The sequence below is a fragment of the Allorhodopirellula heiligendammensis genome (assembly GCF_007860105.1).
Taxonomy (GTDB): Bacteria; Planctomycetota; Planctomycetia; order Pirellulales; family Pirellulaceae; genus Rhodopirellula; species Rhodopirellula heiligendammensis.
In genome coordinates, this window is sequence record NZ_SJPU01000001.1 from 1,168,447 (window position 1) to 1,226,117 (window position 57,671).

Genomic DNA, 57,671 nt, shown 5'->3' on the forward strand with positions numbered 1-57,671 from the left:
CGCGAGTGCCTCCATAACTTGTTCTTGCATCGCGATCGTTACAGGCTGCTCGGACAACCATCGTGAGGCAGCGACAAATCGCAAAAACTCCTCACTCTCAATTGCATTTACGGCCGCCGACAAGCAACTGTCGATGGGAACGCGGTCATCGACAAGGAGACGCATCTGTGGGGCAGGATGCGCGACCAGCGATGCCAGTACAGCGGCTTGTTCGATGTCAACACTGTCGACGGCACGGCGAGCGATCTCAGTAATTGACTCGGATGGGGATAGATACAATTGGCAGAATCGAGCAACGGCGTTCGCATGCTCATCGGGGGGCAATAATTTCGCCAACTGAAAAAGCGATTTGGCGACGAGAATGTCGTTTTCACGATAGTGTCTACCCTCCAGCGGATCGGGATGTTCCACCAGTAGGCGAATGAATTCACGCTTGATGTCATCGTCAGGCGTATGAACCATTGCCAACACTGCATAGCTGCGGTCGGCATGCCCGATGCGTGTACCCTCGATTGTCAATCGCGCAAATTTTAGCAGTTGCTCTGCTGGGGCAACCCGCAGACGATTATTGCTGAAGTTGGAATATCGCGAGAATATATCGTGATACAACCTGGGTGCACTCGTCGCGTCCATGTCGGAGATCCGAGAGGTCTTGAGGCGGTCACGGGGCTTTTGACGCTCGGACGCCAATTCTTTGACCTCGCGGTCTCGCACCAATGCCCATTTCTCAATTTGTTGTTGGTTCCACGCCTGCAATACCTCCTCTTCAAGCTTGAGTTGGTCGAGTTCGGCGGCCCGTTCCACAATCAACTGTTTCGCCAACGCGAGCTCAGTTGGGTCGAATGCGTTGCCGGCGGCGCGAAGCGAGTACAGCGTCTCAACCCCGATCGCGGCTACACCCAACGATAGGATGATCAATGAAACAGAAGCGATGCTTAGAACCCAGGCGACTCGTTGTTGATTGGAGACGGTGCTCGGGGCGTCAAACGGTTCACGCGATTCAGAGTCCGTCATGCTCGCCTCGCGATTGCATTGCGTGGATTGCCGCCTGAATTTGGTGCTCAGCCGCCCCCCGCTCGGTCCATTGCGAGGCGAACTGGTTTGCCTGCAGTACGACTGTGCTGCGTGGTCCCCCAAAACGACCAACAATTTCGATCAGAACTTTGCCGTCAATTCGAGCACTCCTAAGCAAGTGACGCACTAACTGCTCGTCGATTTCACGGGCAAGTTCATTCTCGGCGGTCGAACGATCGGGATCTGCTGACGACAGATGCTCGTCGATTGTGTCTTGGAGCATCGTCCAGTTTTCGCGTTTGAAAATGTCAGGCGATCGCCCGTCGAGCAGCCGATTCACCAAGTTGTCAACACCAATACGTGAAATAGCGTTGTGAGTTGCCCGCTCGGCAAGTGATGGTTGAGAGAACGCGTCCATGATTGGCGTTAGGTATAGCCAACTGGTGATTTTGGACGCCTCGTCAGGCAACGTGTTCCAGGCGACAGTCACGCGCCGGCGGGTGTCATCGTCGATTCGCGTGCGCTTCAACCAACTCAGTGTGTTTGCATCGCGGACACGGCTTTGGGCGAGCACTAGCTCCAGAATGTCTGATATCGTTTCGTCCGACCAATGACTTCGCCGGCGAAGCACATCAGAGCTGATCGCGCCAGCCAGGGTTGGCTGCGCCAAGAACGACGTTAGCGCATGGGTGTCTCCGCGACATAAATGATCGATTGTCGCCGTCATGGCTGCAGGCCATCTCTCCGCAGCAGAAAGATATTCGTCGTCGGCCAAGCTGAGGAGATTGACAGGCAAGTATTCCAACAGGGTGGTTACCCACGCAGGGTCACCGCTTGATGCCGCCAAGGATATGACTCGGTAGATCTCCGAAGCGTCCGCGGATGGCTGGTCGCATTGTGCGACAAAATTGCGTATCGCCACATGCAACTGTCTGTCTCCTCTCACGATTGTCAACGCATCGATCCACTCTGGGATCATGCCGAGTTCTGGGGACTGGCTATCGCTTGCTCGCGACAGGATCTGCAGCGCGCGGGAGCGAACTTCCTGAAGCAACAAATCGCCGGGCGGCAATGTGGAAAATGTCTTCAGGGAGGACGACCGCGACCCAAAGTTCAACTCTTTGATCGCATGGGAAGCAGCGGTTGCGATCGAGTCTGCACGGGATGGGGCGGCATTTTTGCCACCAATATTTGCGTGATTGTCGCCGGCATCTTGTGATCCGCTCACCTCCGCATCTTCAATTAACGCGGCGTTGGATGGCAGGTCCATCTGGACGACCGTGGATGTACTTCCATTCCTAAGGTTCTGCAGCTCTCGCTCATGTTGCACACACATTTCAGCGATCTTGGCTCGCAGGACTTCGTCACTTGGATCCGTCCATCTCTGGGAAACGCGGCGAATGGATTCTGGTGAAAACTGCCCACGATCATCTGCCAGCGCTGCGAGCAAGGTCTTCACCAGGTCCTCAGCATCGCTTTGCCGATCAATTTCAGTTAGCAATAACAACCTACGCTCTCGCTCGCCGAGCGAAAGTCTCCCGTCCTGAATGCCTGCAATGACCGCGCGAACGTGGGTTGGGTCTTGCAGCGAGAAATCATTGCTCGCTCGCGCAAGCCAATCGTTCGACCAAACTGTCGACTCGGTGGCTCGCTGTAGCTGGTGTCGAGCTGCCGCCGGCATGGCCGGCATGGGATCGATGGGCGGTAAGTCCATCGACACCTCGCCTGGAGGCGGGAATCTTAACGATGTCTCAGAGGTGCCGTTGAATCTAAAATACCATTGGCCAAACAGCACCAGCAAGAAAAGATTGTAGAGGAAGACGAGGCCGATCGCGGCTGTCAATAGGAAGCTAAGGACTCGGTTGACGACTCGACGCGCCGATCGAGAAGGAGCTCGCGCGATCCGTGCAGGGCGCTGGCTGTTCATCATTTGCCACCTGCCCCGCTGATTCTGTTGGCGATTTTGTTCTGAGCGCTATCGATTAGCTGGCTCATATTGGAATGCGTTGTCGGGTCCAAGCTCAGTTCCACACCATCCAGTACGGTGAGCGTGGCTGTGCCTCCGATATCGCCCAGCAGCCTCAATACCTCATCGAAACCAGCTGGCATTTTGACGAAGTCCGTTCGCATCATCGCTTCGCAGAATGCTCGTTCGGCGTATTCACCACCGCCGATCCAGGCATCCCAGCATCCTCGCGGCCAAGCGGCCTGATGCAACCAAAACTTGGCGGCGTCGCCCAGCGACAGCGAGCGCAGTAGACAGAGTCTTGTGATTGCCTCACCCGTGGCGTCGGGATCGACGACTGTTGATCCCTCGCGATCGTAGATGCGAGCATGATGAAGTAGAGCAGACTCCTGTTGCGGCGTTGCCCATCGGCAGAACAATACCACCGCGAGCGAATGGGTAACGGGATCTTCGGCAAGGCCGCTAGCGGTCAGGGCGAGCACCGCCGCACGTCGGCTGGCGTCCTGTTGAGAGTCCTCGGTCTCCGGCTCAGGAGGTGGAACTCGCAGCAGATGTCGATAAAAATTGGACCGCTCGGCAGACGACATCAGCGTCAGTGTAGCGATCCATCTTGTCACCAATTCCTGGCTACTTGGTAAACCAGGGGAGCTGACCGGGTTGAGTAACTGTTCTCTATCGTTGTTCCGCGCAGCTGAATCAGACGCATCGATATCAAGTACGAACTCGCTCGACGCTATCCTATCGTTCAGTTGCAGGCGTCGAACGACTGGCAGCGAATTCATGTCGTTCCGACTAAAATGCCAAATCGCAGCCGCATGCAGCATTTGGAGCATCTCCACCGAAGTGGTTGGCCGTGCAGCAAATCTAACCGCGTCACCCCACAACGTCGGTGTATTCAGAATGCTGACTAGGCTAATCGCTTGTGAGTCCATCTTCGGCATTAGGCCTCGTGGCCTTGCCCACTGCTGGTACACCAACTCCCGGGAGGCGTCATCGAGCCAGTTCGAGTTTTGTTTCACAAAGTGAACGATGCCTTGATAGGTCGGAAGATGAGCGCGTCCGAAATCGACAGAGCCGAAGTCAAATCCCTGTGTTTGCGATTGCGTTTTCAATGATTGGCGTTGTCGCTCGTAGAATGCCAACGCGACCTCTGGATCGATGTGCCCGGTGTCCATCGCCTGCCGAATCGTATGCACGTGAGCAGGTACTTGAGGGTCGAAATGTTGAACAAACTCCTGAGGTAGTCCGATCCGACGCGAAATCTGGTGGATCTCATCGTCTCCCAATGGGATGGTCCATTGGCTGCGGACTTCCAGCCATGCGACGAGAGCAGAATCAGCGATGCTGACATTTCTGGGCAACGAATCCACGCTTGGATAGAGATACATATGCAATTCATCGACCGCGTCGAGGGTGATATAGCCGGCTAAGATGTCGCTCACCCTCGCCTGCTTCTCCTCGGTAGACAATCGTGGAAGCTTGTCATTGGCATTGTGATCACTATCTGAAGCCGACTCTGTCATCTGTATAGGCGCGAGCTGAGCGGCGGTAGAGAATTCCTTTTGCAGACGGCTCTTCGCTGCTGATAATTGACTACCCAGTGAAGCAGCTTCACGGCGCGGGTCGAGCGCTGGCATGCTTGCGCGAATCGCCGCATCCTCTGTGACGAGAGTCTCGATTCGCCGCGTCCAAAGAAAGGAGAAACTAAGACTAATGACCAATGCCGTCAGTAAGAAGAGATTGAGCTTATTGATAACTGACCGCTCCTAGTCTCTCAGTACGGGGGATCATGAATCCGCTAGTGTATCACAGCAGCACGCTTCCAGCAAAGTTTTCTGATGGGGTGAAAACCCTCTGCTAAAATTGGGCGTGACTCGCTAGCGTGGCCCGTTCTGTCACAGGTGTCGGGCGGATATGGTTAGACATTATCACGTCTTGCCGCGGTCTCCGAGTGACGGGGCGTTGAAGCTGTGGCCGAAAATCCTCCTGCTGTGAACGACGATTAATGCGTTTTCAAAAAGAACTGCCCGAGTGTGCCCGCCGGCTGGCCCATCGACTGCCATCTCTCTGCGCATTGGTGGCGACGGTCTGTACCAGCACGGTTCATGGGCAATCCGATCAAAACCGGTCTGCCGCGACGCGCCCGCTGATGGCCTATGTCGGCACATTCAGTTCACCGCTCGGGGACGTCCTGCCAACTCAAGTTGACTTGCCACCGGGCAATGGACGTGGAATCCACCTTTTCGACGTCGATCGCGGTACCGGTACAATGCGTCCGGTGGGCACAGTTGACATCGGGTCAAGTCCGGACTGTTTGGTGATCAATGCAACTGGAGATCGGCTCTACAGCAGCAACGAGACGGACCGCTTTGGCGATACCAAGCATGGTTCCATCAGCTCTTTTTCTATTAATCGAGATGATGGACAACTCACCCTGCTCAACACGGTTGACTCGGAAGGAGACGGGCCAACGTATGTCAGTATCCATCCATCGGGTAAGTTTTTGTTCGTGGCCAACTACTTCAGCGGATCGATCGCGGTGCTTCCCATTTTAGCGGACGGCCGCTTGGGGCAAGCCACGGATGTTCAACACGATATCGGGACAATTGGCCCGACAAAGGCGACTCATGCACCGCCGGGCAGTTTTGCCATTAGCGGCCATGATCGCACGCATGCACACATGATCCAAGCCGATTCATCAGGACGGTTCGTGCTACATGTTGATTTAGGACTCGATACGATCTTCGTATGGAAGTTTGACGAGGCTTCCGGCACCTTAACACCCAACCAACCTCCGAGTGTTCAGTTGCCCCCGGGCGATGGACCTCGACATTTTAATTTTCACCCCAATGGACGCTGGCTGTATTCGATCCAGGAAGAGGGGTCAACAATCGTCCTGTTCGATTACGACGCGACCGCCGGTCGACTGCGTGCACGACAGACTGTTTCTTCGCTGCCACCGTCGTTTACAGGCAGCAACTTCTGTTCTGAAATTCTGGTTTCGCATGATGGCAAATTTGTCTACGCAGGGAACCGGCTGCATGACAGCGTGGGCATATTTGCAGTTGGACCAACTGGCGAGCTGACTCAGATAGGCAATGAATGGACCCGGGGCGACTATCCTCGCAGTTTCAATTTTGATCCTAGCGGTCAGTTCCTGTACGTATGCAATCAGCGAGCTGATAACGTCACTGTTTTCAACGTCAATCGCCAAACCGGGCACTTGGACTTTACTGGGCAGTACGTTCCCGTGGGCAACCCGTCGAGCATTGTCTTCCTTGACCTAGAAAAAACTGAAGTGAAGTAGCGAGCATGTCTCGACCACGCTGTTAACGAGAAAACCTGGAAGTCGCGAAACGGGCCGCGACTTTGAACGCTCGCATGAGCATGCTGATTTAGCCGATCATTCGGTAGAGGACCGCAGCGCAAACCGCACCCACCACGGGACCTGCGACGGGTACCCAGGAGTAGCTCCAATCGCTGTCGCGTTTGCTCCTCATCGGGATCAAGGCGTGAACGATGCGTGGCCCCAGGTCTCGAGCTGGGTTAATGGCGTATCCCGTTGTGCCGCCAAGAGACAGTCCGATGCCAAATACCAGCAAGCCGACTGGTAGAAGCCCGAGGGAACCGAGTCCCAAGACAGGGGCCGGGTCAATCGGAGCGTGCTCGGATATCAGACTTGGAGTGACCATCAGAAAGATGGGAAAGATGAGTGCGAAGGTGCCGACGGCTTCACAGAAAAAAGCTTGCTTGTTATCCCGGATTGCCGATGCAGTGCAGAAACATCCCAGTTTGGCGTCGCCGTCGTCGGTGGCGTGAAAGTGATCGCGATAAAACAAATACACCAAGACAGCGCCGAGCATCGCGCCGCCAAACTGCCCAATGATGTAAATGATCGTATCATTCGGGCTGAGCTTTCCGCCGACAAGCATGGCGATGCTGACCGCCGGATTCAGATGAGCTCCGCTGAAAGCGTCCGAACAAAATGCGCCAATGTAAACCGCGATTCCCCACCCCGCAGCGATCACGATCCAGCCGCTGTCACTACCTTTCGTTTTCTTCAGACAGACGTTGGCAACGACGCCGTTGCCAAACAGGACCAACAACGCGGTACCAATGAACTCAGACAGCATAGGGTGCATGGTTTTCCTTCGAGTGGAGTGGGGAATTTGTCGCAGGATACCACAACAATACAGCGCTGGCAGAACGGTCCACGCAAGTTTCTTACGGTGGCCGGGCACCCTCCCGATCGCGCCAGCGAGACCGTCCAGCTCGTTCCTCACGCTCACTGTGAGTGAGTGTGCGTGCATTCGGACAGCGAAAGCAACGGACTCAATTGCCTGTTAGACGCTTAGCCCATGAAGTACTCGTTTAAGAATGCTTGCCGTTGATCGCCGGGGGTCTTGGCGAATTCCACCATGGCGTAAAGTCGCTGTTGGTCTCGACGTGTTTTTGACTCGAGGGCGTCGTGGCCGAAGATCGCCGGTGACGGCTCACCAACGAGGTCAAAGCACTGGGGTGGTCGGGGGCCAGCGACGACTTGGTGGCGGTCGAGCATCGCCATGGCCGTCTCCAAGCGGTGATCGTGGGGGCTGACACGCTGGAGCTTTAGATTGAGCCAATCGAGCCCGTAGGCTCGGCAGCGTTCGGTGTCCTCAGTGAGAGCGTGCAGAAGTCGATCGTAGAATCCAGCATCGGGATTGGCCCACGCGATGAACTGCATCTGGGTCATCAGATCGGCTTGATCGTACAGCCACAGACAACGACTGGGGTGGCCATCACGTCCGGCGCGACCGACCTCTTGGTAGTACGACTCAATGGAACCTGGCGTTTCGGCATGCACGATCAACCGGATATCTTCCTTATCGACGCCCATCCCAAAGGCGGGCGTTGCCAGTACCGTGTCGACCTCACTACTCATGAACGAGTCCTGCATCGCGCGGCGTTCCCTTCGCGATAAGTCACCGTGATAATTCACATGATCGACCGCCAACTCTCGCAACCGATCACTGAACCGCTGGAGCGTTTTGATCAGCGAAAAATAGACAATTGTACCTCCGGGCCGGTCGTGATGATTCCCCCACATCGCTGGATCTCGCAGCGCTGAGATCAATGCGTCGAACTTCTCGTCTTCATCCACGATTGATTCCACCTCCATAGACAAATTTGGGCGATCAATGCCTTCGTGAAATAACTGAATGTCCGCGGCATCAATGCCCATCTGTCGATAGATATCTTCTCGGCACTCTGCCGTTGCCGTGGCTGTCAAAGCTATGGTGGTGGGATTGCCGAGGCGTTCGCGAATCTCTGCGATCCGACTGTAGTCAGGACGGAAATCGTGGCCCCACTGGCTGACACAGTGTGCCTCGTCAATCGCCAGCAATCGCACGTTGCGAGCACCGATCACATCGAGAAACTCCTGCTTGCGAAATCGTTCCGGAGTCACATAGAGCAATCGATATTTTCCATCTGCTAACTCCCGCTGACGCTGCAGCCGCGTCTGACGATCCAAAGACGAGTTAATTAATGTGGCATCAATGCCGCGAGCCCTCAGGGAATCGACTTGGTCCTGCATCAGCGCCACCAGCGGCGACAGGACCAGCGTTAACTCACCATTCCCAGGAGTCGCCATCAGTGCGGGAATCTGAAAGCACAGTGACTTACCACCTCCAGTAGGCATCACCACCATCGCGTGATTCCCGGATGTTACGTGGGCGATGATTTCGGCCTGGCGCGGACGAAACGTGTCGTAGCCGAAATACTGTCGGAGAATTTGCTGGGCTTGCTGCATCGAGGTACCTGGGCAATGGCGAGTGCTTTTTGACCGCGTGACTATCTCCCTACGCTGTCAAGAACAGCAATCCCAGTTGAGGCAACTCGAATCAGGGGGGGGAATAGGGCGAGTCGACGGCCACACGAATAACTACAACTGGAAGAACCGCATTGCGTTGTCACTCGTCACTTCCGCTAAGTGTTCAGCGGTTACCCCCCTCGCATCAGCCAAACATCTCAGGGTGTGTTCGACGCGAGCAGGCTCGTTGGGCCGGCGCCCTCGCAGCGGCTCAGGCGATAGATAGGGAGCATCCGTCTCAACCAATAGCCGGTCTTCGGGGACGAATGCAGCGACTTCACGTAGATCGGTGCTCTTCTTGAATGTCACCATCCCGGCGAAACTAATCATTAACCCGAGATCGAGGCACTGCCGGACTTCGTCCATATTGCCCGTGAATGAGTGCATGACCGCCGCCGGTAACTGAAGCTGTTCGCGAAGTTGTCCGATAATCAGGCTCGCGCTCTCACGCATGTGAATCACGACCGGCAGATTGGCACGCACGGCCAAGTCCAAGTGCCGTTGAAAGTACTCATGCTGCATCGCAATGGGTGTGTCATCCCAATAGCAGTCCAAGCCGGTTTCACCAATTCCCACGACTCCAGGATTGGTGATCATTTTTTCGATGCTGGCGAAGTCATCCGGTGCCGCTTCACCAGCTGAATTGGGTTGGATGCCGACGACGGCGTGTAAGTATCCAGGATGCATGGCGGCGAGTTCGCAGGCGCGGCGACTGGTCGATGCATCGATTCCGATAACCGCGATGCCTTGCACGCCATTTTGACGCGCTCGCTCAATCACGTCGTCAACGACGTCGATGAATGCCTCAGAGTTCAGGTGCGCGTGGGTATCAAACAGTCGGAGTGACATTTGTGAATCAAGTGAGGGTCGAGCGGGAGAGAAAAAAATACTGCATGTTTGACAGACGCGGGCGGGACGCTCTACCGCGGCGGGAACGGCCCGAGCATCCGCGATACCCGGACCCGCGGCAAACGTTCCGGGCGAGCGTCACCCGAGGGTCACGTCGCCGGAGGGTCACGTCGCCGGAGGGGCATACACGTCAGCTCTACTGGCTCGACGCGCCGTCCGCCGACGCACTCTCGGTCGGCTCATCTGCGGACGATTCCAGCTTGTCTAGCAGCCTTGCACGCAGACGGTTACCGTAATTCGATACACTCTGATCGGTCTTCAGCGTCGTGATAGCGTCGGTAATGTCACCGGCCGCTTCGCTGGCGCGGGCGGCATTATAGACCGCAGCATCACGCCAGTAGGATTGCTGCTGATCATCAAGCACACGTTTTGTAAACCAGTTGTGGGCAGTCTCGAAGCGACCGTCATCATATTGCAGCAGTGCGAGCCAGTAGGTCGCCGTGCGTTTGCCCAACCGCATGAACGTTTGCATCTGCTGCAAGCGAGCATCGTACTCAGCAGGGTCCATCCCTAATTCGCGGCGGAGACCATAATCATTCTGCAGCTTGACATTGATCCGCAAGTCATCGATTTCATACTCGGGTGCACGCTGCTCGAGGTAGTGAGTTCTCGCTCCCTCGGTGCCTGCAATCTCGTCGTCGATGAACTGGCCGGTCAGGTGCCGCCAACGGCCAATGGCAAGATTATTGTCTTGAGCGGCAGTTGACTCCAGCACCGCAAAGCGAGATCGATACCAGAATGCGAAGGCGGGGTCTCGATCAGCCATCATCGCCATCCCGCGAGCGTATATTTCTGCCAGCACGGGAATCTCCCAAATTCGCACGTCGGCAATTCCGGGCACCGCATCAAAACGTTCCGCCCAGGCATCTGCATCAACCCATACCGCCATACGGCGATCGCCCGTCAATCCTGCCTCCAACTTCTGCATTCGCACCGACAACGTTTCCGGCCGCAGGTTTAGCAACGCCACATTCTGGGCAATATCTGCTCTTGAGAGTGGATAGTCGAAGTATCCAGCAACGTTCAACCTTCGCATCACCGACGGATCCTTTCGTGCCTGCGCTAACGTTGCCACACCCACTTGATCGGGACCTGGGATCGGCAGGCCAAGACTCGGCTCGAACAAGAAAATATGCTCGCCGATGAGGACACCGACCGACCAAGGATTTCGCGCACCCGTCTCGTCAGATTGTGTCGCGAGCACGGCCGTTGGAATCCCTGCTTGGAGGCACAACTGGGTGAACACGCCGCAACGTTGCAGCCAATCGCCTCGTCCTCGCCATAGAGTTTGATAGTCAGTTTGGCGAAAACCGGGGCCTTCAAAAGGCATTCCAGGCGGCATGGCAGGTACGGGGACCTGCGGAGGCACTGGCATCTGGACTGGCTCAAGAGCGACGTTGCGGGTGGTCCAGTCGAACAGTCTCATCGCCGTTTGGAGTTGGTCGATCTCTCCAGTCGTCAGCTCGGGAAGATTGGTGCCGCCTCGCGGGGGAGCATCGTTATCGACCGATGCTTGCTCACCCTGACTCGCCGCAGCGCGTAAATCTGCTAACCACTGAATGTTGATGGGATCGTCGCGGAGCGGCGTGTCGATCCACGAAACAACATGCCGGTACAGATTGGCATCTCGCAACAGGGGAACGTCATCAACGGTAAACTCCGATCGTGAAATGGCGTCAGCGAGCAACTCGGGATCCATCAACCCATCGAGCGTGCTGGCGATCGATGGGACGGCATTCGCTGCGCCGTCGGTGTCCGCACCTTCGCTTGAATTCGCTCTCATCCATTGGTTGAGGTGATAAGCAATCTGTTGGCGAGCTCGATCCTCGTTCAGCTCAACATATTGGTTTAACAGCGAGACGGTTTCACCCAGATGATCTTGCTGCGACTGCTCCTGTACGGCAACTTGACGCTTGGCCAATACACGCTGCATTTCCTTCGAATCGTCATGGCAGCCGGTCAGGCAACCAGCGACACAACATGCCACGAACATCATGCACGGGGAGGGAACAGTCGATCGCATCGGCACGCTTAGCAAGGTCGAGGGGAGCGGGAGGGAGGAGGTTCCAAACCGCTTTATTGGGGGAAAGTAGCTACCGTCGCATCACGGTGGTTATGGCAGAAACACTTGGGACGCGGCCGCGCTGCCGAAGGACGGATCATTCTCCGACGAGTGTGCCCACGAAAAATGATGTCAATCAAAGTTCGACGACGGTCTCCCGCAGTCGCAGCAAGCGATCGACCAGTCCGGTAAACTGGTCCAGCGGAATCATGTTCGGACCGTCGCTCGGTGAAGTCTCCGGCTGCGGATGGGTCTCAAAAAATAGCGCATCACACCCAATCGCTACGGCGGCGCGGGCCAATGGTTCAACCATTTCCCGATTTCCACCCGTCGCGCCCCCCAATCCGCCTGGCTGCTGCACACTGTGAGTTGCGTCAAATACCACAGGCACGCCGAGTGAACGCATGATCGGAATCGACTGCATGTCATTGACCAGCCGCCCATAGCCAAAAAACGTGCCCCGCTCACATACCAAAATTCGTCCTGCGTTGGAGTCCTCATCGGTGCCGCCTCTCGATTCTGAGGAGGCACCACTTCCGCGTAGTTTATCGACGACGTATCGCATGTCAGACGGAGCCATGAATTGGCCTTTTTTCACATTCACGCAGCGGCCCGTCTTCGCAGCGGCGACCAGTAAATCAGTCTGACGAGCCAGGAATGCTGGGATTTGCAGCAGCTCACAGACCTCTGCCGCGGCCGCGGCTTGGTCGGGCAAATGAATATCGGTCGTTACGGGCAGGCCACTGTCAGCACCAACTGCCTCGAGCAACCGCAGGCCGGCTTCCATACCAGGACCTCGCTTCGCTGACAGACTCGTTCGATTTGCTTTGTCAAAGGAGGCCTTGAAAACCACATTGACGTCTGCGCGCTCGTTCAAGCGGGCGAGCGTCTCGCCGATTTCCAGAGCGATTTCGCGAGTCTGCAGGACGCACGGACCCGCGATCAGCAGCAGCGGCTGCGAATCGCCGCACAAGTAGTTACCAACCGAAGCAAGCATGGGGAGCTGGGGGGGAGTGGGAAAGGGAGAGATCGGGAGCGTGCTAATCACGTGAGTGGTTAGCGGGTATCTTAGGCGGCAGGCTCGGTTGCGTCCGCCCCCCTAAACCCTGAACCTGAACCCTGAATTCCCCGGTCCCCCTCGCTGCTGATTCGCATTTGCATTTCGTCACAGGGCGACTTGCTGAGTTCGCGCTGCGCAGTTCCGCTGCAGGAGCTGCACAACGGCATGGATTTCATCACAGCGTTCAGGTCACGCCGATTACGGTGGCGGCGTTGATCACCCCGAAATGGCTGACGCGGCATCTGAAAGTGCCAACAGGTGCCACCCATGTGGTTTTGCCGGGATTCTGCGAAGCGGTCCTCGATGATCCGATGGACGCTGCCTCACCGGAGAGGAGTTGGCGAATGCGATTGGCGGAAATCGCCGGACTCAGCCCCGACCGAATTGTGTGTGGGCCGAAGGATTGCCGCGATATCGACGCTTGGCTCGGCGGGAAAACGCGATCGGTAGATCTGTCGGAATACTCCATCGAAATCATCGCTGAAATCAATCATGCGCCACGTCTGAGTGTGAATGAAGTCGTTCGCATGGCTGCAGAATTTCGTCGTCACGGAGCCGATCGAATTGATGTCGGCTGCGACCCGGGACGACCGTGTTCGAGAATCGGTGATTATGTAGCGGCACTGATCGACGCCGGCCACCGCGTCAGCATCGACACGTTCGATGAGCAGGAAACTCGCACTGCGATCTCCGCAGGGGCGTCATTGGTACTCTCGGTCAACTCGTCCAACCGCCGGGCCGCCGCGGATTGGGGCTGCGAAGTCGTCGCGATTCCCGATATTCTCGATGACCTGTCCACGCTCGACGCCACCATCGATTTCCTGGAAAAGCACCAAGTCCCCGTTCGGCTCGATCCGATTCTCGAACCGATTGGCTCTGGGTTCGGGCAGTCCCTGATGCGCTATGCTCACACCCGCCAGCGCTATCCTGATCATCAGATGATGATGGGTATTGGAAACCTCACTGAGCTGACGGATGTTGATTCGGCGGGTGTCAATCTGCTGTTGCTCGCCCTCTGCGAGGAATGGCAAATCAGGAGTGTCCTAACCACGCAAGTGATCAATTGGGCAAGAACATCGATCCAGGAATGTGATATCGCTCGACGTCTTGTACACCACAGTATCAACGAGGGGACGCCTCCGAAAAACCTATCCGACCAACTCGTCATGTTGCGGGACGCCAAATTGCGTCCGTATGCAGACGAGGCCATCGACGCGCTCGCCTCCGAAATTCGCGACAACAACTATCGCATTCTTGCCCAGGATGGCGAAATCCACATCATCAGTGCGGGGGTCCATCTCCGTGGCAATGAGCCCTTTGCGATGATGAGTGAACTATTGACGTTACCCCAATCCGATAATGTGGATGTCTCGCACGCGTTTTATCTTGGCTTCGAATTGGCGAAAGCTAAACTCGCTATCCAACTGGGAAAACAATACGAGCAAGATCAAGCCCTGAATTGGGGACAGTTAACCGTCGCCGAAGCACGTCATCGAATTCCGCGAAAATCTCGCCATCGAAAGTAAACGATCCTGCGAGGATCACCGTGGGATTCGCCGTGTTCACCGGGAGCTTGGATCCTCCAAAATCAATCATCCGGGAGTCAGCCACGATATGCCCGGACGGATGACATCGACGCAGGTCAGTCAGGCATTTAACTCTTTGGTTAGCTTCGCCAGTTTGGCAAGCGTCTTTGGGCTGACGTGGTGCTCGATTCCCTCGGCGTCGTGCGCAGCTGTGGCCGCATCGACGCCGATCGCCAAGAGAAAGTCTTGGACAATCTGATGCCTTTTTCGAGACTCCACCGCCAGTCGTTTTCCCTTCGCTGTCAGCCTGATGGGACGATAAGGCTCCGTCTGCAGTAGGTCCTCCCCGACCAATCGCGACACAATTCGCGTGACCGTCACATGGCTAACGCCGAAGAAGGCCGCGAGATCAACGACGCGGCATTCGTCTTTGTGGGACAAAATGTCGTCTACTGCTTCGACATAGTCCTCAGCCTTCTCGCTGGAGTGATCGCGACGGGTACGCTCATGGGACTGAGGACCAGGGATTTGCGATAACTTTTTTCTGCTGGTGCTCATACAGGCGGAATCCGAAGGTTTTATAGACGACGGGTGCCGTACCGGCCCGCAGCAATCGTGCACAATGTACCGGACGCTGTGAATGAGGTAAACGCGATATCTGGTGGCGTTGCAGCCGCATCACGTAACAACAAGGCTTCGCCGCCGCAGACGAGCTGGAGGTGACAGCCGCCTCCAAACGCGAGGATGAATACATGTCGCCGCAGTGGACATGGATCGCTAAGGGGCGTGCTGTGACGGCTCTAGACAGGATTTGTAGCAATGGCTACTTTAATGAGCGACTCTTTCCATGTGAAAGTTGGAGCAAGAGTGCTCGTGTTGTTCCGTACCCGCGCCGAACCAGGGTCTTTGGGAGTCCATTGCCAGATGCAGCGACCTCTTTTTATCGTCTTTTTTATGTCAATCTGGGTATTGGCGGCGACTGTATCTGGCTGCATCCACTCCAGTGACCCGGACGCGAGTTCACAGGCAAAACCTGACGCGGTCACGGTCGATCCCACTGAGCCTATCGCTGTGACGACGACGGTGGGAATGGTTGCTGAGTTGGTGCGGAGCGTTGGGGGGGACCGGGTTGAGGTCACACAGATCATGGGTGCAGGCGTGGACCCGCACCTCTATAAAGCGACCCGCGACGATGTGTTAGCGATGATGAACGCTGATGTGATCTTTTATTCGGGCTTGATGCTTGAAGGAAAGATGACCGACACTTTGGTTAAAATGGCTCGCGGCAAACCGGTCGTTGGGATCACTGAGGTTCTCGATGAGACATCCCTGCTCGAGCCAGCAGGTCTCGCGGGCCATTACGATCCCCATGTCTGGATGGACGTATTGGCCTGGTCGAAGTGCGTCGATGTGATCGCTGATCAACTCTCTGTGATCGATCCGCCCTCGGAGTCGGGCTACCGCGCCCGAGCCGAAATGCTTCGCGAGGAGCTTGCGACGCTGGACGAATACGGCAAACGGGTGATCGCGACGATCCCAGCAGACAGCCGAATTCTGGTTACCTCTCACGACGCTTTTAATTACTTCGGGCGTGCCTATGGACTCGAAGTGATGGGTGTGCAGGGGATCTCAACGGAGTCCGAAGCAGGCCTGCAGCGAATCAATGAACTGGTTGACCTTTTGGTTGAGAAGAAAGTGAAATCAGTGTTTGTCGAGAGTAGCGTGCCACGGAAAAATATTGACTCGCTCGTCGAGGGCACGAGATCCCGCGGCCACGAAATTAGCGTGGGCGATCAAGAACTTTATAGCGACGCGATGGGAAAACCGGGCACGTATGAAGGGACATATATTGGTATGCTAGATCACAATCTCACTGTCGTCGCTCGCGGTTTGGGCGGTGAAGCGCCGGAGCATGGCTTTCAAGGCAAACTCAATCAATGACCCCAGCAATCGAGGTGTCCCCGTCAGCAAGCCAAGCGGAATCAATCGCATTATCGGTTGACGACCTCACCGTGGCCTATCATCGCAAGCCCGTGATTTGGGATGTCGCGATTGATCTGCCGGCGGGCGCATTGATTGGCGTTGTGGGGCCCAATGGAGCTGGGAAAAGTACCCTGCTCAAGGCGATCATGAATCTCGTGCCCCGGGCATCGGGGCGTGTCGAGGTTTTCGGCAAGCCATACCGCGTCAATCGTCACCGGGTCGGCTACGTTCCGCAGCGCGAAAGCGTTGATTGGGACTTCCCCGTCGATGCTCTCGATGTTGTGACAATGGGCCTGTACAGCAAAATCGGTTGGTGCCTGCCGGTCCGCAAGCGACATCGCGAAGCAGGATTGGAAGCGCTCCGCCGGGTGGGAATTGCAGATCTCGCCCACCGCCAAATCAGCCAGCTTTCCGGGGGCCAGCAGCAGCGGACGTTCTTGGCGCGGGCTCTTGTGCAGGACGCGGACCTGTACCTAATGGATGAGCCCTTCGCGGCGGTCGATGCATCCACCGAGAAGGCCATCGTCGAGCTGTTGCGTGAGCTCAAGTCGCGTGGCAAAACCGTTGTGGTAATTCATCATGACCTGCAGACGGTGCCGGAGTACTTTGACTACGCGGTGCTCCTGAATATGCGTGTGGTCGCCCACGGTCCGATCGAATCAGTGTTCACTTCGGAGAACTTGCAAAAGACGTATGGCGGTCGGTTGACGCTACTCGATGAAGTCAGCGAAGCGATGCGTCGCCGGGAGCGTACGCTGTGAGTCTCGACACCGTGGAGATCTCTTCGCTCCATCACAATCTCGTCATGCAACGCATTGGCGGTGCGCGTCGCTGGTTCCTGCTCCTGATCCTGATTTCTTTTCCCTCCGTCGCATTTGCTGCATCGCCCTCAGGTTCGATTACCGACCGAAGCGTGAGTTGGCCGACCATCGATCAGTGGCAGCGGGTTCTTTTTTTACAGGACTACAATACCCGAGTCGTGCTCTTCGGAGTCGCAGTGCTGGGGGCAGCCGCAGGTTTGGTGGGCAGTTTTACGCTGCTGCGAAAGCGAGCGTTGCTGGCGGACGCCTTGGCCCACGCGAGTTTGCCAGGCATCGCATTGGCGTTCATGGTGGCCGGCGGGTTGGGCATGAATGCGAAGTCCGTGCCGGTTCTGCTTTCAGGCGCAACGGTCTCGGGATTGCTAGGCGTAGGTTTGGTGCTGCTCGTTCGCTCGCAAACCAAATTAAAGGAAGATGCCGGATTGGGGATTGCGCTGAGTGTATTCTTTGGCGCTGGGATCGCGTTGCTCGGCGTCGTTCAGCAGATGGAGACCGGCCGCGCTGCCGGATTGGAAGGCTTTATTTACGGCAAAACAGCGTCGATGAATGCCAACGATGCCCGACTGATCGCATTGGCGTCGTGCGTGGCAATCATCGGATGTCTGCTGCTGTTCAAAGAGTTCAAGTTGCTGTGCTTTGACGAGAATTTTGCCGGGTCACGGGGGATGCCTGTCTTGGCACTGGACCTGAGCCTGATGTCACTCGTCGTGCTCGTGACCATCGTAGGCTTGCAAGCGGTGGGATTGATCCTCGTCGTCGCCTTATTCGTCACTCCCGCTGCCGCGGCCAGATTTTGGACCGAAAGGCTATGGGTTGTCGCGTGGCTCTCCGCGTTTCTCGGCTCCCTTGGCGGCTTGGTCGGTGGCGCTGCGAGCGCTTTAATGCCGCGACTTCCCTCGGGCGCTATGATTGTCTTAGCGTCAACGGCGTTGTTCACTTTCAGTATGTTCTTCGGATCGGCGCGCGGTGTACTGATTCGCTGGCTGAGGCGTGCCCATGTCAATCGGCGGATTCGCAGGCAGCATTTGCTCCGTGGTCTCTACGAGATACTCGAGTTGGAGGATCCGCACACCACCCCGCACAATCATCCCGCTGTGCCAATCGAGCAGCTGTTGGAGATACGCAGTTGGTCGCGAACTCAATTACAACGAACACTGGCTTCGGCAGAGCGGGAACAGTTGGTCAATCGACAGGCCGATTCCATCCGTCTCACGCGGGCTGGTTATGTCCAGGCAGCACGATTGACGCGGGACCATCGATTGTGGGAACTCTACTTGATTACCCACGCCGATACCGCTCCCAGCCGTGTGGACCGCGACGCCGATCGCATCGAGCATGTGTTGGAGCCCGAACTTATCGACGAACTCGAACACCTCCTCCAGCAACAACCTGTCCGCATTCCGGTGCCAGCGAATCCGCATGGAGTGATTCCCAGTGGTGAACAATCATGACCTGGAACTGGCAGCTGGATGGATGGATCGTACTCGCCGGGGTGTTATGCGCTGTCGCCTCCGCTCTCGTGGGGAATTTTTTAGTACTCCGCCGACTGAGTATGTTAGGTGACGCGGTCTCACACGCGGTTCTGCCTGGTTTGGCAGTCGCCTTTTTTATCAGCAACAGCCGTAGCAGTGTACCGATGTTTGTCGGGGCGGTAGTCGTTGGCGTCTTGACGGCTTTGTTCACCGAGTGGATCCGCGGTGTGGGCAAGGTCGATGAGAGCGCATCGATGGGCGTGGTCTTCACGTCCCTGTTCGCAGCTGGGTTGATCATGATTGTGCAAGCCGCTGACAAGGTCGATCTGGACGCTGGATGTGTGCTCTACGGGGCGATCGAACTTACTCCGCTCGATACGGTAACCACATTCGGTTTTACCCTGCCACGCGCCGTGCTGGTGTTGGGTGTCGTGACTTTGGTGAACTTGGTGTTCGTGCTCGTGTTTTTCAAGGAGCTCAAGTTAACTGCCTTTGATCCGTCCCTGGCGACATCAATGGGCTTTTCGGCGGGATTCATGCACTATGCATTGATGGTGCTGGTTGCAGTAACCGCCGTGGCCAGTTTTGAGAGCGTAGGGAACGTTCTGGTGGTGGCAATGTTTATCGTGCCACCGGCAACGGCCTACCTCCTGACCGATCGACTGGGTTTGATGATCGTGCTTTCGACGGTCATTGCTGCAATGGGCGCTGTCAGCGGACATGTCGCGGCCGTGATCGTACCGACTTGGTTTGGCTTCCAAAGCACCACGACAGCAGGGATGATGGCTGTGATGGTGGGCGTGTTTTTCATGGTTGCTATCTTCTTCGCACCTCGCCATGGCATGGTGGTTAAGCTCGCAAGGCGTCAGATTCTGTCACTAAGTATTTTGGCGGACGATATTGTGGCGTTTCTCTATCGCCACCGCGAACGCTTGCATGAGAGCCGTAAAACGCCCGGGGCGGAGTATTCGATACGCAGGGAAATGATTGCCGAGGAGCTCCTTGCCTCCCGTTCTGCCGTAGCCATCGCGATGTCTCGACTCTACCGCCAAGGACATCTTCGCTGGGCTGATGGCGGGTGCGAACTCACTGAAGCGGGAACGCAGCGGGCCCGAGACATCGTTCGCTCGCACAGGCTATGGGAGCAATACCTGGTCAATGAAGCTGACATGGACGCCACAAAGATTCATGACAAAGCCGAGCAATTCGAGCATTTCACTGACCGCCCGATGCAGCAGAATCTCGACACCCAGACGCGACATCCGGAGATCGATCCTCATGGGCGGACCATTCCCCGTCCTGAACATGACCCACGGCAGGAAAGCTGAACTCTTTTCGTTAGATCAGAGCGAACGGATCTCGCAGCTCGATCATGACGCCGCACCCGACGCCGAGTTGGACATTCTGAACAACACTGGCGATGGCGGCCGCAACCTTTTATGGCGAGGTAGACAGACCGACCCAGACCCATTGTATTTCTGCCGAAGACGCTTGCCCAGTGACGCTGGTCGTGAACGACATCAGCGTTAAGGTTGCTCAACCTGGCAGGTACCATTCGTCTGTTTCGAACCGGTAGTGCATCGTGGCGAAAAAGGAGGCAGCACTCGCAGGACGCGGTACTATGGTGATCACGGATGCGGATGCGGATGCGTCTTGGACGCTCACATTTTCAGAGATGTTACGGCTCATCCGATGTCGCCTCCAAAACGACGACGCTGAGCCGAGGTGAATACCATCGACTCAGCGTATCCGCACAAATTTCAAGACCAGGGGCAGTTTGAGATCGGAGAGAAGGTTCGATCCATGCTCACCCCCCCAAACCATTATGGGTTCGCTTGCTTTTTCAGCCGATTGAGTTTCGGACGGCCACCCTCGTTGACTTCCATGATAAAGCGAGCGAGATCGAGAAACTGGTCACGGTTTTCTAACGTCGCCGCCAAGCCAATGGGCATTGTCGAGACATCCGATTTAATCACCTCTTCGACATCATCCATCGGAATCACGCATGGTTTGCCTTGGTCAGCGGCGATGCTGAGTGTCAGGCTGTCCTCAGATTCTTCGACCAGGAACCCAGACAGGACCGCGCCATCGACGGTGATCACGTTGACGGTCTGATAGCCTGATAGAATTTTTGCAGACGGCTTCAGAATCGACTCGATCAGATGCTCATCCGTGGAGTCCTTGCGCGAAACCGTCAATTCTGGGCCGAGTTGATAGCCGACGCCAACATCGTGGCAGGTGGCACATCCGGTCTGCTCCCAGTAGAAGAGTTTGGCGCCCCGAACGGCATCACCACGCTGGCGAGCGTCGCGCACCAGATCACCGATGGGCTCAGCGATTAAAGCATTTTCAAGCTCCGTATTGGCAACGCTTTCCTCGCTCATCTCCGGGCGACTTCCCTCGGGAAACGGATGCATCTCGAGGAGTTCTTCAGGGCGATAGAATCTTTGACGGTCCGTCGTCGCCGCGCGAATGCGTTTTACGTCGTCGGCGGAAACTTCGTCGGCGTCATTGCCCCAACTGGTTCGAACGTAGGTCAGCACGCTGGCGATTTCTTCGTCGTTGAACATGTTCCCAATCGCGGTCATCGGCGGTACGCCCATATCCGGTTCGAAAACCTTTCCACGAACGCGAATTTCGCCCCAAATACCATGCAGCGTCAGCTTGATTAACCGATCGGGATCACCGTTGACCCACTCGCTACCAGCCAGGGGCGGGTAGACTCGCGCGACGCCTTCTCCATTCTCACGATGGCAGGCATAGCACGAGCCTTCTTCGAAGAACACCTGCTGGCCGAGGCTATACTTTTTCGCGAATCTCTTGTTTTTGAACTTATCGGTTTTGGTCCGGTAGTCCTTCGGTTTCATTGCTCCTTCGAGTTTGCCCGCCAGCAATTCGCCGTACTCAACCTGAAGGGTATCCGGGTCGACGAACCCTGCTTCGATCGCAGCCTCCACATCTGGTTTGAGCAGCATCATGGCGCTGTTGAGCGAGTTGCGAATCCAACGATCGGTTTTGTAGGAGGCCACCGTCAGCAGCACCTCTGCGCCAGTCTTCCCGCCGAGCCATGAACCTGCAGAAAGTGCTTCCAGTCGCACGCGCGGATGCTGGTCCGTCGCCGCGGTCGTCAGGTAGACACTGGGATCGTCGAGTAGATGCAGACAGTGACGGATAACTCGAACTGCAGCCGCACGGACGCGATGATCTTTGGCCTGCAAGCACTTTTCGAGCAGGTCCGTTGATGGGGCTTGCTGTCCCCAGGTCGCCCACAGGGCTTCCAAGACCAAACGTTCATCGTCTGCGTTCTCGCTGGCAAATTGAGCCGCAGCGTCGAGCACACTTTGCTTCGGACGGCCACGTAACTCCATGTGCGATCGCGTACGAGCGTTCACTTCGGGCAACTTCATATTCTCGAACAATTGCGAGATCTCGGCACCTGCCACAGTCGGCGGCTCGACCAGTGGCCGGTCGGAGTGCGTGATGCGGTAAATCCGTCCGTACTCGGAATTACGAAGGGGGTCCCGAGCACTGTGCTGCATGTGACCGATCAGCGTGTTGTGCCAGTCGATGAAGTAAAGGCTACCGTCGGGAGCGACTTGCAGGTCACAGGGGCGGAAATTGCCGTCGGATGACTGGATCAGGTCCTGCCGGAACTTCCCTTTGATCTCAGCACCATCTTCAATCGTCTTGCATTCCTTGATGCCGAGAAATCCGATGGTGTTCGCATACAGATAGTCACCTTGGACTTCATCGGGAAAGTGACTGCTATACAGGAACTCTGCACCCGAGGTGGGGCGTGTGTGATGTTCGTAATTGAACTTCGAAACCTTCGCAATTTCCTTCGAATGCGGAATCTTGACGGAGTAACCTAACAACCAATATTGATCTCCGCCCGAGGCATCGTTGACAAAGGTCTGGCCATACTCATCGTGGGCAACGCCCCACGGATTGTTGACGTCAATCTGCATCACCCGTTCGACCTTCCACGAGCTGGGGTCAAACCGCCATACGCCTCCGTCGGTCATGCGTTGGGGCCCCCACGGCGTTTCAACTTGCGAGTGAAGGAAGCGGCCCTCACACATATAGATGCCGCTGCCATGGTCGGTATCGAATGCGGAAATGGCATGGTGGGTGTCGTGTGAATCGAAACCATCGAGCAAGTACTCCATCTTGTCTGCGTGGTCGTCGCCATCGGTGTCTTTGAGCAGCACCAGAAATGGTTCTTGAGACAAATAGACGCCCTCGGGGGCCAGCTCAAATCCAATGGGCATATGCAACCCATCGGCAAACACGGTTTCCTTGTCCGCCCGGCCATCGCCATCGGTATCCTCATAGATTAGGAGCATATCATTGGGCTTCGAGTCACCCGGCTTGTAGTGCGGGTAACTTGGCAGTGTCGACACCCACAACCGCCCTTGATTGTCGAACTCCATTTGGGCTGGGTTGCCGAGATTCGGGAACTCTTGTTCTGAGGCGAACAGCGAGACTTCATACCCATCGGGCAGCGTGAATTTTTTCAGCGCCTCGGATTCTTCTTTGAGGTAATCGGGGGTGCCATTCTTCGCACTGGGCTGAAAGTTGGTTTCCACCGATGAGAGCGGTCGAGTCATCGCGTCATCGACCTCAAGTGTTGACGACTTCCCTTGAGCGATGGCCCAAATGTTTTCATCCCGCAACACGGTCATTTGCCGAATCTTCTCGATCTCTTCGGGATAATTGAAGTTGCCGTAGGGTGCCCAGCGGCGTCCGTAGGCGTGAACACCGTTGAGCATCCGATAATCATTCCGCCAGAACCACGCCTTGTCTTGAACAGCTTGATACAGCAGGGGGTTGGTATCCGCATCACTGGGGGAAGCCCCAAAGAGTTTCTCCATCAGAATCGGAGCGAGCTTTTTGTAGCCTTCCTCGGACAGGTGCACGCCGTTGATGGTCAGCGGCTCATCTGAATTCTCGAACCACTCCAGCGTTGGGGTGAACAGATCGACGAAGCCCACGCTTTTCTCTTCAGCAACCGTCCGAACGGCGTCCGCGTAGGCTCGCAAGACTGAGTTTCGCTCGTCGGCATCGGGCAGATTGAATTGGGGGAGCTGTTGCATCGCAATGGGCGTAGCGAGCACCAGACGCGGGGGCTTACCCGCCGTGCGTTCGTAGGATCGAGACAAAGTGTGATCGACGAAAGCACGCAGTTCATCTTGGAAGTTCTCTACGCCGTCGAGCCCGTCAAACGATTCATTGAAACCGAAAAATCCAACGATCGTGTCCGCTTTGACAATTGTTAGCCATTCGTCTGGTTTGGGGTAGTGTCCCTCTCCGAAGTGCCCTTGGATCTCCGGCCGAAACTTTTCGGCTCCCGGGAACGCCCAAGGGTCGGGTCTACCGGCCTCTGGACGGAATGCCGGCGTGTGCCCCGGGAAGCCCATGTTGCGAAAGGTCAGCTGCTTGTCAGCAAATTCTTCGTAGAGTGCTGTTTCGAACTCGTTGAACAGCTCCATACGGGCTGCCAGCGTATTGCCCAGAAACACGATCGATTCACCGTCGCGGGGCTGCAGTGGCATGGTCGTCGTAGGCGCTTCTCCCGCGACAGGGACCGGCTGCACATACTTCGGTCGCACCCGCTTGGTCTGTTGCAATTCTGCGTCCGTGACCGTTGTGATGACGTCAGGAGCGGTCTGTTTTGAGCTACTTCCGTCGTCCGCTTGGGCAGAGCAAAGAGGTCCGGTCAAGCAGCTGGCCAAACAGGACAAACCGACAAAACTCTTCAGTTGGCTGAGTGGAGAATGTGTTTTCATAAATAATGTTAGAACTTGGTTGGCGAGCGGACGCTCGCCCCACGTCATGATTGGTGGGGAGGGAACGTGTGGGAGATGGTTGAGGATTAGGCGTTATTCTAGTTGATCTTAGCGAAATATTCGACTCGATATGCCCAAACCCAGCGATTTCGACTGCCTCGCGGTGTCACACGGGCTCCGTCACTACGCTGTAACCGCCACGAAAGTTGACCGGTTATGCGGCAGCAATACAAGTCGCAACGAACTCATCAATTCCATCAAAAAAGTGTGTGAGATTTGACCCAGGGCGGCAGAAGAAAGATGCGAGGACGGATTTAGTGGACTCTGAGTGTATTTCTGACGCAATTCGGCGGGTGGTCGGCGGTGAACGTGACCAGTTCCGGGTGCTCGTGCGCGAGTACGGGTTGATGATCCGCAGCTATCTCGGAAGCCACCTTCATCGCGTCGATGAGATCGACGACCTCGCGCAGGACGTCTTTTTGACCGCATTTCGCCAGCTAGAGCAGTTCGATCATCGCACAGATTTCGGTGCGTGGTTACGAGGCATCGCGCGTAATCGTTTACTCATGCACTTTCGCTCGACCAGTCGACGGCATGCTCGCGAAGCTAGGTTTCGCGAAGAGGTGAGCGGCATCGTCGAACGAGATCTGGAAGCTCACTTTGCAAACCAATCGGACCACGCCATCGAGGCGCTCCTCCGCTGCGTCAATACGCTGCCTGATCGCATGCGACGCGTTGTCCGCGCTGGACTCGATGGCGTGAAGACCGTTGTCCTTGCCAGTGAGCTGCAGACGTCAACCGGTGCCATCTACAATCTGCAATACCGTGCAAACGCGTTGTTGCGAGAATGTGTTCGCAGGGAGACTGAGTGATGGATCCTGATTTGCAACAACTCCTCCAGCGATGGCTTTCGGACGATTGGGACTCCATTTCAGACGTCCAGCAATCAATCTCCCCGATGGTGCGGAGACTGCGTGAGGACGACTCCTTTCGTGAGTCGTTTGTAGAGGAGTTGGCCCTCCTAGGACAATTGCGAGCGGTCCAGTCGAGCGAGCCCCGCTGGCTGCAACTCGAGGATCTGCTCGGTGTGAAGGCCGAACCTGGGACGGAGGGTGATTTTGAAACACTGCTCATGCAGCGAATCGATGCCGCTCCATTGGAACCGAAATCTCACCGTTTTCGATGGATGCCGGCGGTCCTGGCCGCCACCGTGCTGCTAGCATCTGCACTGGTGATTGGAGCGTGGCAGATTGGTCTGAACGGCATCGGACCTAAGGCGGTCGCCCGTCAAAGTCGGGAGACCGCGGGGGACAGCGGCGCTGCAGCGATCCACTCGCAGGTGAAGTCACCGACCGATGGCATCGCGGTCCTCAGCCAGATGGTGGACGCCAGATGGGATGGACCGCACCGTCCGGATGTTGGCGATTCGCTCGGTACCGGTCGGTTATTGTTGTCTTCGGGAACTGTGCAAATTGAGTTTTTTGCCGGCGTTCGTCTGCTGGTCCGAGCGCCAGCTGATTTTGAGTTGATGGCTGCTGACGAAGTCTGGCTCCGGGCAGGGGTGGCCAGTTGTTTCGTCACTGAGATGGGGCGTGGTTTCAAAATCACCACGTCTAACCTGGAGGTGATCGATCTGGGGACTGCCTTCAGCATCCAGGCTGGCGGGGGACAGGAAAGCGAGGTTCACGTCCTCGATGGTGCTGTGGAGATCAAGTCGGGCGGAAACACTGCCGTGGAGCTCACCGAGCGTAAGGCCGTGCGGGCCACTACCGTTGGACTCGAAGCCGTTACGTATTCACCCGACCGGTTTCCCCAGACAGCAGACCTCCGTGACCAGCTACTGCGTCAAGCCACCCATGCATACCAGCGTTGGCAGAGACAGTCCGAGGAAATGGATGCTGATCCGGATGTGCTACTCCACTACACATTTGAGGAAGCCGATCCGAGCGCCTTGGAACTTACCAACCGAGTTGTTCGAAAGAGCGCAGCGACCGATGGCGTCGTGATTGGCTGTAAGTGGGCGGAGGGTCGCTGGCCCATGAAGCACGCGCTGCTCTATCGAAACGTGAACGATCGCGTTCTCTTTCAAGTACCTGGTCGTTTCGACGAAGTCACGTTCATGGCGTGGGTCCGCCTGGACGGCTTGACGCAACAGAATACATCTCTGTTAATGACAGAGAATCCAGCCCGCCGCCTACGATTTGCGCCGATTGAGGATAAATCCATCGCTGACGCCATGCAGCGGCTGCAGACATCGGCGGTCAAAACAGTGCGTTGGGAGCTGACTCGCCAGCAATCGAATGTCACGCTCAGCATTGGCCATGGATTGCAAAACCGTGCCGACTACGAAACGGTTCGTGCTGACAGCGTAAGCACGCGACCAGACCGGTGGGGGCATTGGGCATGCATGGCTGTTACATGCGATGTTGCCAAGCAGGAGATTGTGCATTATCTCGACGGCGCGCCGATCGGTCGGGGAAAGCTAAAAAGTAGCGAGCCGTTGTTATTGGACTTCATGGAGCTGGGCAATTTTGGTGCGTCCATGGAAGAGATCACCAAATCGAATGGTAATTCCATCCGACGATTCTATGGCGCCGTCGATGAGCTCGTCATTGCTCGACGAGCAATGACCGCTGCGGAAATCAAAGAGTTTTGGCTCCATGGTAAGCCCTAGGTGCCACGGAGGTGAAATTCCCATCGGGCTAACGTCGGCTGACGCCGCGAAACGATGGACATCGCGTCCTGTCCAGTGCGACTATGCTATTGAAGTCATGCCGCAAACCAATTGGCCGAAAATCCAACCCTCTATCTTGATTGTCGAACGAGTCATACCTAGCAATCGAGTGAAATTAACGACCCCCACCCCGAGATCACCTTTGGATAGTCATCGAGAATCGATTTTGAACTTGCCTCCGTCCTTTCGACGCACGATCCCAAAGCGACCGCGATCGATATTGATCTTCGCCTTGTTGATGTTCAGTACGCCCGCGTTAGTCGCCGCAGATTTGTTGACCATCGATAACGGTTCTGTGAAGATTGGCATCGATCGGGAAAAGGGTGGCGCGATCACCTGGTTGTCTTCCGATCGCTATCCGCAAAACATTGTCAACATCGCTGATCCCGGTCGTCTGATCCAACAATCGTATTACGCTGGTAAACGACTCGACCGAACGTCCGAGGGGCAGAGCAGTGCATGGAGCCCGTGGTCATGGAATCCAATCCAAGGCGGTGGTGTCGGCAGCGGTGGCCGAACGGGAACATGGGCGCGTGTGACCCAATTCGAAGAGAGTGACAACGTCCTGTTCTCGGAGACCATTCCGAAACTATGGGATATGGCCGACGAGGAGGCTGATGCTGTCATGCGACAATGGACTGCATTTGAACCCGAGATGACTGGCGTCGTGTGCGTACAGTGCGAGCTGCGTACGAAACGGCATGAAGATGATGCATGGGGCGAAGCGAGAATGAGCCCCCAGGAAATCCCGGCGTGCTACTTCACGAGAAACTTCGACGCGGTGAAAAGCTATCTCGGCGACGGGCGATGGATGGCCGAGCATCAGGCCCCCGGTCCGCCGTGGGGCAAAGCAAACCCACCCCGTAAAGCGATGGCGATGTTCGAGCGATCCGGCCAGGGAGTCGCAGTCTTTTCTCCTACCTCTCGGGAGAGCTGGAATTTCGGTCCTCACGGATCCGGCCTGAGCAGCGACCCCAGCGAGGGTCCTTGCATGCACGTCGCCCCCATCGATCGCGTCCGACTGGGTCGGCAGTCAACCTTTCGGTATCGTTATTGGCTTATCGTTGGTGATGAAGCCCAGATTGCATCGCGTTTGGATTCACTGTGGACGAAATACGCCGCGGAACAGTCCCACCTCAACGAACATTCAAATTAATTTGCTTCTCCACTCATAGAATAGTTTTCCTGATGAACCGGATTTTCACACTCTTCATCTACGCCTGCCTGGCGTCTGCCTCTGCCCATGCTGCGGAGCGGCCTAACGTATTGTTGATCTCAATTGACGATCTTAATGACTGGGTGGGCTGCCTCGGTGGTCATCCTCAGGCCGAGACCCCAAACATCGACCGTCTCGCTGACATGGGCACGCTTTTCTCCAATGCACATTGCCAGTCGCCTGTCTGCAATCCATCGCGAGCCAGCATGATGACGGGGCGTTACCCTCATACGACCGGGATCTACTTTCTGGCTCCCGACTTGAAACAGGCGCCGGTTCTCGACGGTGTCAAAACACTGCCTGAGGCCTTTGCTGGCGCTGGTTACAAGACCATGGCGACCGGAAAAATATTTCACACTGGCGACAAGCGATTCTTTCAAGAGTATCAACCATCGGGCGGATTCGGTCCCACACCAAAAGAGAAAATCTCCCAACCGCACGGGCATCCCCTGTGGGATTGGGGCGTCTATCCAGAAGACGACAACCTGATGCCCGATATGAAGGCCGCCAAGTGGGCCGCCATGCAGTTGAAATCAATACACGACAAGCCGTTTTTCATGGGGGTGGGGTTCTATCGACCGCACGTCCCCATGTACGCGCCGCAAAAGTGGTTCGACATGCATCCAATTGAAAAGGTCAAACTGCCGCTGGTTCGCGAGGACGATCGCGATGACCTCAGCCAATACGCCATCGACTTGACCAATCTCATGCATGTTTCGCCGACACATCAATGGGTGACTGAGGCGAACGAGTGGGAGCATGCGGTGCAATCTTATCTCGCCTCAGTATCTTTTGCCGATCACTGCTTGGGGATTGTTTTGGATGCGCTCGAATCGAGTGAGTACGCAGAGAACACAATTGTCGTACTCTTTTCCGACCACGGTTTTCATCTCGGTGAGAAACAACGGTGGGCGAAACGCTCGCTCTGGGAAGATGGCACGCGCGTTCCTGTCATCGTATCCGCCCCAGGATTCGAAAAGGATCAACGAACCAATCAGCCTGTCGAGCTATTGGATGTCTTTCCAACTCTGCTCGAATTGGCGGATTTGCCCGCCGACGCCGACCAGGAAGGGCAGAGTCTTGTTCCGCTGATGCGTGACCCCGCAGCTGACTGGAATCATCCTGCGATTACTAGCTTTGGGCGTGGCAACTTCGCGGTCAGGTCTGAGCGATATCGCTTCATTCAGTACCTTGATGGCTCGCAAGAACTCTACGACTTGGCGAACGATCCACACGAATGGACTAATCTTGCATCCGAGGCTGACTACCAGCAGATCGTTGCCGAACTCGCCGCATCGATTCCAGAAAAGCAGCATGCTGTGTTACCGGGAAACTCGACAGGTCACCAAGCCTATGGTGCCGCAAACGCGAGGATTTCTAAGTAGCGTCCCTGGAGTACTACCAAGCTTTTGAGCGTGGACGCTGCCTTCCTAGCGACGGCGGCGGAAACAGCAGATCGCCCCATGTGTATGGCGGCCGCCTGCAAAGAAATGACGCCCGCGTTTGCGGGCCGTGGACGCGCAGAATTTGAAACCCGTATACCTTGCACTAACAGAAATATGAAATTACGAATCCCAGCACCTGTATTCATGCTCGTCCTAGCATCGGTCGCCTCTGCGGCAATCGGTGCTGACGATGTGCGAAAGCCCAATCTGATCGTGATCCTCGCCGACGACCTTGGCATCGTGGACGTCAACGAGTACGCGAAAAGGTTTACTGGCGCGGATCCCACGCAAATGTATTACGAGACCCCGAACTTGGACCGACTCACGCGAGAAGGTTTGGCGTTTTCCCAGGCCTACGCCTGTCACCTCTGCTCGCCGGCCAGAGCGAGTTTACTGACCGGTAAGTACGCCGCTCGCACAGGATTCACGACCGCCGTCGGCGGTAATGTCCGGACCTTCTACAACCAAGCGATTGATCCACCCAAAGGCTATGCGGCTCAGGACGCTATCGTTTGGCAAGATAAAATTGAGATCCAGCAAGCTCTGCTGAACGGCACGACGCGCGACGCGTTGGCATCCGGCCAACCGTCCGATAACGGGCAGGATGAAATCACGATCGCTGAAGCGATGACCGAGCACGACTCGGCGTTCATTGGCAAATGGCACCTGGGAGGGCATGGATCCAAGGGATGGCAACCTGCAGATCAAGGTTTTGAAGAGATCTCCTATCTTGATGAGGGCGGATCGCCTTATTTCAACTGGCGCGGTATTTGGGACAGCGGGCAGAAACTGCATCCGCGAACACCTCAAGCCAAACTGCTACGGGGAAAGTCAGGCGGCAACTTGGGTCAGGAGTACCTAACCGATGAATTGACTGAGCACGCGATCGACTATCTGCAGGGTCGGGCAGATTCGCAGTCCGCCGGTGGCAAACCGTTCTTCCTGCATTTTTGTCATTTCGCCGTGCACACTCCGTTCCAGGGACGTGATGGTGATGTCGCCCATTTTGAGAAGAAGGCCACACGAGGTTGGAATGGGCATGACAACCCGGTCTATGCGGCGATGATCAAACGCCTCGATGTATCGGTCGGTCGAATCCTCGATACGCTCGAAGCCACTGGGCTCGATAAACACACCATTTTAGTTTTTATGAGTGATAATGGTGGGGTGACTTATACGGACCCGATTGCAACCAACAATGCACCGTTCAAGGGAGGCAAAGCTTTGCATTTCGAAGGTGGGATTCGAGTGCCCCTCGTGATTCGCTGGAAGGGCCATGTTGACGGCGGCCGTTGGAGCAACGTCCCCGTGGACTGCACCGACCTCTTTCCCACGGTACTAGAACTGGCAGGGTATGAAATTGAGGAGCACACGAAGCCTGGTGGAATTGACGGGCGCAGTCTCACGCCTCTGCTCGATGACCCAGCCAACACCAAGGGCGAATACACTCGGGACACCTTCTATCAGCACTACCCTCTTAACGTGATCGTCGAAAATCCGGAGGACGGATTCCCTTCAGCTCCCTCCTCCGCCGTCCGCAGTGGCGATTGGAAGTTGATCTTTGATTGGTCAGGCGCGTTACGACTCTACAACATCGCCGACGATCCGTTCGAGCAGAATGAACTCTCCGCAGCGATGCCGGATAAGGCCCGAGAGTTGTTTGTTCAGTTGAATGACTGGATTGATGCGCATGTTGATGTCAAATACACCCCCGCCATCAATCCCGATTATGAACCGGCGAAAGAGTCGCGAGAGCGTCCGTTCGTTGATCTTCGCCGCAAGTACCTGGGGACAGACCGAGCGATTCGTAGCGTCGAAGCGGACCCTCGGTTTTCGATACTTCACAATGAGAGTCAGCCTTAATCGAGACGGCCTCCGCAGTAAAAAAGTCAGCGGCGCAATCATCTTCAGCGCGCCGTCGGAGTAGTCCAGCCGAACAAAGAGGTGGACTAATGCTGAAGTCCGAGTCTGTCGTTGGAGTCCCTCTCCAACGCGATGCCGTGATCGCGACTTGACCGGATGCCTGGACCAACAACCACGACCATCCTGCCAAGGTGGCACGAAAGCGAATTTCAGCGAATGCGAGTATGAACGAAGACAGCCGAGGAGGTGTAGAGTAGCCGAACGTGTTGCTCGTTCCACTTTTCCGGAGCGAAGCAAGTAACTTTTCTTGAATGAAGAACGGAAGGTCCTGAGATGGAAAGAGAAAAGGACGCAGGAACGGTCGTCGTGCTAGGCGCCGCTCGCGGGATTGGGCGAGCGGTCACGGATGCGTTTCTCGATTCGGGTTGCTCAGTTGTCGCAGCCGATGTCGATAACAGCGTGTCACGGATGTCGCGAGCTGGCGTGTCCAACAGAGTTGTTGATGTGACGTGCTTAGAGCAAGTCGACGAGCTTGCCCGCGAATGTGTTGACGTATCCCATGTGGTCTTCACCGTGGGTGTTGGAAGTGGACATCGCGGATTCCCGTTTTGGAATGTACCTCCGGCCGAGTGGCGACGCGTCTTGGACGTCAATCTGATCGGAGCGGTGAATGTGGCCCACACTTTTGGCCCGCGACTTGCCGAACGTGGAAGCGGTAGCATATTGTTCTTTGCTTCGGTTGCGGGACAAATCGGCTCGCAAACGGATCCACCTTACAGCGCCTCGAAGGCAGCCTTGATCAATTTCACTCAGTGCGCCGCAAAGGACCTGGCTCCCTTCGGTGTGCGTGTCAATGCAATCGCCCCCGGAATGGTAAAGACAGATCTCAATCAGTCCGTCTGGGAAGCGAGCGTTCGTGGCATGTCTGCCGACCAGCAGCCGACCTACGAAGAGTGGGCCGCCGAGAAGATTCGAAGAGTTTCTCCCTTGGGACGTTGGCAAGAGCTCGATGAGATCGCAGCGATGACAGTATTTCTCGCATCGGATGCCGCTCGTAACATTACCGGACAAACGATCAACATCGATGGCGGCCAGGTTATGCACTCATAGTAAGAATGACGTCGACGGGTCAGTCAGGGAGCAACCGTGGGTGTCCAAGCGTTGATCAAGGGGGCGGCATTTTCATGGCTGGCTGGAGCTATCCAAAATTAACCCGGATGAGCCAAAAATTTGGTAGTGGCCACCAAGTTTTTGTGTGAGTTCTCCATATCCGCGGCATATATCGTGTGATTGGCCATGCTGTTCAGGTCCCATCACGACGCTCTCATCCGCCCTGGCCGTAATTAAACTATAAACGTGGCTGACGCCTCTGATTGTACGTCATCTAGAAAGACCGTAGGCAAACATTCCCGCCGTCAAGTGTCGCTCACTTTGGTCTCGCCAACGCGACAATATCTCGTTTGGTTAGTTGCGTTAAAATCCGTCGGACGTTGAGTGACCTCCGATTTGGCACTCACAAATCACCTTTGAAAGAACGATAGAATCCGTGAATACTCTCAATTCATCCGCGTACCATCTCGCCATCGCTCGCTGCAAGCGTGCCATGATGCTTGGCGCTGCGATCGTCGTGGGGCTCCTCTCGCGGTCTGTTTTAGCTGAGGCTCCTCCGAATGTCGTGTTCATTCTTGCCGATGATCTTGGTTGGAGCGACACCACGCTATTCGACACGACGGATCTCTATCGGACGCCCAATATTGAGCGACTGGCCGAGCGAGGCATGACGTTCACACGGGCTTATTCGGCTAGCCCGCTGTGCTCACCCACGCGGGCGAGTATCCTGACGGGCTTGAGCCCGGCGCGGCATGGAATCACTTCGCCCAATTGCCATTTACCGACAGTCACGCTAACAGCAAAGGCGACTGAGAGTGCGCCACCCAATCAAAAGGCTACCATTCCCACGTCGGTGTCGCGACTTAATGTCAACTATTACACGCTCGCCGAGATGCTTCGCGATCATGGGTATGCAACGGGACATTTCGGGAAATGGCACCTCGGTGCCGAACCCTACTCGCCGCTCGAGCACGGCTTTGATGTGGACGTCCCGCATCACCCTGGTCCAGGCCCTGCCGGCAGCTACGTAGCGCCGTGGAAATTTAAAGATTTCGATCACGACCCGGATATCCCGGACGAGCACCTCGAAGACCGGATGGCGGAGGAAGCGGTGACGTTCATGGAAACGCATCAAGACAAACCTTTCTTCCTCAACTATTGGATGTTCAGCGTTCACGCTCCGTTCGATGCCAAAGCAGCATTGGTGGATAAGTACCGGAATCGAATTAACCAGGATGACCCCCAGCGCAGCCCAACCTACGCCGCGATGATTGAGAGCATGGATGATGCCGTCGGGACGCTACTCGATACTCTTGACCGCTTGAATCTGGCCGAAAATACGATCATCATTTTCGCCTCCGACAATGGTGGCAACATGTACAACGAAGTCGATGGGACCACACCCACGAGTAACACGCCGCTGCGTGGTGGAAAAGCCACGATGTATGAGGGCGGCGTTCGCGGACCAGCAGTCGTCGCCTATCCCGGCCATGTCGAGCCCGGCAGTCGCAGCGATGAGATTATCCAGAGCTGTGACTTCTACCCAACGTTACTGGATCTACTTCAGATCCAAGCACAGCCCAGTCAGGAGTTCGATGGCATCAGCATCGTGCCGGCGCTTCAAGGCCAGTCGCTCACCCGCGAAGCGATATTTACATACTTCCCGCATGCACCACGCGTGCCGGACTGGTTACCGCCTGCTGTCAGTGTGATTGCGGGTGACTGGAAACTGATCCGGACGTTTTACGGTGGCGATGCCGGGACGCACCAATATCAGCTATTCAACCTTGAGACCGACATCGGCGAGCAACATGACCTTGCTGAACAGTTTCCAGACCGAGTTCAGGATCTCGATCGCCTGATTGAAGAGTTCCTCAGCGACACCCACGCAGTGGTGCCATTGCCAAACCCACGGTTCGACGTGAGTCAGTATCATCCCGAGCTGATCGGCAAAGGGAATCACAAAAGTTCGGGCAATCAGAAACGCACGCAGAATCGCGTTCCTGCCAAGCCGGTTGCCGGTTGGCTCCCCGGCGGCACCTGCGAGCTATCGCATGAGGCCGACTCACTGGTCGTAAAAAGCAGCGGCGGTGATCCTCACCTTAGCTACAAACTTCCTAACGCGCTCCCTGGCGAAAAGCTCACCGTGAGCTTCACGATGACTTCCACTGCGGCCGGTCCTGGTCAGGTGTTTTGGCAAGAGCAAGGAGTTGCACCAGCGTTCTTTCGAGAACGCAGTAAGACATTTGACGTACGACACGACAGTCAACCACATCAATATCGCGTCGTTCTGACAGTCCACCATCCAGTTCTTGCAATCCGCATCGACCCTGCGACCGCCGCCGGGCGAATCACCCTGTCCAATGTCGCGGTGACGACTGAAGGCACGGAAATATCACTATTCCCGCCTCGGAATGAGGACGCTGGTGTTGAGCATAGGAAGCAGTGAGGACAATTCTCATTCCGAGCAGTTCGGCAACGCATCATTTCGGTGACCCGCAATTGACGATGAGGACACCACTGAATCGAAACGGAGCGTAGGTACTCGCTAGTTGTACTGAGCTTGCTCTTTCAGTTGTGCAGCTTCCTCCTCTGCACGCGTTTCGTGCTCCTGCATTTGCTCTTCAATCGTCTTGACTTCTTTTGGCTCGTTGACGGCGTTTTCACCAGATCCTGAGCATCCTGCCGTAAATGTGCAAAGACTCGCCACGATCATGGTTTTGATAAGTTTCAGATCCATGGAATGATCAACTCACTTTATGTTACACGGGAGAGACACTGCTGCGGGAAGGCGTTGACGCTAATGCCGGTGCGTCCCCAGTCATGCAGTGAACATATTGTTGTCGCCCAAGGTGGGCTGAGTGAGATCGCCCATTGCCAGAGAAAACCGGTTGGACGACCATTGAATTGAGTTTTGCAAGCACTGCGATCTGCATGCGGAAGGCAGTCTAGTTCAACGCGTCAGTTGTTTCACGCCCACTCATGCTGCCTGCAGATCCCCAAACTCCATACGGGCTCGCGCTGCCGGGGGCAGGACCGCCGGTGACTCCCACAGGTCGCGAAGCGAGATTTCCCGTATCAATGCTTTCGGTGACAAAGGTGACCGAACCGTCAAGCTTCAACACGTGACAGCCGCCTTGATGGCGGCTTGCTGCACTGAAGTTTCCACCCTGCGAACCTGGATTGTCCCCACGGTTACAGCTCGGTGAATTCGGTGGGAATACGGTCGTGACGCCCGAAAAGAGAGGGTCGCCGCAAACCCAACTGTTCCCACGGGTCCGCCCTGAATCGGCATCAGCGCAAAGCGGCACTCCAACTGCATAAAATTGTGGTCGATCCACCGCCACGGTGGCAATTTTGCAATTTTGCAATGGATTGTCACGGGTATCGGTGCCCGATGATGAGACGATGTCGCCGACAACCTCTCGGCTCCCGTTGGAAAGCACTAATTCCGCCATCGCAATGGTGTTGCTCGTGCCGTCGAGACAGTCGCGTAGACGCGTGAATTTCTCGTCGATGAACGCACCTCGCTGTTGGTCCGGATTGTTCTGATTGACGTTGTTGCAGTTCCAAAAACTATCGCCGTAGCAGAATCCGTAGTTATTCTTTCCCTGGGGAGTCGGGGACGCCGGCAATGTATCACTAGGACATAGCAAGGTCGCAATCTGGGTATTAAACGGAACGTACTGATCGAACCAATGGGGAGGCCCCATCGGTGGATACTGATCGTTGGTATTGGGGTCGAGCCATGGGTTGGAGATCTGCTGCCACACGGCCTGTTGTTCCATAAAGGGCAGCATGCCTGGAAACGCGCTCTGACGCCCCTTATTGGTCACACCTCCACCGGTTGTGCCTCCCCCTTGCTTGGGCAACCTGTTGTAGGCGGAATGATAATTCAGTAACGCTAGACCGAGTTGCTTGACATTGTTGCCACAACTCATTCGCCGAGCGGCTTCGCGGGCGGCTTGAACGGCAGGCAACAGCAGCCCCACGAGCACACCAATGATCGCGATGACAACCAGTAATTCTACTAATGTGAAGCCGCCCCTCGTAACAGTTTGGTGGGGAACATTACCGGCGGTATCACGTTGAGATAATGACATCGTGGGCACCTACAACTTAAAGATCACTAAGATAGAACGAATCCGCCCCTCGGTCGAGGAACGGCCTCTGTACTCGCACAAGGGTACCCGTGACGGCATACTCGGGCAAGTCAGTTCGAGGGCGAAGAGAGAGAGGGCCTCGTCTCAGAAAATCAAATCTGTTGGCTCAAGACAATTGGCACGCGATTCGCGTCAGTTCACCATGAGCTCGACACTATTAGCTTGAAACTCATTCGCACAACTTCACACGCTTTGGAGCGACACGATGGCAACGACAACGACGAATCACCAAGCGATTCAAAATTGGATTGAAGAACGTGGAGGGGTGCCCGCTACAGTGGAATCGACCGCGGCAACGCCTGATGGAGTCGGTGTGCTTCGGGTCGACTTCCCGTACGGCGGTCGAAATGACAGCTTGTCCACAATCTCGTGGGAGGATTTTTTCGCAAAATTCGATGAGGCCGAACTCGCGTTTCTGCACGAGGATGAAACTGCCGAGGGCGAGAAAAGTCGATTTTGTAAATTTGTCAGCCGGGAAAGCTGAACCAGCTGCCCAGCAATAACTCAGCTAGCTGGGTATTTACCGCGATGCAGAACGGCGACCGCCCACGCAGGGGCTGATCTCGATACGCCGGCAGGCAACTCCCTTCTTAGATCGATTACTCGAATACCTTCGGGAGCAAGCAGCAAATCCTGACCATGTCCGCTGAGGATGAATACCGGAGGCTGCCCCGTTTCGTCGCGAAGACGCCGTGCCCAACGACTTACGGCGGCGTTGATCTGTTTAGATGCAGCGTCGATGACCTGGGCGGCCACGTCGTCCAACGCCTCGCAGCTGATCTGGTCTGCGTCCAGCCCGATCATTCGAGCTAACCTTGCACGGGCGTGAGGTCGATCTCGAGGCTGCGAATCGGCTGTCGCCAAATCACCAGCTTCCTCTGCTTGCGTGCCCGTCCATATCCTGGCATCGTCAATGGTCGCGAATAACTCGTTCATCACCGGGACGGGCTGGCGATTGACGATCAGCTCAGAAACGAGTGCACAGACAGGGGTGCGTCGACAGCCAACATATACCAGTGATTGATCAGCGAGTCGCTCGAAATCAGTACGTGAGTCTGTAAGTACTTGTCCGTTGCAAATCGCGATCACATCGGTCGTCGTCGACCCAATGTCGATCAGGAGCGCATTTGTCGCAATTCGAGTGCCCACGCAACTTGCGAGGGCGTGCCAGTTCGAAGCAGCAACATACTCCCAGTTTACTCGAGCACTCAAATCGTCCCGAAAGCGTCCATCGGTTCCATAGAACTCAGCCGACTCGATCGTACTGGTTGGAAGACTCTGCATCACCTGATCGACGATGTAGTTCACACCCGCGTGACGACTTAAAAAGCAGTCGGCAAGCTCCCCCGTCATCGTAACGGCGAGGCGTCGCACCCCCTGGAAGTGCCTGATATCGGCGGAGAGTTGAGCGGCGAGCTCGTGGGACCTCTCCCACATTGCGAAAGTTCGATCTAAGCAGCGTCCGTCGGCGGTGGCGTACTTTAAGTTAGCGCCGCCAATGTCCACTCCGAGGATCCCGGCCACCGGCTCAAATGTCTCCGTCATCGTCGGATTAGTCCCGTTCGCGTCGAAAGACATATTCATTGCAACCCCAACCCGATCCAACTGTACGAAGGTTCTCCAGTACAAAGCCTCGTTTGCGAAGTGGTATGATTACGGCCTCGGGCGTAGCTACTTCGAAGGGGAGGCCACCGATCCAGTCAACCCAGTCATGCCAGACACTCATTCCACGATCAGCACGTTTTGCTCGCCAATCGGTAAACGGCAAGGGACTGCGCCCGCGTGACAGCCGTGCCAGTGCGAACTTGAATTCGTAGAGGCTTGCCACCCCTGCGACATAGACGCCGCGCGCGAGCACCGGCAGAGTGTGATAGCCACGTTTGATGGCGAGCCAACGACGACTGGCGCCTCCTTGATCGTTGTAGATTGCAATTGCCAAGCTGCCCTCAAACGCAACTCGCTCGGAAGCGGTTTCGATGGCAGCGTTCATGTCACCGGTGTGGTGCAAGACACCCCAGCTGTACACGACGTCAAAGGTCCCGAGAGCGGCGACGGCGTCACCGTCGAGCACCGAGAGCTGATGGACCCGCCATGCGGGGCGTTGCTCCGCAGCGCCGTCACGTTCGCTTTGCGAGTCAACGAACTGATCCTTCAGGCGGCGCGTGCAGTCGACGCAATCCTGATCAATGTCAAGGGACACCACCATCGCCGCTCCGAGTGACACGGCGGCGAGCGAGAACAGCCCGCTGCCTGAGCCGATATCGAGAAAGGACTTGCCGGCGAGCGGTTCACGATCATCAGGATCCAACTGCAGTAGCTGCCGCAGCGATTTGACAGCTTGATCAGCGCGAGCGGCATCGACCTGCTTAAGAAACGACGACCAATTTTTGCCAAAGGCAAACCGAGTCTCTTCCGGTGTCAAGCGAACCACTCGACGGCATTTCGGAACATCGCGAGACCGTCACCCTCGGCAGGTTGCGTCTTGCGACGCGTCCAAAATGGATGTTGGGTTGCGTCGATATGACGTTCGGGGTGCGGCATCAAACCGAAAACACGCCCCGACGCGTCGCAGACACCCGCCACGTTGGCGTCACCACCATTGGGATTACACGGGAACTGCAGCGTTTCGGATTGAATCTTGCCGGACTCGTCACAATAACGCAGCGGTAACCGACCGGTGCTGCGGAGTTCCTCGAGAGCGTCCGCGTCGCGGGCCACAAATTTGCCCTCGGCGTGGGCCATCGGCAGGTACATCTGTGTGATGTTCTTGAGAAAAACGCACGGTGTTTGGTCGACTGTCAAGTGTACCCAGCGGGCTTCGAACCGACCGTGATTATTCCATGTCAACGTCGCGGGCGGGACCTCGTGCTGGTAACTTGAGTCACCTTGCCAGTTGGTGTTGGAGTCAGTTTCACCTCCGCTGGCTACGGCAACGGCCTCGGGCGTGCTGACGCCCGAGGTCAATACCCCTAGACGCATTAACACTTGCATGCCGTTGCAAATACCAAGCACAAGGTTGTCGCCGCTGTCAACAAAATGATGAATCATGTCGTCGAGATGGTGACGCATCCGTGTCGCTAAGATCCGACCGGCGGCGATATCATCACCGTAGCTGAATCCGCCGGGAATGCACAGGATCTGATATCGCTTGTGCAACGCCGGGTTGTCCATTAACCGACCAACATGAATTCGCTCAGCAGTCGCACCTGCGACTTCGAAAGCATGAGCGGTTTCCACATCACAGTTGGTGCCGGGAGCACGTAATACGAGAACGCGTGGAGCAGACATTACCAGTGAGGGAGTGACGAGGAGGGAGCGGAAAAGTCGTGTGCGAAGGGCAGGAGGGGAACGAAGACCTGACTCTCTTGCCAGAAAACTTAGTCGTTTATTTGCGAGGGGGCAACGTGGTCGGAGGTCGGGCGGGTAATCAATTCGCCTCGTTGCGGGTAACCACCATCGACATCGATCTGTTGGGTTTGATGGCACCGCCAGTTTTCATTGTCAGCTTCCGGGAAATCACTGCGGAAATGGACGCCTCGCGACTCACAGCGGGACAACGCCGCTGCGGTCATCGCGGACGCGGTGAGCAGTAAATTCTGCAGTTCCCAGCCTTCCACGGAGTCGAATTGGTGGGGCATCACGTACGCGGAAAGAGAACGAATCTGTTCGTGTGCCTGGGCCAGCCCCTCCGCGTCCCGTTGGACACCGACTCGTCGACCCATCAGGCTTTTGAGCGATATCCGCACGTCAGCGATATCGAATGCTCGCGTTTGCTCGCGAGGCGTTTGCTGAATGCGGTAGGCCATCATTCGGTGAGGCCCCTCCGCCGCCGAACGACTGGCTGCCTCCCCCGCGTGAGCCCCGTAGACGAGGCCCTCGAGCAGACTGTTGCTGGCCAAACGATTGGCACCATGTAATCCTGAACTGGTCGCCTCCCCAGCCGCCCACAATCCAGGTAACGAGGTACGTCCCTGACTGTCCACACTGACGCCACCAATCATGTAGTGCGCCCCCGGGCGAACCGGGATGCGGTCGGTCGTAATGTCCAGGCCAAACTGCAAGCACGCTTCGGCGATACCGGGAAATCGACTGCGGACGTGGTGGGGATCGAGATGGGCAAGACTGAGATACACGCACGCTTGGGAAGTCTCTTTCATCTGGCTCACGATCGACTGACTGACGATGTCTCGAGGTGCTAACTCAGCGCGATCGTCGTATTTCGGCATGAACCGCTCACCGCTTTCATCGACCAGGTAGGCACCTTCACCACGGACCGCTTCGGTGATTAGCGAGCGTGACGAGCCCGCAATGTAAAGAACCGTGGGATGAAACTGGATAAATTCCATGTCACGAAGCTGCACGCCGGCCCGGTAAGCCAACGACGTACCATCACCGGTCGCAACGGCAGGATTGGTGGATTCCCGAAAGACCTGTCCGACGCCCCCCGTACATAAAATGGTTTCCTTTGCCCATACCATGGTGGGCTGCTCACCCGCGCGCACTATCACCGCCCCCCGACAGCGTCCCTCCAGAGTGAGAAGATCGACTGTAAATGCGTTTTCCCAAACATCGATATTGGGTGCCGAATGGGTATGCTCGATGACCGCTCGCATGATCTCGCGTCCCGTGGCATCACCCATGGCATGGACAATTCGCTCGTGCGAGTGCCCGCCTTCGCGACCCAATGCGAGTGCGCCGGCGTGCTTATCAAATTGCGTGCCCCAACGAATTAATTCTTCAATCCGCAGCGGGCCCTCACGAATGACCCTCTCGACGACATCGCGGTCGCATAGGTTCGCACCTGCAATCAGGGTGTCGCGGATGTGATCGTCGAAGCAATCTTCCGGGTCGAGCACGCCCGCAATGCCGCCCTGAGCGTAATTACTGTTCGATTCACGCAATTTGTCTTTCGTCACGACCAGCACCGATAGGTTCGGCTCGACCGCGTGGGCAGCACGCAACCCCGCCAGTCCACCACCGATGATCAGCACGTCAGTGAACCGGTGATTGGCTCGACGCGAATCAAAAGGAACGAGATAGCGAGGCGTGATCATGACGGGCGAAACACCGGCGACGGGGGCAAAAGTGAGAGGTACGTGTTCTCGACAAGCGTCCATTGTACCCGCTACTCTTGTTCTCCATGAGCACCCCCACCGAATCTGCCGTACCCGCCTTGTCGTCACGACCGCTGCGGCGTGACGCCGGCCAGAGATTCCAGGTATTCAAGGTACCACTTGCCCGACCGGACCGGGCCCGGACGTCCCACCTTCATCCCCAGGTGAGTCCCCTGCGACGGTTCTGCTGGGCGGAATATTCTGGTTTCGCAGATTACTGTGAGAATCGGCTGTCCGTTTGCCCGCCAGATAGGGATCGCAGCGGCTTTTTTACCTCCCGAGATGGATTAGATGATTAAACTGGGTTGCAACACGATATCGATCGCCACCAGTCACCCAACGTCCTCGACAGGCGGCGAGAGCATCCCCGATTGGACGATTGTTTCACCAAATTATCAGAATGACATACCAACTGAATTGGACACGCTCGGATCATGAGTGAACTCAAACCGCGGCACCCCGATTCGGATTGGACAGATCCTGATGATGACTCGGACTTGGAAGTCGATCAACTTGCCGATGAGATTGTCTCATCTGCCGATGTCGACGATGACGATCTCGCTCGACGTAAAATGGAGCGCAATCGTCGCCGGCGTAAACGGCACTCACGCAAACGCCGGCGTCTGACACTGGCCGTCCTACCCACCGTGCTTACGCTCGGCAATGGGGTTTGCGGATTGGCTGCGATCGCAATCGCAGTCAGCACCGATACCCTGGCGTGGGATTTGGAGACAAAACTCTATGCCGCTGGGCTACTCATCTTCGGGGGGATGCTGTTTGATGCCCTCGATGGGTCGGCGGCGCGGTTGACGGGGCAAGCAAGTCGGTTTGGTGCCGAACTCGACTCGCTCTGTGATGCCGTGACCTTTGGCGTGGCCCCTGCCGTGATCGTGTGGCGGATCAGTGATGCGTTACCGCAACGGTTGACCTGGGCGATTGGTGTGTTGTTTGCAATCTGTGTGCTCCTGCGACTAGCCCGATTTAACGTCGAGACACCAGAGGACGATGACCACGAGGGATTTGAAGGGTTGCCCAGTCCGGCGGCAGCGGGCACTCTGGCAGCCTTCGCGATCGCGATTCCCGATGTCAAATTCTATGCCACCTCAGACGAGTACCATGCATGGATTGGCAGTATGAGTGCTTGGACGCTGGAAGCGTCACACTTCTTCATACCGGTCCTGGCGGCGGTGCTGGCCTTTCTGATGGTTTCCCGGTTTCGCTACCCGCATGTGTTCGCGCAGTTGTTACGCGGACGTCGAACGCCCAATCAGATCGGTCAGGCATTATTCGCGGTCGTCGGCGTGGTATTGCTGCACTGGGTCGCCCTGCCCTTGATGTTGTGCTACTTCAGTTTCGGCTCGCCGCTGCGATCTCTGTTCGGTAAAGATCGCCGAGTGGGCACAACTCCGTCTACCGACAGCGGTGAACACCCTGCCGCCCACAGGTAACGGCACGGAGGAAAATCACTCCGCTCGCCCAGTGAGGTAGCGGCGGCTACCTCATAAAAATCGTCGCGTGCGAAGCGACCTCGCCTTACTCGGCTACTGAGGCGCTAACGATCGATTCTTGCTCGACGAGGAAACGTTCGGAATCCAGTGCCGCCATGCAGCCGGTACCGGCCGACGTGATGGCTTGTCGATAGTAGTCGTCCGCGACATCTCCGGCTGCGAATACGCCCGGCACGTTGGTATTGGTGCGAAACGGCCGCGCCCACTGGATGTAACCAGCAGAATTCATTTCGACGGCGCCATCGAGAAACGCGGTATTGGGTGTGTGACCAATTGCAACAAACATCCCGCCGACCTCGAGATCGCTAATGGAATCGTCAACCGTGCTCTTGATCTTAAGGCCGGTGACGATCTTTCCGTCGCCGATCACTTCATCGACAACGGTATTCCATTTCATCTCGATCTTCGGGTGGTTCAGGGCCCGCTCCTGCATCACTTTGCTCGCCCGCATCTCGTCGCGGCGGACGATCAAGTAGATCTTGTCCGCACCTTTCAGGTTGGCGAGGTAGGTAGCCTCCTCGACCGCCGAATCGCCGCCCCCGACAACCGCCAGCGGCTTACTACGGAAGATTGGCAGCGCACCGTCGCAAACGGCACAGGCACTAACACCTTTGTTTTTATATTCCTCTTCACTGGGCAGACCTAAATAGTTTGCGCGCGCGCCCGTTGCGATGATCACAGTGTGCGCCTGAACCGGTTCACCTGCAGCGGGATAGAGAGTATGAGGCGGACCCGAGAAGTCTACCCGTTCGATGTCGTCGCTGATCACGCGAGTGCCGAAATTAAGTGCCTGCTGCTTCATCAGCTCCATCAACTCGGTGCCCTGAACGGCGTAGTGAGGCTGGTCATCGCGTGTATGACCGGCCGGCACGGGTGGAAGATTGTAGTGCCGGTCTTTATTGACGGCCGACTCCACGAACGCACGGACGTTGCCCGCTGGGAAGCCTGCGTAGTTCTCGACCTCTGTCGTGTATGCCAGCTGCCCCAAGGGGATCATGTCCTGACGAAACGTCCCCTCGTACAGCACCGGATCCAGGTTGGCACGGGCGGCGTAAATTGCCGCTGACCAGCCTGCGGGTCCGCTACCGATGATGATCGTTTTCTCGGGACCGTCGCTGCCAACGGGTCGGGGAGTGTCAGGGGTCGAAGACATGTCGATTCTCAATAAAAGTGGTTCAGACAATAGCTCAGCGCTGTCACACATGTCCCCCGTACTCGCGGGTGAGTGCGAAGGCGCTGGCAGTATACGCAAATAATCAGCTTCATTACAGGCTGGAGGCTGCCTGATACCGGGGCTGCTCTACCAGCGTCCAGTCCACTGGTCGGCGTGGACAATCCGCCGCGCCTCCTCGCTAATTCCATATCGCAAATTGGGTTGATTCAACTCCAGAAACACGGTGTACTTCTGGTGAACGGCGTCACTGAAGACCACCGGAGCATGCGAAATTCTTAACAGGTGTACGGGGATACCATTCCAACGCCGCGTATAGACGCCCGCATCGAGAGACTGTTCGGCGTGCAATCCATAGTGGTTCGTCAACGTGGCAACAATCCGCTGAGAGTCGCCGGTAAACCCGTGCAGATTAATACGCTGAATCGCTCCGGAATGATCAAAGTAGTAGGTGAGCGTGCCAGCTAAATCATCCGCGCGGATGCCGGTGACCACCGGGACTCGCAGCCCTTCGAGCTGCAGATCGGCGAGGACTGTTGATACCCGCGAAAAGCGATCGAGAATCATCGGAGGAGTCAAGTCGAAACGGAGTGCCTCGCGAATGTCCGCGACGTTATTTCCCACCAAACTCGGGGCTGCATTCTCATCCGCAGGAACGGCACCCAGCTTTCTCGCGAGGTCGTCTTCGTAGCGATACTTCTCCGACGAGATCGGTCGCAACGTTTCCACCTGATAGAGTGAGTGCGCGGGATAGTCGCTTGAGGTGACTGCCGGTGCCGACCCACCCTCACTCGATGTTACACCCAAAACCTGTTTCTGGACGGTGCTGACGGTTTCACGTCCCCACTGCGTTTGATTGGCAACGTACGGAGTGCCAACAGCGACCGCGAGTACCGTAGCTTGTCCGAATTTCCCGCCGATCATCCGTGCCTCTCCGGCCTACACATGCGATAACCTTGCCGCAGCGGACCCGCTGCCCACCGTCCCACTTTGGAATTCATCGTCGCCAGAGACACGCTGCCAACGCAAAAATTTCCCGCACCGCGACAGAGCCTACGATCGGGTTAATCCTAGCAAGCAACACGACCCCTGGAAGGACGCTGGTCACTCAGCTAATCAGTTAGATCAGTCCGCTCGCGTCCCATGAAACCTAGGGACTGTCCAAGTCATGAACTTTGCAGACATCGTCGAGATCAATCCGGTACAACATTTGGTTGTAGTCATAGCGTGGTGTCGGGGATGGGTTACCCGAGAATTCTTTCGTATAAGTTCCCTCGAATAATAGGACCGGGGAGTCGGTTTGAGTGAGGTCGGCGTGAATTCGCGGATTGTAGAACGTGTACTGCGCGTGACTGAGCACCTTGACGGCATTTTCCCAAGGCCCTGTGGGTGCGTCGGCTTCGGCATACCAAACTTCTCCGATCAAGGATGGCTCACCAAATCGCTGCACAAATACCGTCACCCATCGCCTGCGGTATTCGCTCCAAGCGATTGATCCACTGTGCGGTTCAATCGGCTTGCCATCCTCTGCGGCGGGGATCGTCTTCTGCGGAGACAGTGGCTCCCATTTTGCAGGATCCTGCCACGCCTCAAATGTTGCTGGGAATCGAATCGTTGGCAGCGGGTCACCGAGTAAGATCCAACGCTGGCCATCGGCATCGGTCACGGTTGCCGGATGACCCTGTGGCAACACCTTCGGTACCTCATCGTTAACGGTCTTATTCCACAACACTTTGAGTTGCTGGAATTTATCCGTCGCTTCGTCCCAAACACACAGGCCGCGTTCATACGCCTCCAGAGGAGGTTTTATCTTGGCATAGAATGCGACAAGTTTCTGATCGCCCGTTTCGTCGGGGAGGCTCAGATATCCACTCAGCCAAGTGGGGCCGCTACCCGGCATCGGGGCGACTCCCCGCAGGTTCGATTTGTCATCGCGAAAGTAATCGTACTGCAGACGCACAGGCGGCTGTGGCAAATCGAGGGGCTGCAAGCTGGTCGTTGCACTACTGCTGTCGAAAATCCCTAACGGATACTTGGCCAGTGTGGTGTCGCCCCACAACCAAAATCGCTTTCCGCGATGCACGATCGTCTGCACACTGTCGGAACCGAATACGCCGCTCTCCTGCCACTCGAGGTCCTCGCCGAGGCGTTGGCTGTGAGCAAATTGCCCCGCACCGGTTAGTCGTCCGAGACGTTTCGCCAACATCGTGCGTGAGACCTCAATCCGCGCCGATCCGCCCAGCGTGGGTCGCAATCGCAGACCACGATAGCCAAATCCATCTGCAGGAGCCTCGTATCCATCGCTGCGAACGTGAAAATATACTTCGCGATCGAGCAGCTCCGGGGTGTCAATCGCAATTAGGCCGGCGTTGTCAGTGACGAATTTTAGGTGGTGAGTTGTCTCCAGAAACACAAGTGGCACGGGCCACCCGTTCTCCTTGTCAACGACTTCAATCCGAAAGGGCGTTGTGGTGGGCTCGGCAGTGCACCGATTCACGGCGATGCAGCATCCCAGGGCCAACGCGACGCAACAAGTGATTCTCGGTGTGTTGTTCATTCGAGCCATTCTAGCTACGCGTGATGAGTTTGCACCGCAGCATTCTTCGGTTGCCCGATCCCTGCCAAAAGATCCCCAAACCAAGGCACATTGATATCGAATGGCTTGCCGCCTTTGATCCTGTCGAATTCGATCGCACGCAGTTCGCCCCCCTGATCCTCGTCCTGACCGATCACGCCGCCGTCGCCGGCCAAAGCACACTCAACTGCTTTACGGGCACACTCACCGATCAGGGAAATGTCTTCCTGATTGGCGGCTGCGGCCCGGGCGTAGTAACCGCTCTTCTGAATCAGAGTCTTTTCGGCACCAAGCATCTCGGCGAACTGTTTACCGAACCACTTGCCCGGATTGACCGCGTCGAGCTTGTAATGGCCGAAGGCATCGCGTGGGACCACTTCACCCCGCGATTCCATCTCCTCCACGATTGTCTCCACCCCCGCTCCCTCAGAGATGAAAATATTGACGCAATCGTGTTGATCCATGACCGCCCGCAGACGCTGAGCTTCTGACTCCAGCTCAAATCGCATCTCAGGAATGTACACGCCATGCACGTCGACACTCTGCCGAGTCAATCCGACGGCAGGCAGGAATTTTGTATGATCGAGCCGCTCGCGATACTTCACGGCGGTCGCAGCAGTCAGCCATCCGCAGTTTCGTCCCATGACTTCGTGCACAATCAACATCCGCGGGTTCGCACTGTGTTCGGACACGATGTTTTCGAAAAATCGCGCGCCCATCTCTGCGGCCGTCCACGCACCCAAACTCTGCTGGATCGGGATCACGTCGTTGTCGATGGTCTTGGGTAGCCCCACCACCGTGAGTGCGTAGTCATTCTTGGCCAGAAAAGCAGCCAGGTCAGCTGCGGTGGTATTGGTATCGTCACCACCGATCGTGTGCAGCACGTCAACTTGGTCGGTACGAAGCCGCTCCGCAGCAACCTGCAGTGGGTCTTGCCCGGGCTCAACCAGTCCCCGTTTCACGCAGTCGTCCACGTTGGTCAATTTCACGCGACTGTTACCGATCGGACTGCCGCCGTGCTCGTGTAGGATTGCCGCCTTGTCGCGAATGTCAGGCGTGACGACGAAACTGTCACCCAACAGCAATCCTTTGTAGCCGGAACGGTAGCAGATAATCTCTACTTCAGGAGACGTCTCAGTGTACGTCTGGATCAGCGCACCAATGGCGGACGAGAGGCAGGGAGCTAGCCCACCCGCTGTGAGGATTCCAACGCGTTTGACCGACATGGGAGACTACTTTCCTAAACGTGAAGCGGATTCATGAACGCGGCACCAACCTGCAGCCTATGGTGAACAACATTCCACATAGGCGCTAAGCGTGCCCTCTAAATACTTGCTGACGATTCAGTTACGGCTCACCTTTCAAACAGGAGAGCCTGAGAGGTCAACAAATCGCAAAGGAATTGTCGCGGAAAGAACGCCAATGCAAAGGGGGAGACCGCGGTAAAATTGCCAGTGGTGTGACCTCTGCACAGAGTGTCCGGTCCGCGTTCCCAAAAAGCGGCCCGGCGACTGGGAGATTCATGGAGCCGCCGACTTGGGCACGCACCTATCGCGCAGACAAACCGTTTCCGCATGAAACGGAGTCGGCTGGACGAGCGATCTCGAGGCGATCTGGATTGCAGATCTGATGGCCATCTTCGTGAATCCATTTGCCAAAATTGTGATAATCCTTATTCTTGGTGTTGAGCGGTGTCCTGTCATCAGTGACGCTGACTGATATCTACATCATTCATTCGTGAGGCAACGGAGGGCCTCGGATCATGAGTGCAGCTTCCATCGCCGACGCCCCCCCCTCGCCCGCAGGTGAGACCCAGTCGGTAGTCCCAAGTCCATTGATGGTTGCGGATTTAGGTTGCCCGACTGCGCCGTTGGCAGCCACGCTCGGCGACTATGAATTGCATGGTGAGCTCGGTCGCGGAGGAATGGGCATTGTTTATGAAGCCACGCAGATCTCATTGCGACGCAGCGTGGCTATCAAAACTCTGCCATTCGCCGCCGTCCTCGATCAGCAGCAGGTCGCTCGCTTCCGTAACGAAGCGCAGGCCGCCGCTTCATTGCATCATCCGCACATTGTTCCGGTCTATGCAGTCGGTTGTGAACGAGGCGTGCACTACTACAGCATGCAGCTGATCGATGGAGACACCCTCGAACACACCCTGTCGGCGCTACAGGCGAATGAGGCAGAGAAACAGCGGGGAGAAAAACTGTCGGAATTGCGCCGCGAAGAGGCGATCCAGGCCGCCGCACAGTTGACGGAGGAACTGCATCACGGAGACAAGCCCGAAAAGAAAACACCCGCTTTCGCGGGACAGGTGACCTCGCGAGCGGTGAAGGATCACGGCAGTACCGTACAGTCCGTACGAGATCGCCGCAGCATTCACTCGGTCGTCCGGTTGTTCGTTGATGTGGCCGCAGCGCTCGACTACGCGCACGAGCAAGGTGTCGTGCACCGCGACATTAAACCCTCCAATCTACTCATTGATGGATCGGGAAAGATTTGGGTTGCTGATTTTGGATTGGCACGGTGCCGCGGTGCCGGCAATCTGACCGCCGACGGAGCCGCTCTCGGGACCGCGCGGTACATGAGCCCCGAGCAGGTCGCGGGACGCCCGCAAGCCGTCGATCATCGGACGGACGTTTATTCGTTAGGCATCACCCTCTATGAAATGTTGACCTTGCAGCCGGCGTTCTCGGCGCCGTCGCGTGAGCAGCTATTGCGGGCAGTCGAATCTCAGCAACCCACACCACCGCGGCAGCTCAACTCAGCGATTGAGACGGATCTCGAAACGATCGTGCTGAAGGCCATCGCCAAGAATAAAGACGATCGATATGCCACTGCGGGAGATATGGCAGAGGACCTGCGTCGCTACTTGGATGGCCTCCCCACCCTCGCGAGACGTCCGGGCAAGGTGGACCTGGCGTTCCGCTGGGCCCTGCGTCATCGCCAAATGGTTCTGCTCACACTGCTAATCTTCACGCTTGCTGCAGGTGGGCTGTCGGTCGCCACAGTGCGGGCGAAACACCAAGCACTGGTCGCACGCACCAACCTGCGATCGGCTTTTGACTTTTTTGATCGCTATAGTGCATTGGCGGTCACCAAAATGGCAAAGTTGCCAGGTGGTGAGGTGTTGATGCGCGAGATGTTGCTGGAATCTCAAAAGTTTACGGGGGATTTCCTGTTCTACGCCAACGAGGATCCGACATTCGTAGCGGAAACTGCAAAGGCTCGCTTGATGCAAGCTGCCATCGCATCCATGCTGGGTGACACGAAGCTTGCTGAGGAGCAGTATCTCAGGGCGATTGAACAGTTTGAAGCGATTGAGCAGCAACACCACGCTGACCGCGCTTTGGTCGCCGAGCATGCGCTTTGTCTCCATAACCTCGCGGCGATGCGGAAGAAGCTCGGCCGATACCAGGATGCGATGACGCTCTACGAGCGTGCTGCTGAGATGCAACAACTGGCGTTTTCAATGCCCGGAGCTGATTATCCGTTGGTGCCAAACTGGGCAGCGACACAAACGAATTTTGCCAAACTGCAATGGGAGCGTGGTGAAATCGACGTCGCGATCGCACGAATGACGCAAACGGAATCCAAGCTCGCGCATTTCATGAGGGAGGCCCCACACAACGTGGAACTGCGTCTACCCTTGGTCGAATGCCGCAACGCACTCGCCGGGTTGATGTCCGAATCGAACCCCACACTCGCGGAAGACCTCTTCCGAAAAAACATTGCGCAGTTGGAGGACGCTCCCACCATGCCGCCCCCGCCTCCACAATGGAGCATCGCGGGCGCCGTCGATTCGAGAAGCGAATTTGCATCGATGTCGCCGGTATGTCAACGAGCGGTCGCGCAGAATAATTTGGCAAATTTGCTGACTAAAAAGCAGGCCTTTACTGACGCCATCACGCTGACAACGTCCGCAATCGAAACCTTTCGGAGCGTGCTATCGAAAAATCCCGACGATCGCGTGGTGCAGCAACAGCTAGCCGTAACGCTCAATAACTATGGTCAGATTCTCTTTAGCCGGCAGGCGACCGGTGACACTGACGAGGCGGACGCGGCATTTGAGCAAGCTCAGCAATCATTCGAAAAACTCATCGCCGTCGACGATAGCGATCCTCATTTGTTCAGCCGTCTGGCTGGCGTGCTGCACAATTTGGCCATCGTCAAACAGCAACGGGGGGAACTCGACCTGGCCGTGAAAGATTTAACCAATGCGATCGAGATGCAGTCCATAGCGGTGCGGAAGGCACCGCTCAACACCGTTTTTCGGAACTATCTGCAACTTCATAGCGAGTCGCTCGATCAGCTATTGCACAAAATCAATCCATCGGCAAACTCGTCAGTGCACGGTGAGCAGGCGACTACAAGGAGGGTAGGTCTCGATGTTTTCTCATAGACGAACGAGTCAGGCAAGAAAGCGAAGCGAATCGCGAAGGCTCCGTGGAGTGCTGGAGACGTTGGAGTCGCGCAAATTGATGGCTGGCGATTTCAACGTTGGTTCATACGCAATCAGCAATAGCGGAACTACAGACGATTCGCCTCCCGTTATCGAGCGTACATTCGAAAACACGCCAGTAGTCGCTCCAGTTGCACCAACGAGCAGCGCCGCCCCGGCGAGCGTCGATGCCGCGTTAACTGCAGGGACGTCATGGACGCCCACCGATTTCCTGGCCAGCTGCCAGGCACAGGTTGCTGAAAATACCTCCCCGGAAACGATGAGTACGGAGAGTGGTCCCGAGGACGCGGACCTAAACGAAGAGGTTAAACCAACTCCGCTGCCGCAAATGCTGGGAAGTTTGACCGGCCACGGCTTACGGGATCGGACCTTATCAGGTGCACGCGTAGCGCGTGACGGACGGACGAGTCAGTCTCTTTCGTCAGACAGTTCCAAACCGGATTACTTTTTAGACGCCTCGCGACCGAGTGGGGGCGCGTCCGCGGGCGATTCAGTTACGGATGAATTCCGATACTTCGATGTGGATAGCAATCAGGGGCTAAGTGACGGAACGGCCTTGACGAATCAGTCGCTCGCTGGCACCGCGCAAACCGATACCTTCATGGCGATGGCACTGCTTCCGTCACCTCTGGGCTCGGCTCAGGACCCAGAGTTCGATCTGAGCAAATCGACAGCTCCACTCGTCCATCGCGGCCGGGATGGAGGAGCAACCAGGGACGACGGGGAACTGGATTTAAACGCCATCCGCGAGGCAGCGTCGGCAGCGGAGCGAGCCGAGTTTTCCGCCGCCCTGGTATTCAGTTCTGCCACGGCAGAGTCCCTCTCGGCGGCGGTATCTCATATCGTGAGCATGGACTATTTCTACGGTCTAGCGGATTCCCACGTTGACTCCGATGCTTCATTGATAACGAAACTTAATGAAAACCGCTTTCAGTTCGCAGCGTTCGCGTTCGTTTTTGCCGTTGTGACGGTTCGGATGAATGCGACACCGTCCCAAGACGAACACAGCGATGGTGGGGCCGAACAGGCAACTTCGCGAGGATCGCATTAAAAACAGCACGCACACATAACCGCTCTCCCTCGATTGTTGTTACGCGGGTTTGGATTACACTGAGCAATCCATTGCTGCCGCCACCGACCTGAGCTGATTTATGCTGTCCGATGTTTCGTTTCGTAGGGTGTCGACCGCCTTTGCGCTCGCGTTTTTCGGATGTTTCGCCAACGCCCAAACGATCGCCCCCCCATTGGCGTATGCGGCTTCGGGTAGCGTCATTCTCGCTGAATCGACGAGCCTACCGAAGGAAGTGATCCAACAGCGTTTGGAATCGACTCCGATCACTGAATTTGACAATCGTGGCAAAGATCAACTTTGGTTGGTGAGTAGCCGTCGGTTGGGATCGCGAAACTGCAGCGTCAATTCGCTCGATGTTCGACAGCGTGGCGGCGGGGATGTCTGGCAACCATCGTCGGCTAGTGCGTTCTTTGCACCTGATCCAGACGAAATTCGCCGACCCATTGTGATTTTCATACATGGCAATCGTTGGTCGCTCGATAAAGCGATCCGTCGCGGTTTACAGACCTACGAGCAAACGATCGTGCCGTGGAATGACGCACCTGCGATGCGATACGTCATATGGGCTTGGCCCGCCGACCAAATTGCTGGCCCGATTCGCGACGTGCGGATTAAAGCCGAACGCGCCGACGAGCACTCGTTTCACCTCGCACGATTCCTACAGAATATCGATCCACGAACGCCAGTTTCCATCATCGGCTTCAGTTTCGGCGGGCGCGTTTCCCTGGGGGCCTTGCACCTCATCGGCGGTGGCACCATTGATGGTTGCGGGTTGCCGTCTGTCAGCCACCCCATTGCACCGGTGAATCTAACATTGGCGGTTCCCGCGATCCGGAACGACTGCTTGGTCACCACCCGCTGCCGAGCATACAGCCAAATCAATCATCTCGACTTAGTGTATAACAGTCGTGATTCCTATCTCAGTTTGTTTCGCTTCACATGGTTCGATAATAAACGGCCAGCTTTGGGATACACCGGAATCAGCGGTCTCAACCAATTACCTGATCACTCGACCCGTGTCCATCAATTCAATGCTGCGCAATTTGTGGGACGGGAACACGACTACCTCGAGTACATTTCCGATCAACGTATCGAGGCGAGTCTTCGCCGCCACTTGCTGATCGGATTCCCTCAATGAGCACACGGATGTTTTGCTATGAAGTCACGAAGGAGTCGCGTCTGGACTGCTGCCCCGGTAACGGTGCTGCTGCTATTCCTGACTGGCCCGGGATTTAATTTTTGGCCGCTAGCGTTCATCGCGCTCGCCCCCCTCGTCAACTTGGCCCGCTCATCCATCACCGGTGGGCGTGTGGCGGTTTACGGATCGTTCTTTGTGTATTACCTGGTGTCGCTCCAGGGACTTCGCTACGCGCATCCGCTAATGCTGTTTCCGCTCCTGGCGATGGCCGCGTATCTGGCGATTTATCCTCTGCTTTTCTTCGTCATGCTGCGGCGTTGGTTCCATTCGTCTGCTCAAAACAACGATCTGGCTGCGAAAGCATGCTGCGCTGGAATCTGGATGCCACTGGCGTACGTTCCTTTTGTCCTGATCGCGGCGGTGTTATGGGTTGGCGGTGAGTGGGTTCGGAATTATTTCGCCACAGGCATCTCCGTGTTGATGCTAGGCCATTCACTCACAGCCATGCCGTCAGCGACGATGATCCAGATCGCGGATCTCTGTGGGACGTACGGGGTGAGTTTTCTGCTGGTGTTAACGAGCGTGGCGGTCGCGGACGCGTGGCAATGGTTCGCACAGCGGCGCACCGAAGCGCACGAGGAAAAGCTAGCGGCCAAGTGCGTCCAGATTGGTAAGGCCTGGCAAACCTCTGTGCCCATTGCTGTCCTTGCAGTCGCTGCCTCGTACACATACGGAGCTTCATCGCTCCGGTTTGAAACGATCGCCTCGAACACGACGCTGATGCTGATCGGCCGCGACGAGCAGACGGAATACCAGCAGGACTTGGCCCGTGAACAGGAGATTTTTTCGGCGTTTGCTCGTCAAACGATCGCGGCGGTGTCGGCCAGTACGCAACCCATTGCCGCTGTTGTGTGGCCGGAATCGATGCTTTCAGGTGGCCAGCCTTGGTATATCGCCGAAGCGGACCTCGAAGTACCTGCCGAACTGGCACAAGGCGGACAAGGTCGACGACTGACCGTCGATCAGTTGCGTCAAATCATCACGGAGTCACAAGATGACTTTGTCGGCCGCAACGAGAATCTCCAGGCGGCCATGTCCCACGGTACTCCGTTTCCACCTCCGGCCATCGTTGGTGGTTGCGGAATTGTGAAGTACGGTCCTACCGCCAAGCAGTTCAGCGGGATTGTGTTGGTCGATCCTGACGGGCAGGTCCGCAGCACCTACGCCAAAAACCACCTGGTCATGTTTGGTGAGTACATCCCATTGATCAAATCAATCCCAGGACTCAAAGAGTTTGTGCCAGCTGGCTTAGGACTTGATGCCGGCACGGATCCTGCAGTCTTCGAGATCGGGACCCTCCGGGCATTGCCAAACCTATGCATCGAAACTGCAGTGGAACGGATTTCGGTGAATCACATGCGAGCCATTTTAGACCGCGATCCCAACCTTCTACCGCAAGTAATTCTCACGCTGACGAACGACGCCTGGTTTGACAACTCAGCTGTCATTGAGCACCACCTGCGCTGCGCACAAATGGTTGCGATTGGATGTAGACGCCCGATCTTATCGGCCGCCAATGGAGGCCCAACGGCGTGGATAGACAGCAGCGGGAGAATCGTCGAGCAGTTACCAGCGGGCACGGCTGGGGAAATTGTTGCCCAGCCAGAGATCGACACTCGTGTGAGTCCCTATGTTCGCTATGGAGCATTGCCCGCCAGCCTGATGGGGATGGTTTGGCTTGTCGCCTCGTTTTCATGCCTGTCGCAAAGCATCTACGATCGGTACCGTGGCAGCTTGGATCGCGGGGGCGAGGCCGGCAACAATTCCGACGAGCAAGGAAACGAGGCCACCCGTCAACGCTAAGCCAAGCGATGGACGAAACGCAATCGTGGCACCTTCCGCCCCGATTGCAAACCCACCCAAGCTCAATGCGAGCAATGCGGCTGCTGTGCCCAGCACCCCACCGACGACGCACAGGACGGTACTCTCAGCCAACACCAGTCGCATCGCGCGAACGGGGCGCACGCCAATTGTCTGCAATACCGCGTATTCCTTGATTCTGTCTTGTACGCTCATCACTGTTGTTGTCGCGACGAGAGACAGCACAAGCGCCACGCACGCGTAACCTAACCAGTGTGCGAACCCGATGAGATCGACCAAGTCTGAAAGCGTATTGGCTTGAAAGGCGCCTTTTCGTCGCGTCTTGGTCGCCACGGTGCCCGCTCGCAATGCGGAGTCAATTTCCGTCGCGACTTGATCAGGGTCGGCGTCTTCGCTCAACAAAACTTCATGTTGCGTTACCAGCCCCGCGGCATCGAGCCCGCGGGTGTACTGCAAGAACAGGAGGCTCGTGTAGATCAGGTTCTCTTCTGATGGCACGGTCGACTCGAAAATACCTGCAACCTTGACTGAAACATCGCCAATTGAGAACTGGTCACCAACCGAAAGCCCACGTCGTTGGGCGACATTGCGACCGACAATCGCGGCGTCGCGCTGCGAGGCAAACTGCTGCCATGACCCACTGGTGAGCTTGATCGGACGAGTCTTCTGAATCTGCTCCGGATCGGCACCATTGAACACGACAATATCAAGACTGGCGCGGCAGTTGTTAGTCCAGACTTGAATGGGCATTACCTCCTTCACCCCCGCCACATCCCTGATCTTGTTTGCGTAGTCCTCCGGTAGGCGGCTACTCGTCGGACAGAAACGGTTTTCCTGAAAAACGATTAGACTGCGATTCGCGTCCGCGCCCGCTGTTAGCCGGTGCAAGCCCTCCTGCACTGAGCCGACGAAACAAAATACAAACATTGCTACTGCGGCGCCTGATACGGTCAGGAGCGTGCGAGTGCGATGGCGCCAAAGCGTTTTGAAGACGTAGGTGAACATGAGATCGGGAGCGGCGGTAGAGGAGGAGGCACGGGAGCAGCATTAATTCAATTGCGTCGTGTACAGTTGCTTGCTAATGGATGGGTTCTAACTTGGAATCAGACGCCGGCGACGCTCCCCGGGGCAGAAACTTTCCGCGGTCGAGTACCAACTGACGAGACGCAATGCTCGCCACGTCTTGGTCATGAGTAACCATCAACAGCGTGATATCGAGCTCCTGGTTCAATCGTTGCAATAGCACTTGAACTTGCTCGCTGGTCTCGGTGTCGAGGCTACCGGTGGGTTCATCAGCGACAACGACCTTCGGATGCGCCACAATAGCGCGGGCAATACCAACTCGCTGCTCCTGGCCACCGGAGAGTTGCCGTGGATAGTGGTCGGCCCGATCACTCAAACCCACCGCGTCAAGTGCGAGTTCGACACGTTGCCGCCGCAGAGTTGACGTTAGCTTTAACAGCAGTGTCGGCAGCTCCACATTTTCGTAGGCTGTCAGCACGGGAATCAGATTATGAGTCTGAAAGATATAACCAAGATTTGCTGCACGCCAATCAGCAAGTTTGCTACGCGACAACTTAGTCACCTCCGTTCCGTCGACGGTGATTGACCCCGCATCCGGGCGGTCAATCCCGCTGACAAGGTTTAGCAACGTACTCTTGCCGGTGCCGCTAGGACCCATCAATGAAACGAACTCGCTCGCTTCAATGTCCAGATCAATGTTGTCGAGCGGCGTGATCGTCTCCTCGCCTTTTCGGAAACTTTTG

General features: G+C 56.3%; 41 protein-coding genes (2 of these 41 only partly in view). 19 read left to right on the forward strand and 22 right to left on the reverse strand.

Features of this window, described 5'->3' with window-relative positions; translation table 11 throughout:
• The 3 genes from Poly21_RS04460 to Poly21_RS04470 all read right to left on the reverse strand — a co-directional run.
• On the reverse strand, positions 1–1,014 hold the 5' portion of the coding sequence (locus tag Poly21_RS04460) for a hypothetical protein (protein WP_146405759.1). 420 nt of this gene lie to the left of the window's left edge; the window shows 1,014 of its 1,434 coding nt (coding positions 1–1,014); the start codon lies at positions 1,012–1,014; its stop codon lies off the left edge, out of view.
• On the reverse strand, positions 1,001–2,728 hold the full coding sequence (locus Poly21_RS04465; protein ID WP_146405760.1) for a hypothetical protein: 1,728 nt from the start codon (positions 2,726–2,728) through the stop codon (positions 1,001–1,003). The genes Poly21_RS04460 and Poly21_RS04465 overlap by 14 nt, the downstream gene beginning before the upstream one ends.
• Positions 2,729–2,940: 212 nt before the next feature.
• Positions 2,941–4,503 (reverse strand): hypothetical protein, encoded by a 1,563-nt coding sequence (locus tag Poly21_RS04470; protein ID WP_302117546.1) that lies wholly within the window; start codon positions 4,501–4,503, stop codon positions 2,941–2,943.
• 482 nt (positions 4,504–4,985) lie between these two features.
• Here Poly21_RS04470 and Poly21_RS04475 point away from each other — a divergent pair, with 482 nt between their 5' ends.
• Positions 4,986–6,287: a lactonase family protein gene (locus tag Poly21_RS04475; RefSeq protein WP_146405762.1), complete on the forward strand. Its 1,302-nt coding sequence runs from the start codon at positions 4,986–4,988 to the stop codon at positions 6,285–6,287.
• Between the two features lie 88 nt (positions 6,288–6,375).
• Here the strand turns inward: Poly21_RS04475 and Poly21_RS04480 are convergent, their stop codons facing one another.
• The 5 genes from Poly21_RS04480 to kdsA all read right to left on the reverse strand — a co-directional run bounded on the left by Poly21_RS04480 (position 6,376) and on the right by kdsA (position 12,799).
• The gene (locus tag Poly21_RS04480; protein WP_146405763.1) at positions 6,376–7,122 is read right to left on the reverse strand and encodes an MIP/aquaporin family protein; all 747 of its coding nucleotides are present in this window, start codon (positions 7,120–7,122) and stop codon (positions 6,376–6,378) included.
• A gap of 209 nt (positions 7,123–7,331) precedes the next feature.
• Positions 7,332–8,771, reverse strand: coding sequence for a RecQ family ATP-dependent DNA helicase (locus tag Poly21_RS04485; RefSeq protein WP_146405764.1), 1,440 nt, complete (start codon positions 8,769–8,771; stop codon positions 7,332–7,334).
• A 132-nt stretch (positions 8,772–8,903) separates the two neighbouring features.
• Positions 8,904–9,680, reverse strand: coding sequence for a TatD family hydrolase (locus Poly21_RS04490; RefSeq protein ID WP_146405765.1), 777 nt, complete (start codon positions 9,678–9,680; stop codon positions 8,904–8,906).
• Between the two features lie 196 nt (positions 9,681–9,876).
• Positions 9,877–11,763: a tetratricopeptide repeat protein gene (locus tag Poly21_RS04495; RefSeq protein WP_302117551.1), complete on the reverse strand. Its 1,887-nt coding sequence runs from the start codon at positions 11,761–11,763 to the stop codon at positions 9,877–9,879.
• Between the two features lie 175 nt (positions 11,764–11,938).
• The gene (gene kdsA / locus Poly21_RS04500) at positions 11,939–12,799 is read right to left on the reverse strand and encodes a 3-deoxy-8-phosphooctulonate synthase (protein WP_146405766.1); all 861 of its coding nucleotides are present in this window, start codon (positions 12,797–12,799) and stop codon (positions 11,939–11,941) included.
• 158 nt (positions 12,800–12,957) lie between these two features.
• Between kdsA and Poly21_RS04505 the strand changes: the two genes are divergently transcribed.
• Positions 12,958–14,388, forward strand: a complete 1,431-nt coding sequence (locus Poly21_RS04505) for a DUF6513 domain-containing protein (RefSeq protein ID WP_302117554.1) — start codon at positions 12,958–12,960, stop codon at positions 14,386–14,388.
• A 120-nt stretch (positions 14,389–14,508) separates the two neighbouring features.
• On the opposite strand, the gene mntR is transcribed toward Poly21_RS04505, so the two are convergent.
• Complete coding sequence (gene mntR / locus Poly21_RS04510; protein ID WP_302117555.1) at positions 14,509–14,946, reverse strand: manganese-binding transcriptional regulator MntR; 438 nt, start codon at positions 14,944–14,946, stop codon at positions 14,509–14,511.
• 396 nt (positions 14,947–15,342) lie between these two features.
• Here mntR and Poly21_RS04515 point away from each other — a divergent pair, with 396 nt between their 5' ends.
• From Poly21_RS04515 to Poly21_RS04530, 4 genes are read left to right on the forward strand one after another with little or no spacing between them, the layout of a single operon-like run.
• Entirely contained in the window at positions 15,343–16,329 is a 987-nt protein-coding gene (locus Poly21_RS04515; protein ID WP_302117557.1) for a metal ABC transporter solute-binding protein, Zn/Mn family, read from the forward strand.
• On the forward strand, positions 16,326–17,132 hold the full coding sequence (locus tag Poly21_RS04520; protein ID WP_146405769.1) for a metal ABC transporter ATP-binding protein: 807 nt from the start codon (positions 16,326–16,328) through the stop codon (positions 17,130–17,132). Before Poly21_RS04515 ends, Poly21_RS04520 begins: the two co-directional genes overlap by 4 nt.
• On the forward strand, positions 17,129–18,643 hold the full coding sequence (locus tag Poly21_RS04525) for a metal ABC transporter permease (RefSeq protein ID WP_302117560.1): 1,515 nt from the start codon (positions 17,129–17,131) through the stop codon (positions 18,641–18,643). Before Poly21_RS04520 ends, Poly21_RS04525 begins: the two co-directional genes overlap by 4 nt.
• Positions 18,640–19,992: a metal ABC transporter permease gene (locus Poly21_RS04530; protein ID WP_146405770.1), complete on the forward strand. Its 1,353-nt coding sequence runs from the start codon at positions 18,640–18,642 to the stop codon at positions 19,990–19,992. The genes Poly21_RS04525 and Poly21_RS04530 overlap by 4 nt, the downstream gene beginning before the upstream one ends.
• Positions 19,993–20,487: 495 nt before the next feature.
• Here Poly21_RS04530 and Poly21_RS04535 read toward each other — a convergent pair whose 3' ends face one another.
• Positions 20,488–24,453: a PVC-type heme-binding CxxCH protein gene (locus tag Poly21_RS04535; protein WP_146405771.1), complete on the reverse strand. Its 3,966-nt coding sequence runs from the start codon at positions 24,451–24,453 to the stop codon at positions 20,488–20,490.
• Between the two features lie 317 nt (positions 24,454–24,770).
• Between Poly21_RS04535 and Poly21_RS04540 the strand changes: the two genes are divergently transcribed.
• The 7 genes from Poly21_RS04540 to Poly21_RS04570 all read left to right on the forward strand — a co-directional run bounded on the left by Poly21_RS04540 (position 24,771) and on the right by Poly21_RS04570 (position 35,270).
• The gene (locus Poly21_RS04540) at positions 24,771–25,325 is read left to right on the forward strand and encodes a sigma-70 family RNA polymerase sigma factor (RefSeq protein WP_302117563.1); all 555 of its coding nucleotides are present in this window, start codon (positions 24,771–24,773) and stop codon (positions 25,323–25,325) included.
• Positions 25,325–27,127 carry a LamG-like jellyroll fold domain-containing protein gene (locus Poly21_RS04545; protein WP_146405772.1) on the forward strand — a complete coding sequence of 601 codons (1,803 nt, stop codon included), beginning with the start codon at positions 25,325–25,327 and terminating at the stop codon, positions 27,125–27,127. The genes Poly21_RS04540 and Poly21_RS04545 overlap by 1 nt, the downstream gene beginning before the upstream one ends.
• A gap of 202 nt (positions 27,128–27,329) precedes the next feature.
• Positions 27,330–28,343, forward strand: coding sequence for a hypothetical protein (locus tag Poly21_RS04550; protein ID WP_302117565.1), 1,014 nt, complete (start codon positions 27,330–27,332; stop codon positions 28,341–28,343).
• A 32-nt stretch (positions 28,344–28,375) separates the two neighbouring features.
• Positions 28,376–29,788 carry a sulfatase gene (locus Poly21_RS04555; protein WP_146405773.1) on the forward strand — a complete coding sequence of 471 codons (1,413 nt, stop codon included), beginning with the start codon at positions 28,376–28,378 and terminating at the stop codon, positions 29,786–29,788.
• Positions 29,789–29,962: 174 nt separating this feature from the next.
• Complete coding sequence (locus Poly21_RS04560; protein ID WP_146405774.1) at positions 29,963–31,711, forward strand: sulfatase; 1,749 nt, start codon at positions 29,963–29,965, stop codon at positions 31,709–31,711.
• Between the two features lie 333 nt (positions 31,712–32,044).
• The gene (locus Poly21_RS04565) at positions 32,045–32,821 is read left to right on the forward strand and encodes an SDR family NAD(P)-dependent oxidoreductase (RefSeq protein ID WP_146405775.1); all 777 of its coding nucleotides are present in this window, start codon (positions 32,045–32,047) and stop codon (positions 32,819–32,821) included.
• A 436-nt stretch (positions 32,822–33,257) separates the two neighbouring features.
• A complete protein-coding gene (locus Poly21_RS04570) occupies positions 33,258–35,270 on the forward strand; it encodes a sulfatase (protein ID WP_436967474.1) in 2,013 nt (670 codons plus the stop codon).
• Positions 35,271–35,369: 99 nt separating this feature from the next.
• Here Poly21_RS04570 and Poly21_RS04575 read toward each other — a convergent pair whose 3' ends face one another.
• Both Poly21_RS04575 and Poly21_RS04580 read right to left on the reverse strand, forming a co-directional pair.
• Positions 35,370–35,561 (reverse strand): hypothetical protein, encoded by a 192-nt coding sequence (locus Poly21_RS04575; protein WP_146405776.1) that lies wholly within the window; start codon positions 35,559–35,561, stop codon positions 35,370–35,372.
• 208 nt (positions 35,562–35,769) lie between these two features.
• Positions 35,770–36,924: a DUF1559 domain-containing protein gene (locus tag Poly21_RS04580; protein WP_146405777.1), complete on the reverse strand. Its 1,155-nt coding sequence runs from the start codon at positions 36,922–36,924 to the stop codon at positions 35,770–35,772.
• 265 nt (positions 36,925–37,189) lie between these two features.
• Between Poly21_RS04580 and Poly21_RS04585 the strand changes: the two genes are divergently transcribed.
• On the forward strand, positions 37,190–37,468 hold the full coding sequence (locus tag Poly21_RS04585; protein ID WP_146405778.1) for a hypothetical protein: 279 nt from the start codon (positions 37,190–37,192) through the stop codon (positions 37,466–37,468).
• A gap of 20 nt (positions 37,469–37,488) precedes the next feature.
• On the opposite strand, the gene Poly21_RS04590 is transcribed toward Poly21_RS04585, so the two are convergent.
• The 4 genes from Poly21_RS04590 to nadB all read right to left on the reverse strand — a co-directional run bounded on the left by Poly21_RS04590 (position 37,489) and on the right by nadB (position 42,038).
• A complete protein-coding gene (locus Poly21_RS04590) occupies positions 37,489–38,529 on the reverse strand; it encodes a hydantoinase/oxoprolinase family protein (RefSeq protein WP_146406861.1) in 1,041 nt (346 codons plus the stop codon).
• Between the two features lie 7 nt (positions 38,530–38,536).
• Positions 38,537–39,406 (reverse strand): class I SAM-dependent methyltransferase, encoded by an 870-nt coding sequence (locus tag Poly21_RS04595; RefSeq protein ID WP_302117571.1) that lies wholly within the window; start codon positions 39,404–39,406, stop codon positions 38,537–38,539.
• Complete coding sequence (purQ, locus tag Poly21_RS04600; protein ID WP_146405780.1) at positions 39,403–40,272, reverse strand: phosphoribosylformylglycinamidine synthase I; 870 nt, start codon at positions 40,270–40,272, stop codon at positions 39,403–39,405. Before purQ ends, Poly21_RS04595 begins: the two co-directional genes overlap by 4 nt.
• A gap of 89 nt (positions 40,273–40,361) precedes the next feature.
• Entirely contained in the window at positions 40,362–42,038 is a 1,677-nt protein-coding gene (nadB, locus tag Poly21_RS04605; protein ID WP_146406862.1) for an L-aspartate oxidase, read from the reverse strand.
• Between the two features lie 494 nt (positions 42,039–42,532).
• Here nadB and pssA point away from each other — a divergent pair, with 494 nt between their 5' ends.
• A complete protein-coding gene (gene pssA / locus Poly21_RS04610; protein ID WP_146405781.1) occupies positions 42,533–43,546 on the forward strand; it encodes a CDP-diacylglycerol--serine O-phosphatidyltransferase in 1,014 nt (337 codons plus the stop codon).
• An 85-nt stretch (positions 43,547–43,631) separates the two neighbouring features.
• Here the strand turns inward: pssA and Poly21_RS04615 are convergent, their stop codons facing one another.
• From Poly21_RS04615 to Poly21_RS04630, 4 genes are all read right to left on the reverse strand, one after another.
• A complete protein-coding gene (locus Poly21_RS04615; protein WP_146405782.1) occupies positions 43,632–44,759 on the reverse strand; it encodes a thioredoxin-disulfide reductase in 1,128 nt (375 codons plus the stop codon).
• 147 nt (positions 44,760–44,906) lie between these two features.
• Positions 44,907–45,701 carry a DUF6690 family protein gene (locus Poly21_RS04620; RefSeq protein ID WP_146405783.1) on the reverse strand — a complete coding sequence of 265 codons (795 nt, stop codon included), beginning with the start codon at positions 45,699–45,701 and terminating at the stop codon, positions 44,907–44,909.
• Between the two features lie 226 nt (positions 45,702–45,927).
• Positions 45,928–47,274 (reverse strand): glycoside hydrolase family 183 protein, encoded by a 1,347-nt coding sequence (locus Poly21_RS04625; protein WP_302117574.1) that lies wholly within the window; start codon positions 47,272–47,274, stop codon positions 45,928–45,930.
• A 74-nt stretch (positions 47,275–47,348) separates the two neighbouring features.
• Positions 47,349–48,578 carry a pyrophosphate--fructose-6-phosphate 1-phosphotransferase gene (locus Poly21_RS04630; protein ID WP_146405784.1) on the reverse strand — a complete coding sequence of 410 codons (1,230 nt, stop codon included), beginning with the start codon at positions 48,576–48,578 and terminating at the stop codon, positions 47,349–47,351.
• Between the two features lie 536 nt (positions 48,579–49,114).
• Here Poly21_RS04630 and Poly21_RS04635 point away from each other — a divergent pair.
• From Poly21_RS04635 to lnt, 4 genes are all read left to right on the forward strand, one after another.
• A complete protein-coding gene (locus Poly21_RS04635) occupies positions 49,115–51,754 on the forward strand; it encodes a serine/threonine-protein kinase (protein ID WP_146405785.1) in 2,640 nt (879 codons plus the stop codon).
• The gene (locus Poly21_RS04640) at positions 51,741–52,865 is read left to right on the forward strand and encodes a hypothetical protein (protein ID WP_302117575.1); all 1,125 of its coding nucleotides are present in this window, start codon (positions 51,741–51,743) and stop codon (positions 52,863–52,865) included. The genes Poly21_RS04635 and Poly21_RS04640 overlap by 14 nt, the downstream gene beginning before the upstream one ends.
• Positions 52,866–52,965: 100 nt before the next feature.
• On the forward strand, positions 52,966–54,024 hold the full coding sequence (locus tag Poly21_RS04645) for an alpha/beta hydrolase family protein (RefSeq protein ID WP_146405787.1): 1,059 nt from the start codon (positions 52,966–52,968) through the stop codon (positions 54,022–54,024).
• An 18-nt stretch (positions 54,025–54,042) separates the two neighbouring features.
• Complete coding sequence (gene lnt / locus Poly21_RS04650; protein WP_146405788.1) at positions 54,043–55,887, forward strand: apolipoprotein N-acyltransferase; 1,845 nt, start codon at positions 54,043–54,045, stop codon at positions 55,885–55,887.
• On the opposite strand, the gene Poly21_RS04655 is transcribed toward lnt, so the two are convergent.
• Positions 55,777–56,910 (reverse strand): ABC transporter permease, encoded by a 1,134-nt coding sequence (locus Poly21_RS04655; RefSeq protein ID WP_146405789.1) that lies wholly within the window; start codon positions 56,908–56,910, stop codon positions 55,777–55,779. The two genes, lnt and Poly21_RS04655, sit on opposite strands and share 111 nt — an antisense overlap.
• A 73-nt stretch (positions 56,911–56,983) precedes the next feature.
• A protein-coding gene (locus tag Poly21_RS04660; protein WP_146405790.1) for an ABC transporter ATP-binding protein crosses the window boundary here: on the reverse strand, positions 56,984–57,671 show its 3' portion. It continues 29 nt past the right edge of the window; only the last 688 of its 717 coding nucleotides appear in the window; its start codon lies beyond the right edge, outside the window; it ends in the stop codon at positions 56,984–56,986.

Excerpts from the sequence above, each read along its gene's own strand:
- Poly21_RS04465 (WP_146405760.1), bottom strand. The coding sequence starts at position 2,728 with ATGGACTTACCGCCCATCGATCCCATGCCGGCCATGCCGGCGGCAGCT.
- Poly21_RS04470 (WP_302117546.1), bottom strand. The coding sequence starts at position 4,503 with ATGACAGAGTCGGCTTCAGATAGTGATCACAATGCCAATGACAAGCTT.
- Poly21_RS04475 (WP_146405762.1), top strand. The coding sequence starts at position 4,986 with ATGCGTTTTCAAAAAGAACTGCCCGAGTGTGCCCGCCGGCTGGCCCAT.
- Poly21_RS04480 (WP_146405763.1), bottom strand. The coding sequence starts at position 7,122 with ATGCACCCTATGCTGTCTGAGTTCATTGGTACCGCGTTGTTGGTCCTG.
- Poly21_RS04485 (WP_146405764.1), bottom strand. The coding sequence starts at position 8,771 with ATGCAGCAAGCCCAGCAAATTCTCCGACAGTATTTCGGCTACGACACG.
- Poly21_RS04490 (WP_146405765.1), bottom strand. The coding sequence starts at position 9,680 with ATGTCACTCCGACTGTTTGATACCCACGCGCACCTGAACTCTGAGGCA.
- Poly21_RS04495 (WP_302117551.1), bottom strand. The coding sequence starts at position 11,763 with ATGCGATCGACTGTTCCCTCCCCGTGCATGATGTTCGTGGCATGTTGT.
- kdsA (WP_146405766.1), bottom strand. The coding sequence starts at position 12,799 with ATGCTTGCTTCGGTTGGTAACTACTTGTGCGGCGATTCGCAGCCGCTG.
- mntR (WP_302117555.1), bottom strand. The coding sequence starts at position 14,946 with ATGAGCACCAGCAGAAAAAAGTTATCGCAAATCCCTGGTCCTCAGTCC.
- Poly21_RS04515 (WP_302117557.1), top strand. The coding sequence starts at position 15,343 with ATGTCAATCTGGGTATTGGCGGCGACTGTATCTGGCTGCATCCACTCC.
- Poly21_RS04520 (WP_146405769.1), top strand. The coding sequence starts at position 16,326 with ATGACCCCAGCAATCGAGGTGTCCCCGTCAGCAAGCCAAGCGGAATCA.
- Poly21_RS04530 (WP_146405770.1), top strand. The coding sequence starts at position 18,640 with ATGACCTGGAACTGGCAGCTGGATGGATGGATCGTACTCGCCGGGGTG.
- Poly21_RS04535 (WP_146405771.1), bottom strand. The coding sequence starts at position 24,453 with ATGAAAACACATTCTCCACTCAGCCAACTGAAGAGTTTTGTCGGTTTG.
- Poly21_RS04545 (WP_146405772.1), top strand. The coding sequence starts at position 25,325 with ATGGATCCTGATTTGCAACAACTCCTCCAGCGATGGCTTTCGGACGAT.
- Poly21_RS04555 (WP_146405773.1), top strand. The coding sequence starts at position 28,376 with ATGAACCGGATTTTCACACTCTTCATCTACGCCTGCCTGGCGTCTGCC.
- Poly21_RS04560 (WP_146405774.1), top strand. The coding sequence starts at position 29,963 with ATGAAATTACGAATCCCAGCACCTGTATTCATGCTCGTCCTAGCATCG.
- Poly21_RS04565 (WP_146405775.1), top strand. The coding sequence starts at position 32,045 with ATGGAAAGAGAAAAGGACGCAGGAACGGTCGTCGTGCTAGGCGCCGCT.
- Poly21_RS04575 (WP_146405776.1), bottom strand. The coding sequence starts at position 35,561 with ATGGATCTGAAACTTATCAAAACCATGATCGTGGCGAGTCTTTGCACA.
- Poly21_RS04580 (WP_146405777.1), bottom strand. The coding sequence starts at position 36,924 with ATGTCATTATCTCAACGTGATACCGCCGGTAATGTTCCCCACCAAACT.
- Poly21_RS04585 (WP_146405778.1), top strand. The coding sequence starts at position 37,190 with ATGGCAACGACAACGACGAATCACCAAGCGATTCAAAATTGGATTGAA.
- Poly21_RS04590 (WP_146406861.1), bottom strand. The coding sequence starts at position 38,529 with ATGACGGAGACATTTGAGCCGGTGGCCGGGATCCTCGGAGTGGACATT.
- purQ (WP_146405780.1), bottom strand. The coding sequence starts at position 40,272 with ATGTCTGCTCCACGCGTTCTCGTATTACGTGCTCCCGGCACCAACTGT.
- nadB (WP_146406862.1), bottom strand. The coding sequence starts at position 42,038 with ATGATCACGCCTCGCTATCTCGTTCCTTTTGATTCGCGTCGAGCCAAT.
- pssA (WP_146405781.1), top strand. The coding sequence starts at position 42,533 with ATGAGTGAACTCAAACCGCGGCACCCCGATTCGGATTGGACAGATCCT.
- Poly21_RS04615 (WP_146405782.1), bottom strand. The coding sequence starts at position 44,759 with ATGTCTTCGACCCCTGACACTCCCCGACCCGTTGGCAGCGACGGTCCC.
- Poly21_RS04620 (WP_146405783.1), bottom strand. The coding sequence starts at position 45,701 with ATGATCGGCGGGAAATTCGGACAAGCTACGGTACTCGCGGTCGCTGTT.
- Poly21_RS04630 (WP_146405784.1), bottom strand. The coding sequence starts at position 48,578 with ATGTCGGTCAAACGCGTTGGAATCCTCACAGCGGGTGGGCTAGCTCCC.
- Poly21_RS04635 (WP_146405785.1), top strand. The coding sequence starts at position 49,115 with ATGAGTGCAGCTTCCATCGCCGACGCCCCCCCCTCGCCCGCAGGTGAG.
- Poly21_RS04640 (WP_302117575.1), top strand. The coding sequence starts at position 51,741 with ATGTTTTCTCATAGACGAACGAGTCAGGCAAGAAAGCGAAGCGAATCG.
- Poly21_RS04645 (WP_146405787.1), top strand. The coding sequence starts at position 52,966 with ATGCTGTCCGATGTTTCGTTTCGTAGGGTGTCGACCGCCTTTGCGCTC.
- lnt (WP_146405788.1), top strand. The coding sequence starts at position 54,043 with ATGAAGTCACGAAGGAGTCGCGTCTGGACTGCTGCCCCGGTAACGGTG.
- Poly21_RS04655 (WP_146405789.1), bottom strand. The coding sequence starts at position 56,910 with ATGTTCACCTACGTCTTCAAAACGCTTTGGCGCCATCGCACTCGCACG.